48 protein-coding genes and 1 riboswitch (1 of these 49 running past the window's edge) are annotated in these 57671 nt (G+C 43.1%); of the genes, 22 read left to right on the top strand and 26 right to left on the bottom strand.

Translation table 11 applies throughout. The features are described from left to right. Together ACKI5J_RS18725 and ACKI5J_RS18720 are read right to left on the bottom strand one after the other, a co-directional pair. On the bottom strand, positions 1-54 hold the start of the coding sequence (locus ACKI5J_RS18725; RefSeq protein ID WP_407431270.1) for a D-glycero-alpha-D-manno-heptose-1,7-bisphosphate 7-phosphatase. The gene continues 495 nt to the left of window position 1, outside the view; 54 of the gene's 549 nt are visible here — the first part of the coding sequence; its start codon is at positions 52-54; its stop codon lies beyond the left edge, outside the window. Positions 55-59: 5 nt separating this feature from the next. Further along, positions 60-1016 (bottom strand): glycosyltransferase family 4 protein, encoded by a 957-nt coding sequence (locus ACKI5J_RS18720; RefSeq protein ID WP_407431268.1) that lies wholly within the window; start codon positions 1014-1016, stop codon positions 60-62. Between the two features lie 144 nt (positions 1017-1160). Here ACKI5J_RS18720 and ACKI5J_RS18715 point away from each other — a divergent pair, with 144 nt between their 5' ends. Both ACKI5J_RS18715 and ACKI5J_RS18710 read left to right on the top strand, forming a co-directional pair. Continuing rightward, complete coding sequence (locus ACKI5J_RS18715; protein ID WP_407431266.1) at positions 1161-2717, top strand: FAD-dependent oxidoreductase; 1557 nt, start codon at positions 1161-1163, stop codon at positions 2715-2717. A gap of 4 nt (positions 2718-2721) precedes the next feature. Further along, positions 2722-2967 (top strand): hypothetical protein, encoded by a 246-nt coding sequence (locus ACKI5J_RS18710; RefSeq protein WP_407431264.1) that lies wholly within the window; start codon positions 2722-2724, stop codon positions 2965-2967. On the opposite strand, the gene ACKI5J_RS18705 is transcribed toward ACKI5J_RS18710, so the two are convergent. Then, positions 2964-3665, bottom strand: coding sequence for a hypothetical protein (locus ACKI5J_RS18705; RefSeq protein ID WP_407431262.1), 702 nt, complete (start codon positions 3663-3665; stop codon positions 2964-2966). The two genes, ACKI5J_RS18710 and ACKI5J_RS18705, sit on opposite strands and share 4 nt — an antisense overlap. A gap of 131 nt (positions 3666-3796) precedes the next feature. Here ACKI5J_RS18705 and ACKI5J_RS18700 point away from each other — a divergent pair, with 131 nt between their 5' ends. Together ACKI5J_RS18700 and ACKI5J_RS18695 are read left to right on the top strand one after the other, a co-directional pair. Further along, entirely contained in the window at positions 3797-6442 is a 2646-nt protein-coding gene (locus tag ACKI5J_RS18700) for an outer membrane beta-barrel family protein (RefSeq protein WP_407431260.1), read from the top strand. 17 nt (positions 6443-6459) lie between these two features. Next, a complete protein-coding gene (locus ACKI5J_RS18695; protein WP_407431258.1) occupies positions 6460-7215 on the top strand; it encodes a GLPGLI family protein in 756 nt (251 codons plus the stop codon). Between the two features lie 43 nt (positions 7216-7258). Here ACKI5J_RS18695 and ACKI5J_RS18690 read toward each other — a convergent pair whose 3' ends face one another. Further along, entirely contained in the window at positions 7259-7810 is a 552-nt protein-coding gene (locus ACKI5J_RS18690) for a ferritin-like domain-containing protein (RefSeq protein WP_407431256.1), read from the bottom strand. 235 nt (positions 7811-8045) lie between these two features. On the opposite strand from ACKI5J_RS18690, the gene ACKI5J_RS18685 reads away from it, so the two are divergent. Further along, entirely contained in the window at positions 8046-8765 is a 720-nt protein-coding gene (locus ACKI5J_RS18685) for a CDP-alcohol phosphatidyltransferase (RefSeq protein ID WP_407431254.1), read from the top strand. Between the two features lie 17 nt (positions 8766-8782). Next, positions 8783-9217, top strand: a complete 435-nt coding sequence (locus tag ACKI5J_RS18680) for a GtrA family protein (RefSeq protein WP_407431252.1) — start codon at positions 8783-8785, stop codon at positions 9215-9217. Here ACKI5J_RS18680 and ACKI5J_RS18675 read toward each other — a convergent pair. The 9 genes from ACKI5J_RS18675 to ACKI5J_RS18635 all read right to left on the bottom strand — a co-directional run bounded on the left by ACKI5J_RS18675 (position 9180) and on the right by ACKI5J_RS18635 (position 16901). Further along, positions 9180-9743, bottom strand: coding sequence for an NUDIX hydrolase (locus tag ACKI5J_RS18675; protein ID WP_407431250.1), 564 nt, complete (start codon positions 9741-9743; stop codon positions 9180-9182). The two genes, ACKI5J_RS18680 and ACKI5J_RS18675, sit on opposite strands and share 38 nt — an antisense overlap. Before the next feature lie 19 nt (positions 9744-9762). Beyond that, positions 9763-10890, bottom strand: a complete 1128-nt coding sequence (gene thiH / locus ACKI5J_RS18670) for a 2-iminoacetate synthase ThiH (protein WP_407431249.1) — start codon at positions 10888-10890, stop codon at positions 9763-9765. A 3-nt stretch (positions 10891-10893) separates the two neighbouring features. Next, entirely contained in the window at positions 10894-11664 is a 771-nt protein-coding gene (locus ACKI5J_RS18665) for a thiazole synthase (RefSeq protein ID WP_407431247.1), read from the bottom strand. Then, complete coding sequence (gene thiE, locus ACKI5J_RS18660) at positions 11630-12280, bottom strand: thiamine phosphate synthase (protein WP_407431245.1); 651 nt, start codon at positions 12278-12280, stop codon at positions 11630-11632. The genes ACKI5J_RS18665 and thiE overlap by 35 nt, the downstream gene beginning before the upstream one ends. After that, the gene (locus tag ACKI5J_RS18655) at positions 12273-13022 is read right to left on the bottom strand and encodes a hydroxymethylpyrimidine/phosphomethylpyrimidine kinase (protein WP_407431243.1); all 750 of its coding nucleotides are present in this window, start codon (positions 13020-13022) and stop codon (positions 12273-12275) included. Before ACKI5J_RS18655 ends, thiE begins: the two co-directional genes overlap by 8 nt. Then, positions 13001-13597 (bottom strand): thiamine phosphate synthase, encoded by a 597-nt coding sequence (locus ACKI5J_RS18650; RefSeq protein WP_407431241.1) that lies wholly within the window; start codon positions 13595-13597, stop codon positions 13001-13003. Before ACKI5J_RS18650 ends, ACKI5J_RS18655 begins: the two co-directional genes overlap by 22 nt. Then, positions 13597-15408 carry a phosphomethylpyrimidine synthase ThiC gene (thiC, locus tag ACKI5J_RS18645; RefSeq protein WP_407431239.1) on the bottom strand — a complete coding sequence of 604 codons (1812 nt, stop codon included), beginning with the start codon at positions 15406-15408 and terminating at the stop codon, positions 13597-13599. The genes ACKI5J_RS18650 and thiC overlap by 1 nt, the downstream gene beginning before the upstream one ends. Before the next feature lie 4 nt (positions 15409-15412). Beyond that, a complete protein-coding gene (thiS, locus tag ACKI5J_RS18640) occupies positions 15413-15616 on the bottom strand; it encodes a sulfur carrier protein ThiS (protein WP_407431237.1) in 204 nt (67 codons plus the stop codon). Positions 15617-15676: 60 nt separating this feature from the next. Continuing rightward, positions 15677-15766, bottom strand: a riboswitch (TPP riboswitch). A gap of 37 nt (positions 15767-15803) precedes the next feature. Continuing rightward, on the bottom strand, positions 15804-16901 hold the full coding sequence (locus tag ACKI5J_RS18635; RefSeq protein WP_407431235.1) for a mannose-1-phosphate guanylyltransferase: 1098 nt from the start codon (positions 16899-16901) through the stop codon (positions 15804-15806). A 531-nt stretch (positions 16902-17432) separates the two neighbouring features. Between ACKI5J_RS18635 and ACKI5J_RS18630 the strand changes: the two genes are divergently transcribed. The 4 genes from ACKI5J_RS18630 to ACKI5J_RS18615 all read left to right on the top strand — a co-directional run bounded on the left by ACKI5J_RS18630 (position 17433) and on the right by ACKI5J_RS18615 (position 22425). Further along, positions 17433-18830, top strand: coding sequence for an undecaprenyl-phosphate glucose phosphotransferase (locus ACKI5J_RS18630; protein ID WP_407431233.1), 1398 nt, complete (start codon positions 17433-17435; stop codon positions 18828-18830). Positions 18831-18986: 156 nt separating this feature from the next. Further along, positions 18987-19703: a hypothetical protein gene (locus tag ACKI5J_RS18625; protein WP_407431231.1), complete on the top strand. Its 717-nt coding sequence runs from the start codon at positions 18987-18989 to the stop codon at positions 19701-19703. A 13-nt stretch (positions 19704-19716) separates the two neighbouring features. Then, a complete protein-coding gene (locus ACKI5J_RS18620; RefSeq protein ID WP_407431229.1) occupies positions 19717-21327 on the top strand; it encodes a hypothetical protein in 1611 nt (536 codons plus the stop codon). Between the two features lie 225 nt (positions 21328-21552). After that, a complete protein-coding gene (locus ACKI5J_RS18615) occupies positions 21553-22425 on the top strand; it encodes a FimB/Mfa2 family fimbrial subunit (RefSeq protein WP_407431227.1) in 873 nt (290 codons plus the stop codon). 46 nt (positions 22426-22471) lie between these two features. On the opposite strand, the gene recA is transcribed toward ACKI5J_RS18615, so the two are convergent. The 3 genes from recA to ACKI5J_RS18600 form a co-directional block, all read right to left on the bottom strand. Then, positions 22472-23473, bottom strand: a complete 1002-nt coding sequence (recA, locus tag ACKI5J_RS18610) for a recombinase RecA (RefSeq protein WP_407431225.1) — start codon at positions 23471-23473, stop codon at positions 22472-22474. A gap of 141 nt (positions 23474-23614) precedes the next feature. Continuing rightward, entirely contained in the window at positions 23615-24271 is a 657-nt protein-coding gene (gene nth / locus ACKI5J_RS18605) for an endonuclease III (RefSeq protein ID WP_407431223.1), read from the bottom strand. Positions 24272-24563: 292 nt separating this feature from the next. Continuing rightward, the gene (locus ACKI5J_RS18600; RefSeq protein WP_407431222.1) at positions 24564-25151 is read right to left on the bottom strand and encodes an RNA polymerase sigma factor; all 588 of its coding nucleotides are present in this window, start codon (positions 25149-25151) and stop codon (positions 24564-24566) included. Between the two features lie 324 nt (positions 25152-25475). Between ACKI5J_RS18600 and uvrA the strand changes: the two genes are divergently transcribed. From uvrA to ACKI5J_RS18585, 3 genes are all read left to right on the top strand, one after another. Then, positions 25476-28277: an excinuclease ABC subunit UvrA gene (gene uvrA, locus ACKI5J_RS18595; RefSeq protein ID WP_407431220.1), complete on the top strand. Its 2802-nt coding sequence runs from the start codon at positions 25476-25478 to the stop codon at positions 28275-28277. 138 nt (positions 28278-28415) lie between these two features. After that, a complete protein-coding gene (locus ACKI5J_RS18590) occupies positions 28416-29585 on the top strand; it encodes a trans-sulfuration enzyme family protein (RefSeq protein WP_407431218.1) in 1170 nt (389 codons plus the stop codon). 87 nt (positions 29586-29672) lie between these two features. Then, positions 29673-30098 carry an OsmC family protein gene (locus tag ACKI5J_RS18585; protein WP_407431216.1) on the top strand — a complete coding sequence of 142 codons (426 nt, stop codon included), beginning with the start codon at positions 29673-29675 and terminating at the stop codon, positions 30096-30098. Here ACKI5J_RS18585 and ACKI5J_RS18580 read toward each other — a convergent pair. The 6 genes from ACKI5J_RS18580 to ACKI5J_RS18555 are packed head-to-tail and all read right to left on the bottom strand — an operon-like array spanning position 30091 to position 34696. Then, a complete protein-coding gene (locus ACKI5J_RS18580) occupies positions 30091-31125 on the bottom strand; it encodes a DUF2157 domain-containing protein (protein ID WP_407431214.1) in 1035 nt (344 codons plus the stop codon). The genes ACKI5J_RS18585 and ACKI5J_RS18580 overlap by 8 nt on opposite strands. A gap of 15 nt (positions 31126-31140) precedes the next feature. After that, a complete protein-coding gene (locus ACKI5J_RS18575) occupies positions 31141-32076 on the bottom strand; it encodes a bifunctional riboflavin kinase/FAD synthetase (RefSeq protein WP_407431212.1) in 936 nt (311 codons plus the stop codon). Next, entirely contained in the window at positions 32063-32788 is a 726-nt protein-coding gene (truB, locus tag ACKI5J_RS18570) for a tRNA pseudouridine(55) synthase TruB (RefSeq protein WP_407431210.1), read from the bottom strand. Before truB ends, ACKI5J_RS18575 begins: the two co-directional genes overlap by 14 nt. Beyond that, positions 32788-33582: an undecaprenyl-diphosphate phosphatase gene (locus tag ACKI5J_RS18565; protein WP_407431208.1), complete on the bottom strand. Its 795-nt coding sequence runs from the start codon at positions 33580-33582 to the stop codon at positions 32788-32790. Before ACKI5J_RS18565 ends, truB begins: the two co-directional genes overlap by 1 nt. A gap of 5 nt (positions 33583-33587) precedes the next feature. Then, positions 33588-33818, bottom strand: a complete 231-nt coding sequence (locus ACKI5J_RS18560; protein ID WP_407431206.1) for a DUF3098 domain-containing protein — start codon at positions 33816-33818, stop codon at positions 33588-33590. Continuing rightward, positions 33818-34696, bottom strand: coding sequence for a cell division protein FtsX (locus ACKI5J_RS18555; protein ID WP_407431204.1), 879 nt, complete (start codon positions 34694-34696; stop codon positions 33818-33820). Before ACKI5J_RS18555 ends, ACKI5J_RS18560 begins: the two co-directional genes overlap by 1 nt. A gap of 111 nt (positions 34697-34807) precedes the next feature. On the opposite strand from ACKI5J_RS18555, the gene leuS reads away from it, so the two are divergent. Together leuS and ACKI5J_RS18545 are read left to right on the top strand one after the other, a co-directional pair. Then, entirely contained in the window at positions 34808-37603 is a 2796-nt protein-coding gene (gene leuS, locus ACKI5J_RS18550; protein ID WP_407431202.1) for a leucine--tRNA ligase, read from the top strand. Between the two features lie 319 nt (positions 37604-37922). After that, positions 37923-38765, top strand: a complete 843-nt coding sequence (locus ACKI5J_RS18545; protein ID WP_407431200.1) for a hypothetical protein — start codon at positions 37923-37925, stop codon at positions 38763-38765. Here the strand turns inward: ACKI5J_RS18545 and moeB are convergent. Genes moeB through ACKI5J_RS18525 form a run of 4 tightly spaced genes read right to left on the bottom strand, consistent with a single transcriptional unit; the run spans position 38722 to position 41978 of the window. Next, complete coding sequence (moeB, locus tag ACKI5J_RS18540; protein ID WP_407431198.1) at positions 38722-39864, bottom strand: molybdopterin-synthase adenylyltransferase MoeB; 1143 nt, start codon at positions 39862-39864, stop codon at positions 38722-38724. The genes ACKI5J_RS18545 and moeB overlap by 44 nt on opposite strands. Positions 39865-39884: 20 nt before the next feature. Continuing rightward, positions 39885-40166 (bottom strand): MoaD/ThiS family protein, encoded by a 282-nt coding sequence (locus ACKI5J_RS18535; RefSeq protein ID WP_407431196.1) that lies wholly within the window; start codon positions 40164-40166, stop codon positions 39885-39887. Between the two features lie 14 nt (positions 40167-40180). Then, a complete protein-coding gene (locus tag ACKI5J_RS18530; protein WP_407431194.1) occupies positions 40181-40606 on the bottom strand; it encodes a M67 family metallopeptidase in 426 nt (141 codons plus the stop codon). Further along, entirely contained in the window at positions 40596-41978 is a 1383-nt protein-coding gene (locus tag ACKI5J_RS18525; protein ID WP_407431192.1) for an NAD-dependent epimerase/dehydratase family protein, read from the bottom strand. The genes ACKI5J_RS18530 and ACKI5J_RS18525 overlap by 11 nt, the downstream gene beginning before the upstream one ends. A 235-nt stretch (positions 41979-42213) precedes the next feature. Between ACKI5J_RS18525 and ACKI5J_RS18520 the strand changes: the two genes are divergently transcribed. The 7 genes from ACKI5J_RS18520 to ACKI5J_RS18490 all read left to right on the top strand — a co-directional run. Continuing rightward, positions 42214-43524, top strand: a complete 1311-nt coding sequence (locus ACKI5J_RS18520) for a hemolysin family protein (RefSeq protein WP_407431190.1) — start codon at positions 42214-42216, stop codon at positions 43522-43524. Positions 43525-43533: 9 nt separating this feature from the next. After that, a complete protein-coding gene (locus ACKI5J_RS18515; protein WP_407431188.1) occupies positions 43534-44517 on the top strand; it encodes an aldo/keto reductase in 984 nt (327 codons plus the stop codon). Between the two features lie 160 nt (positions 44518-44677). Beyond that, positions 44678-49114: a two-component regulator propeller domain-containing protein gene (locus tag ACKI5J_RS18510; protein WP_407431186.1), complete on the top strand. Its 4437-nt coding sequence runs from the start codon at positions 44678-44680 to the stop codon at positions 49112-49114. Positions 49115-49217: 103 nt separating this feature from the next. Next, positions 49218-50669, top strand: a complete 1452-nt coding sequence (locus ACKI5J_RS18505) for a glycoside hydrolase family 28 protein (protein ID WP_407431184.1) — start codon at positions 49218-49220, stop codon at positions 50667-50669. A gap of 364 nt (positions 50670-51033) precedes the next feature. Then, positions 51034-53229, top strand: coding sequence for a fasciclin domain-containing protein (locus ACKI5J_RS18500; protein ID WP_407431182.1), 2196 nt, complete (start codon positions 51034-51036; stop codon positions 53227-53229). A 24-nt stretch (positions 53230-53253) separates the two neighbouring features. Further along, on the top strand, positions 53254-56508 hold the full coding sequence (locus tag ACKI5J_RS18495; RefSeq protein ID WP_407431180.1) for a SusC/RagA family TonB-linked outer membrane protein: 3255 nt from the start codon (positions 53254-53256) through the stop codon (positions 56506-56508). Positions 56509-56523: 15 nt separating this feature from the next. Next, the coding region (locus tag ACKI5J_RS18490; protein ID WP_407431178.1) for a RagB/SusD family nutrient uptake outer membrane protein at positions 56524-57671 on the top strand (1148 nt) is incomplete at its 3' end.

Raw genomic sequence — 57671 nt, 5'->3', positions numbered from 1 at the left:
CACGTCTACAATCAGAGTGCCGTCTTTATCCATAAATACAGCCTTACTACGCATGTCGGTTACGCTATTTTGGTTTGTATAACATCCCGTATTGTTTGCTCCCAATCGTGTGTAAACCTTTCGATATTATAGCGGTTCAGTGCCGTTTTTCTACCTTCAATACCCAGCCGTGCAGCGTATTCTTTATTTTGAAGGAGCTGCTGCATCTTTTTGACCAGTGTGTCAATATCAGTGTGGATAAAGCCGTTAATGTCATTAGTTATTACGGTGGGAAGTTCTGTAGTGGCCATTCCGACTATTGGGAGACCCAGCATCATGGCTTCGCAAACCGCCAGACCGTGGCTGGTATAGCGAATTGGATTGAAGAAGAAGCGGTACCTGCTGATAAACTCTGGTAATTGGGGGTGAAGTACTTCGCCCAGCCCCAGTTCCCCTGTGTTCATTCCGATCAGATCAAGGGGGACATGCTTGCGGACTTCAAGGAAAATGTCGAGTCCAAGGAGACGGCCGCGGCTCGGCAAATTGTTAATAACAACGATTCCTTTATTAATTTCTCCTGTATACGGAATGTCGGGGACGGTTACACCATGTTCGATCACCCGGGTTCTGGTATTGTTATTATCCCACATCAGGCGATTGAAGTGAGTAACATGCACGAGCAGGACTTCCGGATCATCGACGACATGCCTGGTATCAGTAGGATGCTGACGGGGCGGATCGTGTTCAATATATATCCTGGGAAGCGCCCGCTGCTCAGCTGTCAGGATCTCGTACTGATCTTCAAGATAGTTTTTATTGGTTTGAAAGATGATACAGTCGAAATCCAGTTTCGCGATATCGTCGACATGTACTTCATGGACATTGTCTCCGAACGGGAATGTTTCGCCCCTCCCGTAATATCCTTCGGTTTTCTCTTCCCTGACAGGAATAAAAATGTCGTAGTTTCCCTGAGAAAGGTAAAAAAGGTAGCTACCGTGGATGTGCCAGGTAAAGATCTTAGGTCTTTTGCTGTTCATTAGGTGGTTCATAGGTAGATTACAGACAAACGAACCTGCGGCTTTGTTTAGAACGAACGGCAATTTGCGGAGTGATAATGCGTAAGATGCAAATGTTGAAAAACTTATTGTGGCTTGTGTGTTTATAGAAAACAACCTATTGATATGATGACATCAGACAAGACACCAGAAAATTTCACCTTACGAGATGCGAAAACCAAGAGCTTATGGCAGGAAAATGTTCTGAGCGCAGCGACTGCAAGTTCAGAAGACAGGGCTGCCTCTGAAATCTTTGACGTTGTTGTTGTAGGTGCAGGTATCACCGGATTGACGACTGCCCTGCTGCTGCAGGAAGCTGGTTTGCGTTGCGTTATTACGGAGTCAAAGACGCCAGGCTTCGGTACAACAGGGGGCACGACCTCGCACATAAACACGATGTTGGATACTTCCTATGATATTATTGAAAGGGACTTTGGTTTGGACAATGCCAGGCTTGTCGCGGCAGCAACCATGGAATCTATAGCCTTAATCTATAACAATGTTAAGAAGTATAATATAGACTGCGACTTCAGTTTTAGAGATGGTTATCTTTTTGCGGAGGATCAATCGGAAGCGCAAAGTTTAAACGAAATTCTTGCAGCGTCTAAGCGTGCGGGTGTGGATGTGGCAGAAGCGGATCATTTGCCGATACCGCTGGATTATCAGTCGGTCATCGTTTTTAAAAACCAGGCTCAGATAGATCCGATAAAATATATTAATGGCCTACTTCATGCTTTCGTTGCCGGGGGAGGTTTCTTAATTGAGAATAACAAGGTTGAGGAGACGAAGCTTGAGAATGAGGTTCATGCTCTCCGATGCGAACGATTGAACTTACGTGCCCGAAAAATAGTGTATGCTACCCATATCCCTCCCGGAATAAATATCCTGCATCTGAGGTGCGCTCCATACAGAAGTTATGTGCTGGCTGCTCAACTAGAAGAAGGTTATCCTAACGAGCTGGTTTACGATATGAAAGATCCCTATCATTATTTCAGATCTCACGAGATGGGCGGAAAGAAGTATCTTATCCTGGGAGGCGAAGATCATAAAACTGGGCATGGGGAGCCAGAGGAATCATTTGCAGCTCTGGAACAATATCTGAAGGAACACTTCCGGGTTAGATCTGTAAATTATCGATGGTCTGCCCAATATTATGAATCTGCTGATGGTCTGCCCTATATAGGGGAGTTGCCTTCTGCTGATAGAGGTATTTATACGGCGACAGGGTTTAGCGGTAATGGGATAACATGGGGAAGCTTTTCAGGATTGTTGTTGAAAGATATTTTGCTGGAAAAGGATAGCCCGTTCAGCAATCTGTTTGCTCCTGCACGGCTAAAGCCGGTGGCCGGTTTCAAAGAATTTGTGCGGGAGAATGCCGATGTTGCGTATCGCTACATAGCAGACCGCGTCAAGATTTCGAAGCTGGACTCTGTGAGTTCGCTGGCTGCCGATTCCGGAACGGTTGTCAAGTATGAGGATAGGAAGGTTGCGGTTTACAAGGACGGGAAAGGCATGATACATGCTTTAGATCCGGTTTGTACGCATGCCGGTTGTATTGTAAAGTGGAATGGCCCGGAGAAAAGCTGGGATTGCCCTTGTCACGGTGGGCGCTTCGATATAGACGGCAAGGTGCTAACCGGTCCTCCACGGAAAGACTTGCAAAAGCTTGATATTAAAGCATAAAGATATGATTTCGCACTTTGACGAGCCGTTTGAGGTCCAGATCATCCAAAATGGTGAGGAACACCGCTACCTCATCAGTCCTGTATATCATAAAAAACATACAGAAGCTTCGTTCACTGTCTCGCTGGACGGGAAGGATCTGGGTAAGCTTAAACGGCATACCATCAAGCGATGGATTTGGGAAGAGGGTAAGGCTGAGCAGCCTTTAGCCGATGAAATCGGGCTTAAAATCGATGATCATTTTAATTAACTCTTTTTTATAAGTCCTTCAACCAAGCTTTTCCACTGTAGCTTGGACACCCCCAGCATCGCGCCTGCTGCGACGATCATATTTCTTATTCTACCCCATACGCTATCTGTATGTGTATTGGGCATTTCGTTGCGGCCGTGCACTTCAGCCTGTATGGTGGATTTATTTCTCTTGACAACAAAGGTTGAGCTTGTTTCAGGTTCAAAGAAATGGGCGACTGCTTCTTTGTTGTTCAGGGGATTATCTGCAGGATGTACCTTAATGGACAGGTATTCTTCATTTGAAAAACCGCTTTGGTCGTCTACCTGTTCGATCATTACCCATTCAAAACCGTCGCCCTCATCTGTCTTCGGAGCCGGTAAATCTATTCTGATGTGGTCACCTCGGATGGGTTTCCTGTTTACAGGGTTCCCATCAGCATCCGTTAACTTAAAAACCGCGGATGCTTTCCCACAGACTTTATCCCACTCAGATATGTTGAGAAGGCGGGCCTTCACGATGAGGAAATGTTCGATAGCCTCTTTCTCAGATCGGTGTTTTATTGATGAGACGGTATCCGTTTTTATACCCTCTCGTTGTGCGGGAATATTTTCATTTTCAGGTTCCATAAGCCATTCGGTAATAAGCAATAAGTTAAGTGAATGATTAACAATTTTTAACAATAATGGTGCTGAATCACCAACATTTATTTCTATCATTGTTAACCTTATTAACCTTTATGAAATTAACCTTCCTTATCTTTTTTTGCTCGTTTTTTGTTTTACCACTTTTTAGCCAACAACGATATACACTGAAAGGTTCAGTCATAGACACTGCCTCTAACATAAAAATGGTTAACGTTTCAGTAAGCGTAATGAGTGCTAAAGACTCCATTCTCACAGATTTCGGACGAACAAACACCATTGGTGAATTCGAACTGAGCAAGCTCAGAGCCGGGAAAAATATATTGTTGTTGACGTATCCTGGATACGCCGACTACGTGGAATATATTCAGATCGATTCTTTGCAAAAAGTGAAGGACGTAGGCCCATTGAAAATGATCCTGAAGGCAAATCTGCTAGCAGAGGTGCTCGTGAAGGCAAAAGCTGTCGCTGTAAAAGTAAAGGGCGACACTACCGAGTTTAACGCCGGGAGCTTCGAAATTCAACCCAATTCCAGGGTAGAAGATCTGTTAAAGCAGTTTCCTGGGATTCAGGTCGATAAAGATGGAAAGATTACTGCACAAGGCGAGACCGTTAGAAAAGTACTCGTTGACGGGGAGGAGTTTTTTGGAGATGATCCTACTCTAGTGACAAAAAATATCCGTGCGGATATGGTGGATAAGGTGCAATTATATGACAAGAAGAGCGACCAGGCTACTTTTACGGGCATAGATGATGGAGAGAAAACAAAAACCCTCAATATCAAACTTAAGGAAGATAAGAAAAGTGGCTATTTCGGAAAGCTGGAGGCCGGTGTCGGTACTGATGACTTTTATCGCGGTCAGGCAATGATCAACGTGTTTAAGGGAAAGAAGAAGTTTGCGGCCTACGGTCTGGGTGGGAATGACGGGACTGTTAGTCTTGGCTGGGAAGATGCCAGTAAGTATGGAAGTGGCGTACAGGTGAGCGATGGAGGTGGTGTTTATATATCGGGTGAGAGGTCTGACTATAACGGGCAAGGGATACCTATCTCGAGGAATGGGGGACTGCATTATGACACAAAGTGGAATGACGACAAGCAGTCGATTAATACTAATTATAAGATCTCTCATTTAGAAGTTGACGGCAACTCGAGCACGATTACCCAGAATAACCTTCCAACGGGGATCATCAACAGTAACGCCGCCAGGGACTACAACAATATCACCTTCCGGCAGAAAATCGATGCTACCTATGAGGTTAAGCTCGATTCGTCTACAACCTTGAAATTTATTGTGGAAGGGGGGAAGTCTGACGTGGAGAATCGGGAGGCTAATCTTACGGAAAGCTATCGGGGGAGTGGCACGCTGCTAAACACCGGGACACGCAGGAATACCAATGATGGGGAGGAACAGCAATTTTCAGCCAGCGCGCTTTATACAAAAAAGTTTAAGAAGACAGGGCGCACTATCTCATTTCTAGCCAGCCAGGATTTGCGACAGAATAAGACCTCGGGATACCTTAATTCTGTGAATGAGTTTTTTGATCAGAACGAAAACCGTGAGAGTGTACAGAACATTGATCAGTTGAAATTGAATGATAGTGAGAACTCGTTTTTCCGAACGAATCTGACATATACAGAGCCGCTGAGTTCTGCATTATCTTTGGTTGTTAATTACGGTTTCAATTTAAGATCTAGTGCAGCTGACAGGAGGTCGTATAATATGTCAGGTGATGGACAATACAATCTTCTGGATACGCTTTTTAGCAACAACTTTGAGGTTGACGAAACGAACCATCAGGGAGGAGCGGTCTTTAATTATAAGAAGGATAAGGCAATCTTTAATTTCGGGTCAAAGGTCAGTACAGTGGATTTTAGACAGAAGGACCTTTATGATGGCACGACTTACTCTCGCAACTTTATCAACTGGAACCCACAGGCGACGTACCAATACCGTTTTTCTCAGCAAAGGTCTTTGCGAGTTAATTATACTGGAAACACGTCTCAACCGTCCATCAGCCAAATTCAGCCGATACGGGTAAATGATGATCCATTGAATGTAGTAGTGGGAAATCCGGATCTAAAGCCATCGTACAGAAATAGGTTTGAAGTATACTTCAATTCATACAAGATCATGAGTGAACAGTATATCTATCTTTACAGTTCCTATAATTTTACCTCGAACCAAATAGTCCAGAATACGCTTACCGACTCGTCGGGACGTAACGTATACCAGTCGGTGAATTTGACTAATAAACAACCTTCCAGCCTTGACCTCAGCGCTTATTATAGCCAGAAACTCATCGGAAATGTTAATGTAGGGATTGAATTAGGGATGAATGGGAATACGTACTATAATTATGTGAATACAGTGTTAAATAAGACGAAATCATATAATTACCATGCTGGATTGCGAATCTCCCAGTACAAACAAAAGAAATATGAGTTCTCGTTTTCGTTCAGACCTGGATATAGTACGAATGAGTCCTCGCTTCAACAAGATATAGACAACAACGGATTCGTGTTCAATTCGTATGCTGATTTCGCAGTGTATCTTCCCGGAAAGTTCCAGATAAGCTCAAACTCACGTTATGAGTTCAGGGAAAAGACACAATCTTTTAATGATGACTTTGAGCGCATGATTATAGATGCGAGGATTGAGAAGAAGTTCTTTAAATCCGAAGCGTTCCGCCTTGCTATACGTGGGAATGATTTATTAAACCAAAATAAAGGGATCAATAGGAGCGCAAACAATAATATGGTGATAGAAAACAGGTTTAATACCATCAGACGTAATTATATGGTATCAGCTATCTGGGATTTTAACAAAATGGGTGGAGGTATAAAGAAATGATTAAACGGTATGTTTTTATGTTAATAGCATCGATTGTGAGCACCTTGCCCGGTATGGCACAGCATGCGAGATTTGTTAGTGAGGGAGTTGTCGAGTTCGAAAAAAAAATAAACATGTATGCCAAGGTTAAAAAAAGTATCGATAAGGAAAATGAGGCCTACATGTCTAAGTATTACGATCAATTTGTGAAAAGCCAGCCTCAGTTTCTGACAGTTAAGAGCAATCTTATTTTTGCGGCTGACCGAAGCTTGTATACACCCATCCCCATTACTGTTACAGCGCAAAACAGTATGTATGGGGATCCCAATAATAACCAACCTAATGTAGTTTTTACTGATTTCGCAACCCGATCATCTGTTCTTCAAAAAAAGGTATTTGAAGAAACGTATCTGATTAAGGATAGTATAAGACCTATCACCTGGAAATTGACAGGTGAAACCCGGGAAATTGCTGGCTATCAGTGTCGGAGAGCCAACGGTCTAATGCTTGATTCAATTTATGTGGTAGCGTTTTATACGGATGAAATTACGGTTTCGGGAGGGCCAGAATCATTTGGTGGCTTGCCTGGTATGATATTGGGAGTGGCTCTTCCTTATGAGAACGTAACCTGGTTTGCAACTCAGGTTTCTGATAAGATGGTGGATAAGAATTTGATTAAAGCACCAGCAAAAGGAAAACAGATGAATAATAAAGATCTGATGATCAGACTAAATGATCTAGTTAAGCGCTGGGGGGACAGTGCGAAGAGGATATTGAATGACTATATCATATAACAAACAGGATATTAAGTCCTGCCTGTTATATGTAGGTTTGATATTATTCTTCAGCTGCCTGTTCGTTGACGAATCCCTCGGCAACCTCTGTAAGAGCAACGTCTGTAGCTTTTTCGTTTTCAAGAATTTCTGAAAGCAAGTTCACCACATCGGTATGTCCCATGTTTTCTGCAAACGTTCTTAATGAGCCATAAGTAGCAATTTCGTAGTGCTCAACTTTTTGAGCTGCGAGGATCAAACCGGCATCTCTCACCATTGTGCCTTCCTCAGTGTCTTCTATCATGCTGGTAGCTTCTTCGAGAAGACCTTCCATTGCATCACACTTTTTAGCAGATGCTTTTTCTTCAAGTAAACTGAATACTTCTTCCACTTTCGCAATGTGCTCTTCAGTTTCAGCAGTATGTTTTTCAAATGCTGCTGCTAGTTCAGGGCTGGTTGACGCTTTCTGTAATTTCGGAAGAGCTTTTGCAAGATGCTTCTCTGCCCAGTAAATATCCTTCAGTCCATCGACAAAGAATTTATGAAATTCAGAGTCTTTCATTTTTCCTGTTACGCCGGTTGGTTTTTTCTTCGTTGATTTTGAGGTAGTCGCCATGATTTATGTTTTTTTTGTTAGGTTATTAAATGTTCATAAGTAACCGTCCCTTGTTGAAATTGTTTATGAAATTTTTATTTGCTCTAAAGAAATCCTTGGCTGAACAGCTTATTAGTTTGGAAGCTACCGGCGCTTGGCTCCGTTTGAGGTGCTTCTGTTAATCAGTTGCTCTATGGCTTGAGATTGAACCTATTATTGTTACTTTTGCACACCTTTTATTATATAAGGTTACATTATGAATAAAGAAGAACTATCCATGGCGACGTTGGAAAAGCAAATTGAGGATAGAAAAAGAACTTTTAAGGACAGGAAGAGAACTAATATCTTAAAAAGTACAGAGCAGAAGGCTATCAGCTGGCTTGTTTCCAGAATGCCCCAGTTTATAACTCCCGATATTTTAACAGGTGTTGGCCTGGTGGGAAGCTTGCTTGTACTCACAGGTTTTTTGATGGCAACCTACGTTGATGTGGCGTATCTGCTTGTTGGAATAGGGGGGCTATTCATTAATTGGTTTGGAGATTCACTGGATGGCCGGATTGCGTATTATCGTAATATTCCGAGGAAGTGGTACGGTTTTTCACTGGATATCATTATGGACTGGATAAGCACTATTCTTATGGGATTTGGCTTTTTGGTCTACATTAAGAATGAGTTTGAGATTGTCGCTTTTCTCTTTGTTGCTTTTTATGGCTGGGCAATGATTATTTCTCAGGTACGCTATAAGATTACCGATAAATACACAATTGACTCAGGGATATTTGGTCCTACTGAAGTTCGGTTCATCATTTGTGCGGTATTAATTTCAGAAGTCCTTTTCGTCGGATCAATGAAGTGGTTTGGGGTTGTGATGTGTGCGGCTCTTTTTATAATTAATTTGATTGATACCCGTGCTTTATTGCAGTTAGGTGATAAGCGTGACCTGGCAGAGAAGGCTGCTCTGCTGAATTCAAAATGATTAGAAAGAACAGCTTGATGACTTTTTTTAAAGCGCAGTTCTCGGCGTTCACCGGAGGCATAGTCGATATTTTGATTATGATCTTCTTTACTGAAGTTATCGGGGTTCACTATACGCTATCCATTGCACTGGGTGGAATTATAGGTGCTTTAGTGAACTTTTCCATTAATCGAAAGTGGACGTTCAGGGTGAAAAATCAGGAAAACAGCTCCATTGATACTCAGCTTTTTCGCTTTTGTATCGTGGTGCTCGGGAGCATTATGCTTAAGTCAGTAGGGACATTCGGATTAACAGAATCGTTGAAAATGGACTATCGCTTGAGCAGAATACTAACGGATGTTGCTGTTTCGCTGGGGTTCAACTATACATTGCAGAAGAATTGGGTGTTTGTTACAGCTCGATCTTCTGAGCTATCTATACGAAGATCTCCGGATGATCGAGATAAGCTTTAAAGATAAGGGCTACAGTATCGGAAGTTCTTATAGAACCATCTTTTATGAGTTCGATAGTTTCTGACGGCGAAAGTTCCATCAGTTCGATTTGCTCTGTTGTATCAAGACGTTGGACGGAATTGAATTCTGCATCTTTCACCAGAAAGCCATAGGTGATTTGATTTGTCTTTGTTGGGTTGTTGGCTATCTTCCCTAAAGGAATTAATCTGTCTAAAGTAATTTTGATTCCGGTTTCTTCTTCGAGTTCTGCAACTGCTGAGGCCTCTATACTCTTTCCTTTCTGTTGCATTCCGCCGGGAAGCTCGAGAAAGATGTCCTGCAGGCCATGTTTATATTGCTTAACCAGTATGAAGTTTCCATCCGATGTGAGCGGTAACACCATAGCCACATTGCCGATTGGGGAAAAGAAGTAATCATCGATAATTGTACCATTGGGCATTTTTACTTTATGTTGCAATATCGGGAACCATCTGCTCGGCGACACATCTTTCTCTTCAAGCACCTGCCATGACATGTTTGTGTTCATGTGTTAAATGTAGAAAAAACTAACTATAACTTTTATCCCAATCTTTCCATACGGGTTCGTATCCCCGTTGTCTGATAACCTGAGCTATCTCGTCTGCGCTGCGTTCGTCAGAAATTTCAAATTGTTCAAGAGAATCGGTAGCGGAAGAGTAGCCACCCGGATTAGTTTTTGAGCCCGCACTGAGGCTGGTGATTCCGAGGCTTATAACGTTATCGCGAAAAGCTGGTTCTTCACGCGTTGAAATAGAAATCTCCAGGTTTTCATTAAATAGTCTCCAGGCGCAGATGAGTTGGACTAGCTCCTTGTCGCTCATATAGTTGAGTGAATTTATTGCTTTTGGTTGATCATTTTCGAGCGTTTGAATGGGTCTTAATCTTGGAAATGATACAGAGTACTTGGTTTTCCAATAGGTTTTTTCGAGATACTGGAGATGCAGAGCTGTGAAGAAACAGTCTGTTCGCCAATCTTCCAGACCGATGAGCGTTCCCAGACCTATTTTATGTATTTCAGCTCTTCCGAGCCTGTCAGGTGTATCAAGGCGGTAGTCGAAGTTTGACTTCTTCCCCTTCGGATGATGCACTTTATAGCGTTCCCGATGGTATGTTTCCTGATAAACTAAGACGGTGTTAAGTCCCTCTTGAATGAGATCGGCATAGTCGGTTTCGTCAAGAGGTTGCACTTCCATGGAAATACTGGAAAAAAAAGGTTTTAGTAGTTGTAGCGTACTTCTAAGGTAGGGAACACCTACTGTTAGGTTGGCTTCTCCTGTTACAAGAAGAATGTGATCATATCCCATGCTTTTAATTATACTGGCTTCACGAAGTATCTCAGCGGGGCTCAGGGTCTTGCGTTTAATCTTATTGTCCAGGCTGAAAGCGCAATAGGTGCAGATATTTTGACACTCGTTGCTCAAATACAGCGGGATATACATTTGAATGGTTTTGCCGAACCGTTTTTGCGTCTGTAGCTGGCTTTTCCTAGCCATGCGTTCGAGAAAAGGTAACGCTGCAGGAGAAATAAGCGTTTTGAAATCGTCGAGACTTAGCTTGTCTTTCGTGAGCACCCGCTCTACATCAGAAGCTGTTTTACCGAGAATGCTCGCTTTTTCCCGATCCCACTGGTAGTGTCTGAATATTTCTTTGAACATAGTCTAAGTGTTTAGGAATGATGTTAGGGGACTGCTTGCTTCAGCAACGTGTCTGGTACCAGCAAGTTTGGATTCGAATGCAAACCTGCCCGCCTCGGTTGCGAGTTTAAATGCAAGAGCCATCTTCTGAGGATCGTCGGAGACGGCGATAGCTGTGTTGACCAAGACTGCATCTGCGCCAATCTCCATTGCTTTAGCAGCGTCAGATGGAGCACCCAGGCCTGCGTCGATAACTACTGGCACATTGCTCTGTTCAATGATTATCTCTAAAAAATCGATCGTTCGAAGGCCCTTATTGGTTCCGATGGGTGCTCCGAGCGGCATCACGGCAGATGTGCCGGCACTCTCCAGTTGCTTACAAAGGACGGGATCGGCATGTACATAGGGGAGGATGATGAAGCCAAGTTTTGCCAGTTCTTCAGTTGCTTTCAGCGTTTCAATAGCATCAGGCATGAGATACCTGGGATCAGGATGAATCTCTAGTTTTAACCAATTGGTTTCGAGTGCTTCACGGGCTAACTGGGCTGCGAATATCGCTTCCTTAGCATTTCGGGCACCGGATGTATTTGGTAGGAGTTGCACATCTGGAAATTGCAGATGCCTGATAAGGGAGTCGGTATCTGTATGGAAGTCAATTCGCTTTAAGGCAACTGTGACCATGTTGGTGGATGATGCCAAAACGGCTTCACTCATAAGATAGGGGCTGCCAAACTTCCCGGTACCAAGAAAAAGTCGGGATTTAAACTCCTGACCTGCTATAATTAGGTTTTTCATCTTTTTGAACTAAGATTTTTTGAATAATATCGGACTGATGAGATTGGGTTAGGGCTGCTGAAATGGCGACGCCGTATATGCCTGCGTTTAGGATCGCATCAATATCATCTAATTGAATTCCCCCTATTGCGTAAACAGGGATTGTACTCTCTTCTTTACTGATTTGACTCAAAATCGTCTGATAACCGGCTAAGCCAAGAATGGGACTTAGATTTTGTTTGGTTTCTGTGTATCTAAATGGACCTAATCCGATGTAGTTGCAATTTTCAGCTACTCGTTGTTTGATATGTTGGATAGTGTTGGCCGTCCCGCCAATCACCTTGTCGCTTCCCAGGAAAGCTCGGGCCAAGGAAATATCCGCATCTTGAAGTCCGAGATGTACACCGTCGGCATTGACATGCTTTGCTATGTCGATTGAGTCGTTGATGATGAGAGTCGAGCTATATTGTTCTGTAAGGTTTCTGACTTGTTCAGCCAGTGTCAAAACCTCCTCGTGAGGCTTGTTCTTAAATCTAAGCTGTATCCAGATACACCCGTTGTCCAGAACCTTTTTGATGTTGACGAGCTGCTCTTCTGCGCTAAGGCCTTGGGATATGTATTGAAGTTTGCTATACATGATGATATGTTAAGAGATTTGAATTACTTGCCAATGCCTTCTCGATATAACGTTTTGCGTTTGTGCAGGCGCTCTCAAGGCTCCCCCCCTTTGCCAGAAACGCTGCAATGGAGGAAGACAGAATGCACCCTGATCCGTGTTTGGAAGAAAGTAATTTGGCAACAGGAGGTAAGCTGATTTTTCGCGAATGAATAAAAAGGTGATCAGTACCGACATCTGTTGGAGCATGTCCCCCTTTCAAGAGTACCGTTGTATGATCAGCGAGCGCATACGCTGCGTTTACCGGATCGCTTATTTTTGACAGACCGATTGCCTCCTGCAGGTTAGGCGTGATCAAAGTGATCTTTTTTAGCAGTTTAGGGAGGTCGACGGCATCACTATGGTTGTTAAAGTGGAAGCCCGCCGATGCTGACAGTACAGGATCCCAGACGATGTTTGGAATGCCTCTCGCTGTTAGTAAATGAAGAATCCGGTAGAGAATCTGGGTGCTCTGAACAAGACCTATTTTGACAGCGGCAATTTTATATTGTTCCAGCAGAGGTTCAATCTGACAAATGATCTCATTTTCGGCTATCCATTTTACGCTATAGAACCGATTCTCTGTTTGACAGGTGATAGCGGTGGTTACGCCAAAGCCCAGACATTTATGCTGTTCGATTGTCTTGATATCGGCCAGCAGGCCTGCGCCTCCACATGGGTCTAAGCCGGCAATGCTTAGTACTATGGGTCTTGCGTATTCCATATTTTTCTTATTTGTAGAAAGCTTGTTAACGGCGCATCAGACTGCCAGATAGCTCCCAATATTCCTATTCCGTCGAAACGGCCTTTTAGGTGGTATATATTTGATGCTTTTATGCCGCCGATGGCGATAGCCTTGGTGCATTTTTCAAACGCTGGTATATAACTTTTAACCTTTGACAAATAGCCCGGTTTGGAGATGCTGTCGAACACGGGCCCTATGAATGAGTACATGAAAGTATTGTTGAGATGCTCAAAATCTTCGACGCTATGTACGGATGTGGAAAGTATAAAACCTTCGTTTTTCAGTACCTTCGTGATATCATTCTTTTGACCATAGCGTACCCTTTCACTGAAGTGTAATCGCTTAATTCCATAATTACCGGCAAGGTGGTGATCTTGATGAAGGCTGATTTGCATGTGGTACCTGCTGTCGATTGCCTCTATCAGTTTTATCACGTTCCGTGCGCTATCTTGCGGTTTTCGAATATGAAAGACGTCTAGCCCCTCATCAAAGAACTGATTGATGAGGGTGGCTTCTTCAACTAATGGAGTAGGGTTGGATATCAAGATCAGCATCAGGAATAAATTGAGCTTCCTTTCATTCTAAACTCTTCTGATTTCTCAAACATGCCGTTTGCAGCCGATTCCCTGATTTCGTGTGTGATTTTCATAGAACAAAATTTTGGTCCGCACATAGAACAAAAGTGTGCAATCTTTGCCCCCTCGGCGGGTAGCGTTTCGTCATGAAATTCGCGGGCAGTATCTGGGTCGAGAGATAAATTGAACTGGTCTTCCCAACGAAATTCGAATCTGGCCTTGCTTAATGCATTGTCGCGATACTGGGCTCCGGGGTGACCTTTGGCGAGGTCTGCGGCATGAGCTGCAAGTTTGTAGGTAATCACACCGTCTTTCACATCTTTTTTGTTAGGTAATCCAAGGTGCTCCTTTGGAGTTACGTAACAAAGCATTGCTGTGCCAAACCATCCGATCATTGCTGCGCCAATGGCAGACGTTATGTGATCGTAACCGGGGGCGATATCTGTTGTAAGAGGTCCGAGAGTATAAAATGGAGCCTCATTGCATTCTCGTAGCTGCTTATCCATGTTTTCTTTAATAAGGTGCATGGGGACATGTCCGGGCCCCTCGATCATCGTTTGCACATCATGCTTCCATGCGATCTTTGTGAGTTCTCCGAGTGTCTCGAGTTCAGCGAATTGTGCTTCGTCATTGGCGTCAGCAATTGATCCGGGTCGTAGTCCGTCCCCTAAAGAAAAAGCGACATCGTATCGTTTCATTATTTCGCAAATTTCTTCGAAATGAGTGTACAGGAAATTTTCTTTATGATGGGCGAGACACCATTTGGCCATTATACTACCGCCTCGAGATACAATACCTGTCAGCCGTTTTGCCGTTAGAGGGATGTATCGAAGCAATACTCCGGCATGTATAGTGAAATACGAAACGCCTTGCTCTGCTTGTTCTACCAGTGTATCTCTGAATAGCTCCCAGGTAAGATCTTCGGCTTTTCCGTTGACTTTTTCCAGGGCCTGGTAAATTGGGACTGTGCCTATAGGAACCGGCGAATTACGGATAATCCATTCGCGTGTCTCGTGTATATTTTTACCGGTTGAAAGATCCATTATGGTATCTGCCCCCCATCTGCATGCCCATACAGCTTTTTCAACTTCTTCGTCTATAGTGGAAGTGACTGCACTGTTGCCAATATTTGCGTTAATTTTGACAAGGAAGTTACGCCCAATGATCATTGGCTCACTTTCCGGGTGATTAATATTATTGGGTATGATGGCACGTCCTGCAGCAATCTCCTCCCTGACAAATTCAGGAGTGATTTCGCCCTTAGGTGTATTAGCACCAAAGCTTGCTCCAGGGTGTTGGTGATTCAAAGAGTTATTTGTTTGAGATGCATTAGTGCTAACATCTTGAAAGCGTTGGTTCTCCCGGATGGCAACATATTCCATTTCAGCAGTGATAATGCCCTTCTTTGCGTAGTGTAGCTGGGATACGTTCGCTCCGTGTTTAGCGCACAGGGGCGGTTTAATGTGTTCAAAACGTAACGCGTCAAGGGTAGTATCGGAATGTCTTAATCTTCCGTAAGAAGAACTGACTCCTGGCAGTTGTCTGACGTCGTTTCGTTCCAGAATCCATGCTTCTCTTAACCTTGGAAGTCCTTTTCGAATGTCTAAGTCGATGTTTTCATCCGTAAATGGGCCGCTCGAGTCATAAACGGTCACAGGTGGGTTTTGTTCTTTGCCGCCGTCGGTAAGTTGGGTTGGGGAAAGGATAATTTCTCTCATAGCGACCTGAATATTATGGAGGGAGCCGGACACGTAGACCTTACGTGATCCCGGTAGTGGTTCTGTAATCATATTCCTATCCTCCTTGAGTTGCTTGAATGATGATAATCGAGTCGTTAGGCTGCAGTAGATAGCTTGGGTGTGCTTCTTTTGCTATTACATTGTCATTGACAGCAATAGCCATGCCTTTGGTATTTCCGCCCAGTTTTTCGGAAATAATACTTTGGAGGCTGCTCCGCTCGGAAACCTCGAAAACTTGTTGATTGATAGTGATTTTCATTCCTAATAGATTAAACTTTAGGAATGACTATAGGAACATATACAAGTGAATCTTGTATATGTATGTCATTAAACTTTTCCCTTCGGCAGTATTAGCTGCATCAGGTTCAAAGGGTTTTATCTCAGCCTACAGGCACCCCTAAAGTTTTATAAAAGTATATTATTAAATTCGAAGATCCAAATCAAGGTTAAATATAGTTCTCTCCAAACTTTGCTTTAACATCAGCAACGATCTGCTTTACTTCTTGTTCGCTTTCTCTTGGAATGATCATTATGGTGTTATTCGACTCGGCAATGATATAATCTTGTAAGCCTTTAACAATCAGTTTTTTTCCGTCAGGGATGTTAATCATGCAGCCGTTAGTTTCTGTCAAAATGGTTCCTCCAGAAGGGATGACTACATTCTGCTCCTGATCTTTTTCCGCAAGCGAATACAGGGACGCCCATGTACCCAGGTCAGACCATCCGAACTCAACAGGCAACACATAGACGTTTCGTGCCTTCTCCATTATCCCGTAGTCGATTGAGATGTTTTCACAATTCGGATAATTATCTTTAAGAAACGCAGCTTCGCCATCTGTGTTATAAACGTTCCTTCCCTGTAGGAACAACTCGTTCATTTCGGGGAGCTGTGATTCGAATGCTTTAAGCACTTCCGCTGCACTCCAAATAAAAATGCCTGCATTCCAAAGATAATTCCCACTATCTATAAAGCTTTGAGCTCTTTCTCTGTCTGGTTTTTCTGTAAACTGTAGAACCTTTCTAAACCCTTGTCCAAGCTCCTCTTCACTAAACCGGATGTATCCGTATCCTGTGTCAGGTCTGGAGGGTTGGATCCCAAGCGTGATAAGGCATGGATTTGTCTCGGCGGTTTGGAGCGCGTTAGTCACATCTATGCCAAACTGAATAGGGTTAAGTATTAGGTGGTCGGAAGGAGCTACAACTATCGAAGCGTTGGGGTTTAATTCACTGATTTTGTGACAGGCATAAGCAATGCATGGTGCCGTGTTACGCATCACCGGCTCACACAATATCTGGTGTTCTTGAATTCCTTTTAGCTGTTCTGCAACAAGATCTTTGTATTTATCGTTGGTAAGAATGTAAATGTTTTGCGGTGGAACGATAGCCTTGAAACGGTCATATGTTGCCTGAATCAGGCTCATGCCTGTACCGGCAATATCGATAAATTGCTTTGGCATCGCAGTGCGGCTAACTGGCCAAAATCTGCTTCCGATTCCTCCGGCCATAATAACGGCATAGTAATTGGAATTTAATTCTTGATTCATTCGTGTATGGGTATTAAGTTGAGTTCCATTTTCCGTAAAAGTATAATTTTCTAATCGACTATCAGCTATATGAAGCGTTTCGTGAAAATTGAGGAATTTACGTGATCTGAGAGCTTCGCTCGAATAGTATTCGATAACTAGCTAGGATTGATTATATTGTGATCAATGGAAGTATTTTACACACTTAATACTTTAGATAACAGTTTTTATCTTGTAGAACTCCGTTAAAGACCTTTTTCTACAGACGTCTAAAGTTTTGCATCTTGGACTTTTTTCCTGAACGGAAATATGCAGTCATTGATGCGATGTTGAGATACATGTTCTTTCGAGCAAGTATTAAACCAGTTTTTCCTAGTTGCAATTTTTGGTTTAATCGGTACTGTTAGCATTGCGGCTTTATATCTCTTTCGAGATAAGTGAATATTGTTGATTATTTTGTAAAAAAAATCGAATAAAGATTGGTTATTTTCAATGTAGTTCTTATTTGATTGTAATTTGTAAAAAACCTTTATCTTTGAAGCACATTAATTTATGAATATGCAAACACGATACTTATACTTACTGCGTTTCGTGCTTCTGGTTACAGATATCATTCTAATAAATGTTTCCTTCTTTTTTTCGTTCTATGCGATTTTTGGTGTCAGTGCTTCGCCGTTAGAAGGTTCTTATAAGAATTACTTGCTGGTTTGTAACCTAATCTGGTTTTTTACATCCAATTTATGCGGGTTATATCGCAACGAATCGTTAAGTCAGATTGTAAGTATTTACCGGGCAACCTGGCGGGCTGTAGCCTTACACGCGGTAATTTTCGTTTTTTATTTAACTTTCTCGGATAACTATACAATTTCAAAGCCTTTCATAATTTCCTTATACGTCGCTATGAGCGTAGGCTTTTTATTTAGTCGCTTTGCAGGTACTTTTTTTGAGTTTGTTTTATATAGACATTTCAAAGTTAGTAGACCCGTTGCGGTTTTAGGTAAAAACCATACGGGACTTCGCTTGGCAGGATACCTTGAAAAAAGTCAGAACTTCAAGTTTGAGGGATTTCTACATAATGAGGAAGATACCTTGTTTGTGCAGGAAGACGGTTCTTTAATGCCTTCTACATGCGAGCACATTGCTGACGCTGCAAGACGCGGTATCAAAGATGTCTATGTCTCCTTAACGCCCGACAGAATGGTTGATGCGAAATATCTTCTTGAGGAAGCGGAGAAGCAATGTGTAAGACTGAAATTTGTGCCTGACTTGAGTGGATCTCTTGCCGCTCCGTTTACTGTGAGCTATTTAGGTGAATTTCCCGTAATAAGTATGCGGCATGAACCTCTTGAAAACATGCAGAACAGGTTTAAAAAGCGTGTTTTTGATGTGGTTGTCAGTTCATTGGTGATCGTGTTTATTATGAGCTGGTTAGTTCCTATTATAGGTATTATCATTAAAGCCCAAAGTCGTGGGCCTATTTTCTTCAAGCAGCTGCGAAGTGGTCGTAATAACGAACCTTTTTGGTGTTATAAGTTCAGGAGCATGAGAATGAACAATGATAGCGATAACAAGCAGGCCAGCAGAGGAGACAGCAGGATAACACCTATTGGCCGATTTTTGAGAAAAAGTAGTCTTGATGAATTTCCACAGTTCTTTAACGTCCTGAAAGGTAATATGAGCATTATTGGCCCGCGCCCCCATATGTTAAAGCATACGGAGCAGTACAGTGCTATTATAGACCGCTATATGGTAAGGCAATTTCTTAAACCCGGAATAAGCGGTTGGGCACAGGTAAATGGATACAGAGGCGAAACGGAGGATCCTAAGCTAATGGAAAAACGCGTTGAACACGACATTTGGTACATGGAAAATTGGAGTTCTATGCTCGATGTGAAGATCATTTTCATGACTGTAATCAACATTTTCAAAGGCGAAGAAAACGCATTCTAATTACGACTTTCATATAATATCTTCGTTTTTTTGTAACGTATTGAAAAACAATTTATTGTTTTTGTTATTAATATAAATATCTTTGCACCAAAGTTAAAATAATCGCTTATAGACAACAATCTATATCTACATCGCTCAAACTGTAAACAAATAAATATGAAATCATCGCTCTTAATGCTTATGACAGGATGCTGCATGCTGGTCAGCACTCTTACGTTCGCTCAACAAGAATGGCTACCGGATGGTACCGTTGGACAGCCAGCCTTTAAAAATTCAGTAGGGATTACTGTCGGAACTCAAGGAATCGGCGCTGAAGTCGGCATTCCTCTTTCAACAAGGTTTAATCTACGCCTTGGTACTAGTTTACTTCCTTATGAAGGAGACGTGGTTAAAAAATTCAACAGTGCTTATGATTATAACACTGATTTCAAGGTAGAATTCATGAACCTTAGTGCATTTCTGGATTGGCAGCCTTTTCCCACTGCAGGATCATTCTTCCGTAAGTTCGCTCTTACTGCAGGAGGTGCATACTTCTACAAAGCAGGTGGAACTGCGAAAGTTATGCTAAAAGATGACTATTACTTTGGTGACATTCCGTTTTCTCCGGAAGAAGTGGGAGAAATTAACACAGTAGTTGATTGGAAAGGATGGGCTCCTTATGCTGGTCTTGGATGGCACAACATCACTATTACTGATAACTTCAACCTCGGCCTTAATCTGGGTGCATACTATTTAGGCTCACCGGATATCAACATGACCGCTACAAACTGGTTGTCATCAAATCCCGAAGTTAACGAGCCGATCCTTAGAAGAAACCTAAAGGATTACAAATGGCTACCAAAGTTTGAAATTAAGTTTGCTTACAACTACTAACACCTGAATGGTCATGAAAAAGATATTTTACCTCTCACTTATAACTTTTATAAGCGTCTTTGCTGCTTGTAAAAACCCTACGGACGATATTACTATTATTATCGAGCCTAATGTATTTAATTATTCTACTGCCATTAAGGTGGAAGACGTTGCCGGAAATGCATTACCAACCGGATTGAAAGTTGAGATTTCAGGTCCCGACGCCGATGCTATCTATACTATGTCCGGTACAAAAGACTTTAAAGTTCAGGACGGATACATCTATACAAATGTAGATCCCCACAGAGATCCAACAGCTAACAATCCGATCGAATTTAGTGTGAAGGTTAGTGGTGATGCTATTTTGGACGTGAACATCCCTTTCGAAGTGAATTCTGGACAAAGTTTCCAAATGAAGCCTATTAAGATTTTGAACCTTAACAATCCGCCAGTCGGAGCAGCGGTTTCAAAACCGGTAGTTACATTAGCTACTTTAGCTGCGGAGGATCAGAGTATATCGACGAATACAAGTGCTTCTTTAATCACAAGATTAGAATTAGAAGCAGGAACACAGTTTTTAAACGCAGCCGGACAAGTCCTGACTGGCGACAATTTATCTACAGTACTTGTTAATCTCGATCCAAGAACATCGGCTGGTATTGCTTTGTTCCCAGGCGGGTCATTGTCGAGCTCTTCGATTGTGAATGCTGCTGGTCAAACAATCGAAGGAGCGTTTAATCCAGCTGCTGTCACGAGTATTGAGTTTTTCATAAACGAGCAAGGCGTGAAATCATTCAATAAGCCGGTTACCGTTTATCAGAATATCGATCCGACTTACGTCAATCCTAATACGAATGCATTAGTTAAAGCTGGAGATTTCCTTGAAATCTATAGCTACGAAGTAGAGACAGGGACATTTAAGTACGAGAGATCAGCTGAAGTTATATTGCAGGCAGGTAAACTTTCAGTATCTTATCCTATCGAGCACTTAACGATTTATATTGCTGGATATCTGGAAGGCGCTTGCCCTCAAGCTAATCTGAATCTAGTTGCAGATTGGATGACAGAAGGCGTATCATATCCGCTGAATATCAAGTTTGTCAACGGTGCAGAGCAGATAATTTCGGAACAAGTTATTTCGATATCTACGAATAATGCGCCGATCGCTGTGCCTGCGATTCCATCAGGATCAAGATTGATCATCACACATCCTGCTACAGGACAGGTGTATTTCGATGGTGCCATTGATATCACATGCGGAAGCGTGGTTAACGTGGCTTTGGCTAACATTCCTCAGCAGCCGGTTGTAACGATGCAATTGTTCGTAAGATGTCCAGGCAAGACGGCGAATGTTGAAGCTTTACCAACATTCCAGTTATATTACAGATTGGCTGGCTCAAACGGATCTTTCCTTCCGTTAGGAGAGGTTGTGAATGGTTTTATCTCGACAACAAGTCTTGATGTAACTAAGCGATATGACTTTAGAGGTGTTTGGAACGACAAAATTAAAACGGTCGGTAACAAAGCAATCGAAGCCAACAACACTGGCACGGTGGGTAATGGTCCCGGTTTAATTATTGGCGAAGTAGCCCCTGCGAATAATTTACAAATGCTTACTGAAGCTTGTGCAGAAATTGGACAATAGGCTTCCAGTAAATATTCACTAATGTTTAAATAGAAAAGCCGCCTCAGCTAACGAGGCGGCTTTTCTATTTATTTAATATCGTTCAATCACCTATTGAAGGATTCCCGCCTATCGGGCTCCTTGTCTTAGTCATATTTATGCTCGAGATAAGTGATTCTCATCACATTTTCGTTTTTCCACTTTTTTTTCCCAATTAGTTACAAAATTTGGTAAAAATTAACCGAAATGAAAAGGAACCTTTTTTACTTATTTCTAGTTCTGTTTTTAGGGTCTTGCAAGGACTCTTCTGAGGATGTGATAGAACGAACCTCTCCATTAATATTAACAATCAACAACATTCGTAGCGATCTGCCAGTAATGAAAGGTGCTACCACTTTTAATTCTCCCGACTTGCTATTGAATAACTTAGGTGAACTTTATTACTTTGTTTTTGACGCAACAGGTAGATTTGTGCATCAAAAAAAGCAATTAAAAGGGGATCCCTCCTTTGGTCAGATATCTGACGAGCTTAAAGTTGGACAGTACACGATTGTATTGTTGAGTTGTACGGGGAGTATCACGGTTGGCACAACGATCACGACCTTGGCGGCTACCAAGATAATGTCTACACCGGCTTCGGGTGATATCTTTTATAAAAAGTTAGCAGTGACTGTCACTGCTCAAGGAATTTCAGAATCGGTTCTACTAGATAGGGTAGTAGGTTGCGTTCAGATCAGAGTTATGGATCGTATTTCCGATAATATCGCAAAAGTGGAGTTTCAGATAGAAAATGAGACGCCTTATTTCGGTATTAACACAGGGGAGGTTGAAGTCGGCAATCTTGAGTCGAGGTCGGTAAGTGCGGATTTAAACGATTCGAATCGCGGGTCACTTACTTTGGGGCTGCTAATTATGAATAATCAGGCTCCGATAACAGCAAACCTAAAGTTTTTTGACGCTTCAAATAACATGATAACCGCAAAGAGAATACCAGGTATTGTAAACATAAGAGGGACGAAGGTATCCGTAGAAGGAAGGCTTTCAGAATTTATGTCTGCCGGTTTTACGGTAAGCTATAATGACACATGGCCATCGGATTCTACTATTGTCTACTTTTGAACGAAAACATGAGGGAGATCACCGAGATGTCCCTCATGTTCTTTCTTTAAATTTCTTCTGTTCCCGCAACTGCTGCACGGATTTTCAATTCAAGTTCGTCAGCAAGCTCTACATTGTCCATTAAAAGCTGCTTAACCGCATCACGACCTTGGCCCAATTTGGTGTCATTATAGCTGAACCAGGATCCGGATTTTTTAACAACCTCATATTCAACTCCAAGATCAATTATTTCTCCCACTTTAGATATGCCTTGTCCAAACATAATATCGAACTCCGCAATTCGGAACGGTGGAGCCACCTTATTTTTAACGATTTTTACCTTGGTACGATTGCCGGAAACTTCGTCTGAATCCTTAATTTGAGAAGTACGGCGTACGTCTAGTCTTATGGAAGAATAAAATTTCAATGCATTACCTCCGGTTGTCGTTTCGGGGTTGCCGAACATAACACCTATCTTTTCGCGGAGTTGGTTTATAAAGATGCAACAGCATCCTGTCTTAGAAATAGTTCCTGTTAACTTCCTTAATGCCTGGGACATTAGTCTGGCTTGTAATCCCATTTTAGATTCACCCATCTCGCCCTCTATTTCCCCCTTAGGCACTAAAGCTGCTACTGAGTCAATTACAATTATATCAATAGCGCCTGATCGGATAAGATTGTCAGCAATTTCAAGCGCTTGCTCTCCATTGTCTGGCTGTGAAATCAACAGATTTTCAACATCTACTCCCAGTTTCTGAGCGTAAAATTTGTCAAAAGCGTGCTCTGCATCAATAAACGCAGCAATTCCCCCTTTTTTTTGACTTTCGGCAATTGCGTGAATAGCGAGCGTTGTTTTACCTGAGGATTCAGGACCATAGATCTCAATTATACGCCCTTTAGGTAGTCCTCCGATGCCCAAAGCGATGTCTAGACCAATGGATCCTGTAGATATTGCTTCGACCGCCTCTACGGCTTTATCTCCTAGCTTCATTATAGTCCCCTTTCCGTAAGACTTTTCTAATTTATCTAAGGTTAATTGCAATGCTTTCAGTTTGTCTGAATTGCTCATATATTTAGTATTATAAGTGTCAAATATAATTATTATTTCTTAATGCTAAATAAATTAACATTATTTATTCTTTTGAGAAGGACATGCTCTGCTAATACAAGTATCTGTAAAGGAAAAGAAAAAACAAATAGCTAGAGAACATTAATAAGTTGCAGCTTTGGACGTACTTGTTTCGAAATATTTGCAGAAGGAGGTGAGTGGGCATACGTTGCACTTAGGGCTTCTTGCAACACATATGTACCTTCCGTGTAGAATAAGCCAATGATGAGCAATTCCCAAAGTGTTTTTTGGCAAATATTTGACAAGCTGTTGTTCAACAGCAAAAGGAGTCGTAGCCTTGGTTGTAAGTCCTAGTCTGTTAGCCACCCTGAATACATGAGTGTCAACAGCGATAGCCGGGGCAGCATATATCACTGATGCAATCACATTAGCAGTCTTTCTACCTACGCCTGGCATTTTCTGCAATTCCTCAATACTGGAGGGGATGACACCGTTAAAATCAGAAATCAGCATCTTTGCCATTCCGACAAGATGCTTCGCTTTGTTGTTCGGATAACTAACAGTTTTTATGTACATAAAAACTTCTTCCGATGTCGAGGCCGCAAGTGAATAGGCGTCTGGAAACCTATCAAATAATGCAGGCGTTATCTGATTAATCCGCTTATCAGTACACTGCGCAGAAAGGATAACAGCTACAAGCAATTCATAAGAATTGGAATAATTAAGTTCTGTCTGGGCATCTGGCTGATGCGTAGAAAAATACTCCACAAAAGCTTTTACCCGATCTTTTTTTTGCATAAGCAAAGTAACGAATACGGGCTAAAATTTTTTCGTAAGAGAATACGCTTTTATGAAATTTATTGATTCGACCGAAGGTTCTTTCAGTTCGTTATCCAAATTTTCTTTGAGCAGCATATAGAACGATAGGTCGTTGCTGCTTAAGGTTTCAAGTGTTTCACTTTGAAAATCGTCGGCTGGATATAGGCCGGAGGAGAGCGTAGAAAATTGTATCATAAGCGATGCCGTTATTATATCTAACTAACGGCATTGCTATGGGAATTATTTTAAAAAAACTAAAATATTGTTACTATTAAATTAATTTGATACTCAGTTCCTTAGCATCAAACATCTTGCGAAGGTTGTTTAATGCATACCTCATTCGGCCAAGAGCGGTATTAATGCTGACGTTAGTAATGTCGGCGATTTCCTTAAAGCTCATGTCGCCATAATGTCTCATTATTAGAACCTCCTTCTGTTCATCAGGCAATAATTGAATCATTTTTCTTAAATCCTGATGAGTTTGATTCCTAACCATTTGTTCTTCAATGCTTTCATCACAGAAGCCTAAAACATCGAATATATCAAAGCCATCGCCGTTGGTGATGACAGGAGTACGCTTTTCTTTCCTGAAATAATCGATCACAAGGTTGTGTGCAATTCGCAATACCCACGGAAGAAATTTACCCTCCTCGTTGTATTTTCCAGTCTTCAATGTATTAATGACCTTGATAAAGGTGTCCTGAAAAATATCCTCCGCCAGATACTGATCTTTAACCAGCATGTAAATAGATGTATATATTTTGGATTTGTGTCTGCTAACCAACTCTTCCAAACCCGTCTCCTGACCAGCTATATAAATATGTATAAGCTCCTGGTCGCTTTTCCCTTGAAGTTTCATAGGACTCCTCTCTTAATTTTGCTTGAAATAATTACTAAAAAGTATAGAGTAGAGTTTTATCCAAATTGTCGTTTTAAGCTATAAGTTGTGTGTGTGGAGAATATATCTCAAATATAATAAAAATATAACCTACGTCGGTACAATATTTTTGTTACACCTTGGTTTATATTACATTAAGTAAAATTTCCTCATATTCATCCAAGGGTTTTATAAACTTACGAAAAAAGATAGCATATGGTTCGCCGAAAAGTGTTAAGATATGTTAAAGTCCTGACCGAGGGTTGAAAGATTAACCCTTACCTTTGCATTAAACGATGTCATTGCATGAATATTGAATCAGAACAAGATCCAAAAAATACCATATTAATAAAAGGGGCTCGCGTCCACAATTTAAAGAACATAGATGTTAATATCCCCAAAAATAAGCTTGTAGTTATCACTGGCTTGTCGGGATCCGGCAAGTCATCTCTGGCGTTTGACACGTTGTACGCCGAAGGGCAACGCCGTTACGTTGAAAGTCTTTCATCGTATGCCAGACAGTTCATGGGCAGAATGAATAAGCCTGACGTTGATTACATTAAAGGAATTGCTCCTGCGATTGCAATCGAACAAAAAGTTATCACCAGCAATCCGCGATCGACAGTAGGAACCTCTACGGAGATTTATGATTATCTTAAACTCTTGTTCTCTCGTGTTGGAAGGACTATTTCGCCTATCTCCGGACAAGAAGTAAAGCGTGATTCTGTAACAACCGTCGCTAATTATCTCACATCATTGCCAGAAGGCGATTCCGTGACGATCCTATGCCCTTTACATCCCCACAACAATCGCAGTTTGAAAGAAGAACTGGCTGTATTACTTCAGAAAGGGTTCGTGCGGGTTTACCATGCAGGTAAGATGATCAGGATTGAGGAACTATTGGAAGATGGAAAATTAAAGAATGAGAAACTTGCAACAAGCGACCAGATCAAGATCGTAATAGACCGTATAACAATAAGTACAGACGATGATACTGTAAGTCGCATGGGTGATTCCATCCAAACTGCGTTCTTCGAAGGGAAAGGGGATTGTTTTGTAGAGTACAATGGCGAAATGAATTTTTTCTGCGATCGTTTCGAGCTGGACGGAATGCGTTTCGAAGAACCCACTCCAAATTTCTTCAGCTTTAACAATCCTTATGGAGCATGTAAGCGGTGTGAAGGCTTTGGAAGAGTGATCGGCATTGACGAAGACCTCGTGGTGCCTGATAAGAGTAAGTCCGTTTACGATGGAGCAATAGCGCCCTGGAGAGGCGAGAAGATGGGCGCATGGTTACAGGATTTTCTAAAAAATGCTCTTAAATTTAACTTTCCGGTTCACCGGTCCTTCAATCAGCTGACTGACGATCAGCGTCAGCTTCTATGGGACGGTAACAAATACTTTCGTGGCCTGAATGAGTTCTTTTCAGAACTTGAGGCGCAAACATATAAAATTCAGTACCGCGTAATGTTATCACGATACCGCGGTAAGACGAATTGTCCGGAATGCAAGGGCAGCCGCCTTAGGAAGGACGCCTCTTATGTGAAAATAGCTGGCAAATCCATTACAGACCTTGTGCTTATGCCCTTGGATTCTTCTGTCGACTTTTTTAATTCATTAGAGTTAACAGCCAACGAAGCGAAGATAGCAAAGCGCTTACTTGCAGAGATAACCAGCCGCATTAGTTTTCTCAATGAAGTAGGTCTGGGATACTTAACACTTAATCGTCTTTCTAATACGCTATCAGGTGGTGAGTCCCAGCGCATTAACCTGGCAACATCCCTCGGCAGTTCTCTGGTTGGATCGGTCTATGTACTGGACGAGCCGAGCATTGGTCTTCATCCCCGCGATACACATAGGCTGATAGGTGTACTTAAATCACTGCGAGATGTCGGCAATACGGTATTGGTTGTCGAACACGAAGAGGAAATGATGAAAGCGGCCGACCACCTGATAGATATCGGACCTGAAGCCGGTACGAATGGCGGAAACCTGGTCTTTTCTGGTAACTACCAGCAGATTCTAAGTAGTAGAGAGAGCCTGACCGGAGATTATCTGAGTGGAAGAGAAAAGATTGAAGTCCCTGCTAAGCGACGAACCTGGTCGGATTTTATCGAAATAAAAGGTGCCCGGGAAAATAACCTGAAAAGTATTGACGTAAAGTTCCCGCTGCATGTTTTTACATGTGTAACGGGGGTTTCTGGTTCTGGTAAGACATCTCTCGTGAAAAGGATATTGCAGCCAGCTCTGCAAAAGGTCATCGGCAACTATTCAGGTGAGCAGACCGGTTCGTATGATAGCCTGGAAGGTAGTTTCGGCGAGATTGATCACGTTGAGCTTGTGGACCAGAATCCAATTGGCCGTTCCTCCCGGTCAAATCCGGTTACTTATGTAAAAGCCTATGATGATATCAGAAATCTTTTCGCATCTCAGCCATCTGCAAAGGCAGCCGGATTAAAACCTGCCGCTTTCTCTTTCAATGTAGAGGGAGGGCGTTGTGATGTCTGCCAGGGCGAAGGCGAAGTGAAAATAGAGATGCAATTTATGGCTGATCTTTTCTTGCCTTGTGAAGCCTGCCAAGGGCAGCGCTTCAAACAGCACGTTCTCGACGTCGAGTATAAAGAGAAGAATATATCTGCTATTCTCGATATGACAATTGAAGAGGCGCTGGATTTTTTCAAAGATGAACCCAAGATTATCAGTAAAATCCAACCGCTACTTGATGTAGGCCTGGGATATGTACATCTCGGGCAATCTTCAAACACTCTTTCGGGCGGAGAAGCTCAAAGAATTAAGCTGGCATCTTTTCTGATTAAAGGAAATAACCGCAGCAAGACGCTTTTCATCTTTGATGAGCCTACAACAGGCTTGCATTTTCATGATATCAAGAAATTGTTGAAGTCGCTTAACGCACTTTTGGATCAGGGAAATACTATTTTAGTCATTGAACACAATGTTGACGTTATCAAATGTGCAGACTGGGTAATCGATATCGGTCCGGAGGGAGGCGATCGGGGAGGAAACCTGGTGTTTGAAGGCGTACCCGAAGATCTTGCAAAAGTCAACGAGTCCTATACCGGCGCATTCCTTAAGGGCGTCTTAAAATAACGCATTACCATAGGATAGGCCATTTATGAAAATCTGCGATACTCCAGCAGGAATTTTAGTATATTGGCTATCCTCAAATGATTCAGGGACTCGCGGTGATATCTATGACCATGTCCTTTTTTAGATTCAAAAATTCAAATGAACGAACAATCCAAACTAATTCGTATTCAGGCAGAACGGAGCCCAAATCGCGAACACTCTGTTCCTCTATACCTCACATCGAGCTTTGTTTTCGATGATGCAGAACAAGGCAGAGCTGTATTTGCTGATGAAGAAGCTGGCATTATATACTCCCGATACTCTAATCCAAATACTACTGAACTGATCGACAAGGTATGTATGCTGGAAGGTGCAGAAGCCGGCCTGGCATTTTCATCAGGCATGGCGGCTGTTTTCGCTTCACTGGCCGGGCTCTTGAAGAGTGGTGACCACGTTCTAGCATGCCGGTCTATTTTCGGATCTACTCATCAGCTTTTAACACAACTTTTACCCAGATGGGGAATCACCAGTTCATACGTAGATGCACTCGCACCGGAAACATGGGAGGCTGCCATACGTCCTGAAACAAAAATGATCTTTTTGGAAACGCCTTCAAACCCCGGACTGGAGCTTGTCGATTTAGAATGGTTAGGAAGCCTTAAAAAGAAGTATCCGAATATTATTTTGAATGTCGACAATTGCTTTGCAACTCCATATCTTCAGAAGCCGCTTCAATACGGCATTGATCTGGTATCTCACTCTGCTACCAAATATATGGATGGGCAGGGAAGAGTACTTGGAGGTCTGGTAGCAGGAAGAGCAGACTTAATCAAAGAGCTTATGTTCTTTATAAGGCATACCGGTCCCGCCATGTCTGCATTTAATGCCTGGATATTCTCAAAAAGTCTGGAAACTTTGCCTGTTCGCATGGATAGACACTGCAGCTCTGCACTTAAATTAGCGCAGATTTTAGATGAGCATCCCGAAATCGAAGTCGTCAGATACCCTCATCTGCCCTCCCACCCTCAGTATGAGCTTGCGAGAAAGCAAATGAAACAGGGGGGGGGTATAGTAACTTTCGTCGTAAAAGGAGGATTTGATCGTGCAAAGAAATTCCTTGATGCTCTGGAAATGGTCTTAATTACCTCAAACCTTGGAGATTCCCGTACTATCGGGACACATCCTGCGTCTACAACCCACTCAAAGCTGTCCGAGCAGGAACGAGAAGCTATTGGTATTTACCCCGGTTCTATACGCGTTTCCGTAGGTTTAGAAGATCCCGACGACATCATTCATGATATTAAACAAGCGATAGAGCGATCCAAATAGCAGATATGACCTCATGAGCATACCTCTTTATAAAACGACATAATATTCAGCCAACCTCCTTGCTATTTAAAAAATAAATTAAATCTGATGAAAATTGAGTTAAACCGGTTAAATGACGCTGTACATTTTGAAGCAGCAGCTCCATCTTCCACTGTGAAAGTTCATATTGACGGCTCACCGGAGATTGGTGGTGAAGGTTTGGGAGTAAGACCAATGGAGTTGGTCTTGATGGCTCTCGGGTCATGCAGTGCTTTTGATCTTATATCTATCTTAAAAAAGCAGCGCCAGGAAATACAAGACTTTTCTGTATCCGTAGAGGCTGATAGGGCAGATGCAATTCCTGCTGTGTTTACAAATATCAGAATGAACTTTAAACTAAAAGGAAACATCGATCAGGCTAAAGCAGAAAAAGCTGCAGAACTTGCCGTAAAGAAGTATTGCTCTGTGCATGATATGTTGGCAGCCGGAGGTGTAAAGATCGATTACGCCATAGACATAGAACCGGCTACTTAAGATTCCAAATCTTTTCAGCCTTACGGCCAATCAGCCAGAAAGATACAGCCAATATGCCAAAAAATATTGCTTTGTCGGTTCTGTCCCACATATACTCGAAATAACGTGTATAGATATTTATAAGCAGAAAGGTGATCCCAAACTCACGGGCAATCTCATCTTTCTGCTTCAATCCATACAGCATCACTGCCAGCGAGGCCACAGAAGACACAATTCCCCAGGATACCAGTTCTACCTGATCAGTCTTCAGCCAATCCTCAATAGTTGCAAGATTTCCAAAAATAGAAAGGATCCACAGCGAAATGAAGAAATAGAATAAGCCTACAATGTAGGTGAGCGTATTGAAACCGGGTAGCTTCCTGTAATGTTCAAGAGTCAACCCCGCAGCAGTAAGCAAAGCTCCGAAAACTACAAATCGCAGAGGATAGTTTAGTCCAAAAAAATAATTGCCCCAGTTCGTTTGATAACCTGTCTCCGTGCCGAACCAGCTTCCCAAAGAAATAAGCGCAAACGCCCATATCAGCTTAGACTGGAATTTCAATGCCAGTCCACCGTAAACAAAAACAGAAAGCAGGAAAAGTATAGAATAGTGCCCCGATCCCTTGTCCAAAGCCTTTCCCAAGAAGGCAATGCTGATTGCTGTAAACAATACTCCCGAGAAAAGCGTCGCTTCGTTGCTAAACAACCGTTCAGGAAACTTACGTTTTTGCCGCTGACCGTAATAATACATCCAGGCGGCAATCCCCGCAGCCACAGCGCTGATCAGAATATCAGGAGTATTATACAGGTTCTGTAATAAGTTGATAATAGCGTCATTGATCACCAGTGAAGCCACAGCGATCAGGCCGCATGCGAGGGCGATCCAAAATGAATATTGAGCAAGCCTGCGCCAATCAAACTGCTTTACTGCGTAGGAAGAACGCAACTGCGATGCTTTCGAATTATCGATCAGCCCTTCCTCCTCCCAATATTTGATCGTAGCGTCTAGAAATTCTGCTTCTGGTTTATCGATGTTTAGGTTTTTCATAGGAGATAATCAAAATTAGCCTAGCAAATCTATTACTGCTAATTTATCCTGACTGATCTGATCTGTTAATTTTTGCAGCGAATGAAATTTCATGTCGCCCCGTAAAAAATACAAAAAATGCACTCGTATGTTTTGGCCGTAAATGTCTTTATCAAAGTCAAATATATTGATTTCGATATTCCGGCTCATTCCATTCAGTGTTGGTCTGGTGCCTATATAGCCCATCCCCTTAAGTAATCCTTTGCTTTCCGGATATTCCTCTACCATAACGGCGTAGATCCCATCGGCAGGAATCAGCTTATACGTTTCCTCCAAAAATAGATTTGCCGTAGGAAAGCCTATGGTTCGTCCTATCTGATCACCCCTGATCACAAGACCTGTCAGATGAAACGGATACCCGAGAAAATCCTGTGCAGTGGTTACGTCGCCCCTCGTCAGTGCTTGTCGGACCTTTGTTGAGCTGATAGCTACATCATGAATGTCTTCTTCCGTTATTTCTTCAACGCTAAACCCGAAAACCGCAGCACATTCCTGGAGCTTGGCGAAATTACCCGTCCTATCCTTGCCGAAATGATGATCGTAGCCGATAATTATCTTCTTCGTTCCAATTTTATCAACCAAAATCTGCTTGATGTAATTGTCAGGAGATAAATTAGAAAAGTCCCTTGTAAAGGGGGTGACGATAAGATGGTCTACGCCTAACTGTTCAATCAACTCACGCTTTTCCTGTATGGTAGAAATCAGCTTCAGGCTTTGGTCTTCAGGATGAAGGATCATTCTCGGGTGAGGGAAGAATGTCAGGATCACACTCTCGCCGTTTACGCGTTTAGCTTCTTCTACAAGCCGGCTGATGATTTTGCGATGTCCGAGATGCACTCCATCAAACGTACCTATCGTTACGACTGCAGTTTCAAGCTTTTGAAACTCATCAATATGCTTATAGACTTTCATTTTCCTTCAGACTTTTAATATGTCCGGAAAGCTCCATAACTTCAAACGCCTTTTCTATCCGAAAATCCCCGCTTCTTGTTCTTCTCAATTTCGAAAGGTAAGCACCATTTCCGAGGATTCTACCGAAATCATACACCAGCGACCTGATGTAGGTACCTTTGCTGCATACGACGCGAAAATCTACTTCCGGAAGCTGAATGCGCGTAATCTCAAAGGTTGATATGGTAACCTGTCTCGACTTCATTTCTACTGTTTCGCCTCTTCTTGCTTTTTCATAGACCCTTTCGCCATTTATCTTAAGAGCAGAAAAGGCAGGGGGGAACTGTGTTATTTCGCCTACAAAAGCGTCGCAGGCAGAACGAATGGAAGGTTCAGTCAGGGCGTCTATCGGATAAGTTTCATCCACTTCAGTTTCCATATCATAAGAAGGTGTAGTAGCTCCAAGTATCATGGTGCCTGTATACTCCTTCTCCTGTGCCTGATACTCATCGATTTTTTTAGTCAGCTTACCTGTGCATATGATCAGCAAGCCTGTAGCTAAAGGATCCAGTGTGCCTGCGTGGCCTACCTTCAGCTTCAACGGTTTAAAAGCATTTCTGATTTTGCTTACAACATCAAAACTTGTCCAGCGGTAAGGCTTATTTACTAACAGGAGCTCGCCATCAACAAAGTTGAACGCTGGAAACTCAGTCTTCTTTTCTTCTATATCCATCACATAACCTGCAGGTCAATGCCTGCCAGGAGCAAAATTACAATAATCCCTCCAACAACAATTCGATACCAGCCAAATGCCCTGAATCCATACTTGGTCACGAATCCAATAAAGCTCTTAATAGCGATAATAGCAACAATGAACCCAATGACGTTTCCTATGAGCAATAAGTTGATCTGCTCGCCACTTAGTTCATAGCCACTCTTATAGAAGTCATATAACTTTTTGCTAGTAGCTCCAAACATAGTTGGTACAGCCAAAAAGAACGAGAATTCAGCAGCTGCCTTGCGCGACAGTTTCTGAGACATGCCTCCCACAATGGTAGCTCCTGAACGAGAGACGCCGGGAATCATGGCCAGGCACTGCATTAAGCCTATTTTGAAGGCAGTAGGATAACTGATGTCATCCGTAGAGTCGATAGTTGGCTTATCAAACCATTTATCAGCGAATAGAAGAATTATACCACCCACAACCAGGGAAATGGCAACAGCTAACGGGCTCTCCAATAATTGGTCGATCATGTCGCTCAGCAATAATCCGAAAACTGCAGCTGGAATAAATGCCACGAGTAGCTTAAAGTAAAAGTCAAAGCTTTGAAAGAAACGCTTAAAGTATAATACGACAACAGAAAGTATGGTTCCCAGCTGTATTACAATAGTGAACAGCTTAACAAACTCATCATTTTCGATACCCATCAAAGAGGAGCCAATGATCATATGACCAGTGGAGGACACGGGCAAAAATTCAGTCAGGCCTTCTATGATGGCCAAAATAATAGCTTCGATAAAGTTCATTTTCCCTACTTACGCTTTTTCAAAATGGCGAAAAAGCCAATAGTGAAGCCAATAACTACTACAATAGGAGCTAGTACAATTTTACGGAATTCGTAAATGTCGGTCGTGCCGCTCATGAGAAAAAAACCAATCATGACCACTGCTATGCTAAGCAGTAAAAGACGGTAATTGCTTTTGTCGAAAACAAACTGAGCTTGCTTTTGCTCAGTGGTCTCCGGAAGGGGTTTCTTTGCCATTATTTATAGAGATCGTAAATTTTTAGACGTAAATATTTGCTGACTGCAAACCAAGTGCTCATTGTGGAAATCAAGATGCCGGTTCCAAGAACAATGAGGAACACTACACCGAATTCAAACCAGTTTCTCAGGATCACAAGTTCTGGAATCTGCTGCTGCGCCAGATAAAGCGTCAGCAACAAAAGTATGATAGCTATTAATCCGCCAAGGAAACCATGAAGTATCCCATAACCGATGAAAGGTGCGCGGATAAAACCTTTAGTAGCTCCTACGAGCTGCATGCTTTTGATCAGGAATCGTTGCGAATAAATAGCCAGGCGTATGGTGTTGTTGATCAGCGCAACGGCGATGATCATCAGAATGCCTGCGAATGTCAGTATGACCAAACCTATCACTTTAAGGTTCTGGTTTACCATATCGATCAGTGACTTCTGATAAATGACCTCTTTTACTAAGGGGTTTTTGGTAAGCTGGCCACTCAATTTTTCAATGCTTGCGTTATTTGCATAGTCCGCCTTCATGTAAACATCGATAGATGATAAAAGAGGGTTGTAACCAAGAAACTCAACGAACTCTTCGCCAAGGTCTTTCTGTAAATTTCTCGCAGCCAGTTCCTTACTTACATATTGTGTCTTAAGAATATAAGGGTTAGTATCCAGCTGTTTCTGAAGAGCAAGTACATCAACCTCTTTCGCGCCATCACTAACTATGATATTAAGAACAATGTTTTCCTTCACATAGTTAGACAAGTTGCGGGCATGAACAAGTATAAGTCCCAAAAGGCCTATCATCAACAAAACCAGCGCGATACTGATCACTGTTGAAATGTAAACCGGCTTGGTCTTTTTTGAGTAAGCGCTCCTCTCGAATTCTTCCATAGTGCTTTTTTAAGATATGCGAAAATAGGAAATAGTTTGGAAGTATGGAAGTTGGCTCCCGCCACTCTAAATCAATTTTACTATTTTCGCAATCCAAAGAATTTGAATCACATGGATTACCAGTTTAGAGACATTGAAAACAAGTGGCAGCAGTTCTGGGCCGAAAATCAAACGTACAAAGTAAACAACGCATCAGAAAAGCCGAAGTATTACGTATTGGATATGTTTCCCTATCCATCAGGAGCAGGACTCCACGTGGGACACCCGCTCGGTTACATCGCATCTGATATTTTTGCCAGATTCAAAAGACTGCGCGGTTTCAATGTGCTTCATCCCATGGGATATGACTCATTTGGTCTGCCTGCAGAGCAGTATGCTATCCAGACTGGCCAGCATCCGGCTATAACCACTGTTGACAATATTGCTACTTACCGCCGGCAGCTCGATCAATTGGGTTTTTCCTTCGACTGGAGCCGTGAAGTACGCACGAGCGATCCTGAATATTACAAGTGGACACAGTGGATCTTCATGCAGCTCTTCAACTCCTGGTATGATATGGAAGCTGATAAAGCTCAGCCTATCGACCTGCTTGTCTCTCATTTTCAGACCAACGGCAGCACCGGTATCAGCGCTGTCTCTGACGAAGATACTAAGACCTTCACCGCCGAAGAGTGGAGTGCGATGTCTGAGAAAGAGCAGCAGGAAGAACTGTTGAGATACCGTCTTACCTTCCTGAAAGAAAGTACCGTGAACTGGTGCCCAGCCTTAGGAACGGTACTGGCAAACGACGAAGTCAAAGAAGGTTTCTCTGAGCGTGGCGGGCACCCGGTTGAACAAAAGAAAATGTGGCAGTGGAGTATGCGCATAACCGCCTATGCAGATCGTTTGCTGAAAGGTCTAGATAGCATAGATTGGCCTGAACCTCTGAAAGAAATGCAGCGAAACTGGATTGGAAAGAGTATCGGGGCCTCTGTTAAGTTCCAGGTGGAGAACAGCGACAAGATAATCGAAGTTTTTACTACTCGCGTGGATACCATCTACGGTGTCAGCTTCCTCGTTATCGCTCCCGAACATGAATTCGTTGCCTCCCTCACCACGTCTGAGCAGAAGAACGAGATCGAGGACTATATAAACAAGACAAAAAAGAAGTCAGAACTCGACCGTATGGCCGATACCAAATCTGTATCTGGTGCATTTACAGGCACTTACGCCTTGAATCCACTAAACGGTGAAAAGATCCCGGTTTGGATAGCCGACTACGTACTGGCGGGATACGGAACCGGAGCAGTCATGGCAGTGCCTTCAGGCGATCAGCGTGACTGGCTCTTTGCAAAACGGTTCAACCTTCCTGTTATCCAAATCCTGGATACGCAGAAAGGTATAGAAGAAACTGCCGATGCAACAAAAGACGGAAAGTATGTCAACTCAGGAATCATCAACGGTCTAACCTACGATGAGGCGCTTCCTGTTCTGATTCAAAAACTCGAAGAGCTTGGTGCAGGCAAGGCGAAAGTTCAGTACCGTATGCGTGATGCCATCTTCGGTCGCCAAAGATATTGGGGCGAGCCCGTGCCTGTTTATTTTAGAGACGGCTTGCCTTATCTTATTGATGAAGCTGAACTTCCGCTTGTATTGCCTGAAGTTGACAAATATCTGCCGACAGAAGCCGGAGATCCGCCGCTTGGTCGTGCTCTTAACTGGAAATATAAAGGTGAATATGCTTACGAATTGAGCACAATGCCCGGATGGGCAGGTTCAAGCTGGTATTGGTATCGCTATATGGCTTCACCGGACGAACGCAAAGAAGACGCATTCGCTCCGAAAAAAGCCATCGAATACTGGAAAGATGTGGATCTGTATATCGGGGGCTCTGAGCATGCGACCGGACATTTGCTTTACAGCCGCTTTTGGAATAAGTTCCTTAAAGACCTCGGCTATGTCATCGAAGAAGAGCCTTTCAAAAAGCTTATCAACCAGGGGATGATCCAGGGAAGATCGAATTTCGTGTACCGTATCTCTGATGAAGAGGGGAGGGGAACAAACACGTTTGTGTCTCATGGGCTAAAAGATCAGTATAAAACGATTGCATTACACGTAGATGTAAACATCGTCGAAAACGAAGTCCTCGACCTGGAGAAGTTCAAAACTTTCAGACCTGAATTTGCAAACGCGGAGTTTATTCTCGAAAGCGGAAAATACCTTTGCGGCGTAGAAGTCGAAAAGATGTCCAAGTCCAAGTTCAACGTCGTCAATCCTGATGATATTATAGAGCGCTATGGAGCAGACACGCTACGTTTGTACGAAATGTTCCTGGGGCCATTGGAGCAAAGTAAACCGTGGAATACCAACGGGATTGAAGGGGTATTTAAATTCCTGAGAAAGTTCTGGAAACTCTTCCACGATGATCAGTTCAATTTCCGGGTTACAGATACTGAGCCAACTAAAGCCGAGTTGAAATCGTTACATAAAATTATTCGAAAAGTGGAAGAAGATATTGAGCGATTCTCATTTAATACTTCGGTTTCCAGCTTTATGATCTGTGTGAACGAGCTAACCGACCTTAAATGTAATAAGCGTGTTATCCTGGAAGAACTTGTTGTCGTTCTGGCTCCTTATGCACCTCACATTACAGAAGAGTTATGGCAACTACTTGGACATGCAGAGGGGTCATTGAGCTATGCTCAGTTCCCCAAGTTCGTTCCCGAATATCTGGTCGAAGACGAATTCGCATATCCCATATCCATAAACGGAAAAATGAGAATGAACCTCACTGTTTCATTGGCACTTGAGCCTGCCGATGTGGAAAAGCTAGTTCTTGAAAATGCCGACGTTCAGAAATACCTGGATGGCAAGACACCTAAAAAGGTAATTGTTGTAAAAGGACGTATCGTCAACATCGTCGTGTAAAATACGACAGAAGAATTGATGCAAGAGGAGGTTGTTTCGTGGTAGATGCAACCTCCTCTCGTTTGGAACAAACTTGACTAAGAAAGGCGTATAGAAATCGCCTGTAGCCACACCTCCCGGCCTGCCAGAACCGTGTTAATGCAGGCAATCAACACGCTGATAGATCCTAACAATCCAGGCACAGCTCGTGATCAGCTACTATAAGGCTGATAGTCAAGTAATTTGCAAATAAAGATCGGTCGATATGTTTCTTATATTAGTTGTCTGGCCATTAATGTCAACAAAGCAGGCATTTGGATGTTAACAAATAAAGATCGTCATGAACCGGATTAAATCGCTTGCCATAGCAAATAGTATATGCTTTCTGATCGCCTTTGCCGTCTCCATGCTAAGCCAGGTAAACGTATTCACTAACAAGGATATAGGAGACATCTCTGATAAATACGATACTCTATTTACTCCTGCAGGCGTCACATTTTCCATCTGGGGGGTGATTTACATTGCCCTTTTTGCATTTTCTATCTACCACTTATACAAAGCATTCAGGGAAGATTCCCTCTCAGAAGCGAATAAAGATACAAGCAGGATGGGTGCACTTTTTATCGTAAACAACATAGCAACAGCTGCATGGGTATTCGCCTGGGTAAATGAACAGTTCGTTCTTTCGGTACTCCTTATGCTAACCCAGCTCCTCACACTGATTATTATCAATGTCAGGCTCAAGATCTTTAATCCTCATCGTTCTGTCTATTCCAAGATCTTTACTCATTTCCCACTAGGGATTTACTTCGCCTGGATCTGTATCGCTACCATTGCTAATATAAGCTCTGCTCTGGTAGGTCTTGGATGGGAGGGAGGCGGAGTTTCCGCCAACTACTGGACCATCATTCTGATAGCCGGCGCAACCCTCATTTCAACGGCAATTATTATCCTGAAGAAAAATGTGTTTTTTGGTTTCGTAGTGATATGGGCCTTCTACGGCATCATCCTCAAGCACAATAGCGGCGACCCGATACTACATAAAGATATCATCAGCGCAGCCTGGGGAGGAATCGCTTGGGTAGGTTTGGCAGAATGTATTCAGCTATATATCAATTATACTCAGGCACGCAAAAGACTTAATAGGTCGGCAAATCCAGATCAGCCTCCAGTATTAGATTGATCAAGCCCCCTTTCAAATTGTATAAGTTGTCTAAGCCACGGCTTTCCTCTAGTATCTCGATCGCTCTGACGCTACGTACGCCCGACTTGCAAATAAACACAACCTTTTTCTGACGGTCTATTTTATCACTATTTTCAAGAATTTCAGATAGGGGAATCAGGGTTCCGCCAATATTCACCAGTTCAAATTCAGATGGCTCCCTGACGTCGATGATCTGCATTTCTGTCCCGTTCTCCTGCCAATCCTGAAACTCTTCTGCTGTGACTTCCTTCGTCCCCTCTGCTGCCTTTTTTATCCCGCAGAACTGATCGTAATCGATGAGCTCGCTGAGAGAGGGATTGTCACCGTTAAGTGGATTGGCAGGATCTCGCTTCAGCTTAAACGTCCGCGACTCAAAGCTGAGAGCATCAAACGTATAAAACCTGCCGCTGAGCGGCTCTCCGACGTGAGTAAGTACCTTAATAACTTCGAGTGCCTGCAAACTTCCGATTATTCCCGGCAGAACACCAAGCACGCCTGCTTCCGCACAATTAGGAACAGTGCCTGCTTCTGGGGGATTCGGATAGAGGTCCCGGTAATTCGGCCCCCGTTCACCCCGTTCGTTCACATAATTAAAAACAGATACATGTCCTTCAAACTGATAAATAGAGGCATATACATTTGGTTTGTCAAGCAAGACGCATACGTCATTTACAAGGTACCTTGTCGGAAAGTTATCGGTGCCATCAGCGATTACATCATAATCACTGGCAATGTCCATCGCGTTAGCCGATGTGAACTGTGTCTCGTGAACGACGACTTCGATGTAAGGATTCAGGGATAGCAACCGCTTTTTGGCAGCTTCAACCTTAGCCATACCCAACTCGTCCACCCCAAACAACACCTGCCTATGTAAATTACTGTCTTCCACGACATCACCATCTACTATACCAATATGTCCTACTCCTGCAGCAGCCAGATAAAGTAGTAACGGACTACCAAGTCCGCCTGCTCCGATTACCAACACGCGCGCTTTCTTCAGTTTCTCCTGGGCAGCAATGCCGAAGTCTGGCATGATGATGTGGCGGTTGTAGCGTAAAAGTTCTTCTTTTGAAAACATATATAATCGTGTTTTTCTTCCTATAAAGCGTTTCCACCGGCAATCGCAGGAATGATGCTGATATGGGAGTTGTCGTTCACTACGGTATGATGACTGTCCAGCGTTCGTATGTCATCTTCACCAACAAAAATATTAATAAATGGACGAATAGTACCACTATTGTCCTGAATATGCTTTCTCAAATCCGGGTAGGCCGCATTCAGATTTTGTATGACTTCCTCAACAGTGTTACCGGAGATAGTAATCTTGGAGGCGTTCGACGTGAATTTTCTCAGAGGAGTAGGTATTATTACAGTTGCCATATTGTATTTTGTTATTAGGTCATATTGTTATGCATATAAAGCTCTGTGAAGTTTCTGTAGTCGTTAAGGATCCATAATCGTTCTTCGGTAACAACATGGTCGACAATCGCTACAATGAGATATAAGAAATTAGGTATTGCCGATTCCTGGTCTCTATCTGAGGGTTCTGCAACAGTGTCCGGATGCGAATGAAATACCCCCATTAAATCCAGCCCACTTGCGTCCGCAAACTTTTCAGCTGCCATAAAAGCACTCGTGCCAATCTCAAAAGACCGGAGCTTATCATCCTTAGATACGTTATCTTCCTCCGCAGCGATGGTAATTATTCCGTTATGGCCCCACATGAACCCGCAACATTCAGCGGGATAGACCCTCTCTGCACTTGAAATGATCGTATTTCTGGCTACCTGATGAATGCTCACCTCGTATTTAGAAAACATATAATATATTTTTGATTTGCTCCAACCAGGGAGGGTCGGTCAGTGTTTCCATCATTAAAGATGTAATACCCTTAAAGTCACTAATGCATAAGCCCTGAGCGGCAAGATGCTTCGGCTCCAAACCCCACTTGAGAATCTCAACCGTATCTTTTTTGTCTACCTTGGTGAGTGCACTCCTGGTGATATTGCGCAGGCCGTCAAACAGCCGGTCGCGTAATTTCGAATCGTCTAAGCAGATTTCCATATCCTGCAGTGCAGCCAGGAGCACTTCCGGGTCGGCCGGAGAAATCTGTGAAATAACAATATCTCCGGCAGGACTAACCAGGCGGTGCTTATATTCGTATACATTAATCAACAGGTTCAGGTCGTCCGGGTCAGACCAATTCATTTGTCCCCTGAAAAACTTTTCGCAGTACCCCTTAGGATTGCCCTGAAAGATAACCGGAATTTGAGATCCTCTCTCTTTGATGTAGAATAGGGCTACTTCAAGGCTTTCAACAGGCCATTCCAGATGCCTTACCAACGAAAAGGTACACTGCCCTTCCCGGGAGCTAAGAAGAGAATTCAGCAACAGATCTGCTGCCTCAGAGACGTTTTGCGCGGTTACATACTTCCCCGGACTGTGGATGGCGAGAAAGGGAGCGTCAACGGCATCCCTGAATCCAATATTCATCAGACTGTTTTCCAGAATATGTGTGAATCGCACCATCGAATAGCATACTTTGCTTTGTTTGGCATAGGTATCAAAGATGAACTCACAGATCTTCTTAGTTGCGGCATAAACCTCTTCAGTGTAATAGCGGCTCGCTTTTCCTGTGGAAGAGAACGTGCACTTTTTGACGAAAGGATATCGTTCACATGTTTTTACAATGTTCCATGTCCCCATGATGTTTGAAATAACGGTCTCCCGGATATGCGTTTCCGCAAGTCCCGGATCTCGCTGCGCCGCTGTATGAAAAATGAATTCCGGTCTATACTTTTCGAAAATAGCATGCAGATCGCGGCCTTCAGAAATATTGCCCTGAACATAGATGACGTTAGCCGGCAGCTTTACATCTTCTGCAAGTGGCTTCATATCCATCACAACTATCTGTCTGATTCCCGGAAAAGACAACTTCCTTACCAGGCATTGACCCACACAGCCAAAACCCGTAACCAAACATACACTATCTTTCAGCATCATCTCCAGCTCGGCATGCTGAACTGACAGTGTCCGCTTGGTGGTTGGGGTAAATGGGTTTTCATCCAGTCTGCCATCCTGATCATATATAGCGATCAGCTGTCGGGTCAGGCCTGTTAGTTCCTCATAAATTTCCGGATTACGAACATCCGGCGACAATTCCCAGATCTTTGCATGTATAGATTCTACCATAGGTTGTCGTCTAATTATCTACTGGTAAATTTAATTATCTCAATCTCAGTTACATTGAACAATAATTGCACGGAATTTTTCGTATCCGTATTACCGGCTTGTGCTGGCTGGGTAAAAATGGGTAGACAGTGTAACTATTCTGTGCAGTAGAAGCTTTCTGCTTATATGGATGAAAAAAAAAAGATGAACACTTAGTTTATGTAGCTTTGCAGTACTTAAATTTCGAAAACGAATAATGGAAATATTGATAATTGGTATTCTGATTTTGCTGAACGGGGTATTCTCAATGAGCGAGATAGCACTGATATCATCGAGTAAATTCAAGCTGGCCAGGACAGCAAAAAAGGGACATAGCGGAGCCAGAAAAGCTCTTGCATTAGCCGAAAGCCCTAATACATTCTTGTCTACCGTTCAAATCGGGATCACGCTTATCGGAATCCTGACCGGTATCTATAGTGGGGATAAGATAACTGACGACCTCGACCGGTTTGTGAGTCAGGTTGGTTTTCTGGCACCCTATTCCAACACGATTTCCGTTGGCCTGGTGGTCGTTATACTGACTTACTTCTCGATTGTATTTGGTGAGCTCCTGCCCAAAAGGATTGGCCTCGCCTTTCCTGAACAAGTAGCTTCCCTCGTTGCCACACCCATGCAGTTGGTTTCACAGATAACGAAGCCCTTTATTTGGTTGCTGGCAAAGTCGAATGATGCCTGCCTTAAAATTCTGGGTATCACTGAAAAAAGAGAAGGACCTGCTTCTGAGGAAGAGATTGCGTCGATCATACACGAAAGTACCTTGTATGGTGAGATAGAGCAGATAGAACAGGACATAGTAAAAAGAGTTTTTGCTCTCGGGAACCGTAAGGTTTCTGAGCTGATGACCCACAAAAGCGACCTTGTATGGTTAGATGTGAATGAAGATCTCGAAACCATACGCAGTAAAATGCAGCTAGAAGTACACTCTGCTTACCCAGTGGCAAATAAAGATCTCGACAAGATCGTGGGTGTGCTATATGTCAAGGAGCTTTTTCCAAGAGACCTTGACGGCAAACATTTTAACTTGAAAAGTTACCTGCGAAAACCTCTGTTTGTACACGAAAAACTTCCTGCTTATCAGATACTCGAGCAGTTTAAGAGCTCAAGGGTACATCATGCCATCGTAGTGGACGAATACGGATCAGTAGAAGGAATGGTGACTATGGATGATATCGTTGATGAACTTGTAGGAGATGAGGCAGAACCTCACGATGACGAGTTAAAGATCATCGCAAGGGATGAAAATTCCTGGTTGGTCGATGGTCAGTATCCCTATTATGAGCTCCTTGAATTTTTGAACATCGAGGACGATACTGAAGTAAACTTTACAACAGTTGGTGGGTTAATCTTACATCAACTCCGCTCCATACCTGTTGAGGGAGAAAAAACGGAGTGGCTTGATTTTGAACTGGAGGTTATGGATATGGACGGCCAGCGTATCGACAAGGTCATGGTGACCCGTAAATTTTCATCTCAATCATCTTCTCAGATAAATCCTGGTAAAAACTAGACAACAGCAATGAAATACAGAAAATTTAAAAACGAGCAGATATCTGAAATAGGTCTGGGGACCTGGCAGTTGGGGGGCTCAGACTGGGGCCCGGTGAACGAGGATCATGCACTTGACGTACTGGCGGCATTTGCAGAAGCTGGCGGTAACTTCATAGACACAGCTGATGTTTATGGCATGGGAGTCAGCGAAAAAGTGATTGGCAAGTTCCTTAAATCTTCTGATAAAAAATTTCTGGTAGCTTCAAAACTCGGTAGGCGACATGACGGTGATAATGCCTGGCCGCAAAACTTTACTTATGAAAAGATGCGTAGCCACGTGGAAAGCTCCCTGGAGCACTTGCAGCTCGATTCGCTCTTTCTTGAACAGTTGCATTGTATCCCTACCAATGAGCTACAGGCGGGGAAGGTGTTTGATCATCTTCGCAGAATTCAGCAAGATGGTTTAATCCGCTATTGGGGTGTAAGTGTCGAAACTGCCGAAGAGGCCAGGATCTGCCTTCAGCAAAATGGAATCGTGTCATTGCAAGTGATCTTCAACATCTTCAGACAACACTACTCGGAGGAATTTTTTGCAGAAGCGCGGGAAAAGGAAGTAGCAATCATTGCGCGTGTTCCTCTGGCTAGCGGACTCCTGAGTGGAAAATACAAAAAAGACACTCACTTCCTTCCCGGCGATCATCGGAATTATAATGCAAACGGTGAGTCGTTCAACGCAGGAGAGACATTTTCGGGTATTGAGTTCAATAAGGGAGTAGATCTGGCATCAAAAATTGCAGGTATGCTTCCCGATGAGCGTACGGCTCAGTGGGCCATACGCTGGATTCTTGACCATCCCGAAATAACAACTGTCATCCCCGGAGCCTCCTCGCCCGAGCAGGTTCAGGCCAATATAATGGCATCGGACATGGAGAGCCTGCCCGAGGCTGTTCATCAACAACTAAAACAAGTGTACGAATCCGACATTCGTCCAATCATACGCGGGCATTTTTAATCTATCACCCAGTCGCTGCATACATGACAGTACATGATGCGGCGACGCATTTCTTTATTATTTTTACCTGATGTAACCCATCGGATAATTGCTTTTTGCAACCTGTCCGGTGTATAGACCGTTTAAAGTCCTGTTCCGCATGGTAATATCAATCCCCTGCATGATTATTTGTTCAATGATCTCGGGGTATTTCATTTCATCAGTCAGTAAGTACGCACTTTGTTTGTCAACACTGGCCGTGTCTTTGTGCTTCAGTCTCCCGGCAGTCGGTCAGCTGAAAGAAATTTTGAAGCATTATTCCACCGAAGACGGCTTGTCTCATGATGGTATTCTCTGCATGACCCGGGATAGGGAAGGTTTCATGTGGTTTGGCACCTGGGATGGCCTGAATAAGTTCGATGGTTCTACGTTTAGCGTTTATAAGAGTCATTCAGGGGATAGTTCAAGTCTGAGTAATAACAAAATTCGAAATATAGTAGAAGATAGAGACGGTTATCTCTGGATCAAAACCTATGACCACAGCCTGTATCGGTTTAATAAAAGAACTGAACGGTTTTATGCAATAGGCCAGAAAGGCGATCTGAAAAACATCGTTGTTGATAGAATTTATCCTCTTGAAAAAGGACATGTATGGTTAACGTCTAAAAGTCAAGGTCTTTTACATGTTGTCAATACCTCTCCTTTAGCTGATCCGCAGATCTATCGTTATTCAAAGTCCGGAACAGGAAAATTCAAGCTTCCTTCAGACTCTGTAAATTTTCTTTTTGAAGATCATCAGAAATCCATCTGGATAGGTACTGCAGCGGGTCTGATACGCATGAAACAAGGTTTAGCTAACTCATCCCCCACTGTTTACCATCCCGAATTGTCCTTTACCTGCGCCAGCAGAAACGGTAACTTGGTTTATTTCGGTACCAGGGAAGGACAGTTACTGATTTTTAATTTACTTTCCGGGCAGCTCACTGCGAAAGAACTTCATAAGGGAACAAACATAAATGCCATTCATATTTCATCTGGCCGTATACTTTATGCAGTTACTTCCGGGCACGGGTTGATTCGGGTAGATTTAACCACTAACGAAGTTACTTTCACCCAATCTTCAAAATTCAATTCCTTTTTTTCCATACATGAGGATCGAAGTGGCCGGCTCTGGCTGGAACCCCAGTCTACCGGCATTGTCAAATATGATCCTGTGAAGAATACGTTCAAGCTGTTTACTCAGAAGAAGGATTCTCATGCAATAAGTCCGAATAATAATTATATCGTATTTGAGGACGTGAACGGCACTCTTTGGACGCGGTTAAAAGGTGGCGGCTTTGGATTTTATAATCCTCTGGAAGATAAAATTGAGTACTTCTACAATGAGCCGGGTGGAGAACATCATCGGTTTTCCAATATCGTAACCGCCCTATATCCGGATAGTACAGGTATTCTTTGGATGGCAACAATAGATGGAGGTATCAATACGGTCACCTTTCCCCGAAATAACTTTAATCATAAGCTGCTGGTTAAAAAGCCAAATAACAGGTCGCAGAATGAAGTAAGGGTCTTATTTGAAGATAGCAAAGAACGTCTATGGGTGGGAACGAAATCAGGCGAGCTATCGGTTTTTGAGCAGGGCAGAAAAAAGGAGCAGATATTTGATCATATTCCGGGAAAGAGAATAGGAAACGTTTATTCCATTATGGAAGATAGCGGGGGCGTGATTTGGTTAGGTACCAAGGGCGAGGGCCTACTAATGGCTGTCCCTACGGATGCTTCCGGCAACAAGTACCAACTGACGCGATTCTTGTCCGATGCCAGAAACCCGTACAGCCTGAGTAACAATACGGTGTATTCGATCATTCAGGATAAGCGGGGCAGGATATGGGCCGGAACATTCGGCGGGGGACTTAACGAGGTCGTTAGAAATAAGTCGCGAACATTTTTCATCAACCAAAGAACATCATTTAAACATTATCCTGCTGCATCAAAATACATCAGACATCTCTGTGAAGACTCCTTCGGCGATATCTGGATAGCAACAACTAATGGCCTGGTGATACTCAATCCGCATAAGGGCTCCCGCGATGACTTTTCCTTTGTCCGGCATACCAAGATTCCGGGAGATAAGCAAAGCCTCGGAAATAACGATGTTCAGTTTATCTACCGCGATCAAGCCAGCGGTATGTGGGTTGGAACCTTTGGAGGGGGCCTGAATAAGCGTGTGTCGCCTGGCCGTTCGCCAATGGTAAGATTCAGGGTGTATACCTTGCAGGACGGACTTTCAAGCGACATCATCCTGAGCATGGCAGAGGACAGGTCCGGGCATCTCTGGCTTGCAACCGAAAGTGGTTTGTCTCGCCTCGACAAGGGAGGAAAACAGTTCAAAAATTACGATACTTACGATGGTCTTCCCGATACAAAATTCTCAGAATCCGCGGCGTTCAGGTCGCAATCCGGACATATGTTTTTTGGATGTACCGAAGGGTATATCTCGTTTGACCCCACCAAAATAGCGAATAGAAAAGTTAGCGCGAACATGGCCCTGACCAACCTTCAGCTTTTTAATAACGATATCGTCCCGGGAGTTTCCGGATCGCCCTTATCTCAGTCCCTGAACAGTACGGCACGTATCAAGCTGGCCTACGATCAAAACGTTGTCAATATCGATTATGCTGTTCTGGATTATAGGGCAAGTCATAAGATCCAATATGCTTACATTCTGAAAGGATATGATAAGGATTGGCATCATGTCAAAAATCAAAAGAAAGCCACCTATACCAATCTGCCTCCGGGAGATTATGAGTTTATTGTGAAAAGCGTAAATAAGGACCTCTTTCACAACGTTCCTCAAAAAAGTATTAAAATATCGATTCTTCCACCGCCGTGGCTCACGATATGGGCTTACATCGCTTATATACTAATCGCTCTCGGTGTTCTGGAGATGGCAAGGAGAATCATTATTTCCATGATCAGGCTCCGCAATAAGGTAACCATTGAACATAAGCTTACAGAATTAAAGCTTCAGTTCTTTACGAATATATCGCATGAACTGCGAACTCCACTGACTCTTATTGTAGGCCCCCTTGAAGAACTGAGCCGAACCGAGTCAGTGTCTGAACAGGGTAAGCGATACATCAGTACCATCAGCAGGAATGCAAACCGCATGATTCGGTTTATCAATCAATTACTAGATTTCAGAAAGGTCCAGAGCGGTAAAATGCGCCTTGCCGTCTCCGAAGTTGATGTGGTCCGTCTGATCGCCGAGATAACAGATTATTTTGATGGTCTTGCCAGAGAAAAGAGAATTAACCTTCAGCTCGAGTCTGATGTTGAGGAGCTTTATGCCTGGGTAGACGCAGAAAAAATGGATATCATAATCTATAACCTGCTGTCAAATGCGTTTAAATTCAGTCCTTCAGATACGGCCATCCTGGTCAGGATCATTGGGGCCGGCGAAGAAGGCTATTTCACTGTTACAGTTAGCGACCAGGGGTCGGGTGTACCTCCTGATAAGTTAAAAGATATCTTCGACCTATATTATGAGGGAGAACATCTGAATCCCAGTTTGAAAGGTACAGGTATAGGCCTTGCTCTCTCGGCGGAACTTGTTCATGCCCATAAGGGAGAGATCACTGCGGAGAATAATCCTGATGGTGGTATGACTTTCAGCCTTCGGTTTAGGTCAGGGAATCAGCACTTTCAAAAAGATCAGATTAATCGTATATCGTCAGAGCCCATTCCGGCCTTGACAGATATCTTTCACGAGGAAGAAGATGCGAGCCTGGTGATCGCTGATTCAATGGCGCCGACAGAACTGGAGATGCCGGTCGTATTACTGGTAGAGGACAATGTGGAACTTAGAAAATTTATGGCCGGACAGCTATCTACCTTTTATAAAGTTATGGAAGCCGCTGACGGAGCAGAAGGCCTGGTGGCTGCCGAAAAATCTTTGCCTGACCTGATCATTAGTGATGTAATGATGCCTGGCGTAGACGGGATTCAGATGCTTGATCATCTGAAGCATAATACGCTCACTAGCCATATCCCTGTAATTTTGCTTACAGCTAAGTCTTCTGTAGAGAGTCAGGTTGAAGGTCTTCGATACGGTGCAGACTTTTATATCACCAAGCCGTTTAATATGAGGTACCTTATCGCACTCGTAGCTAACTTCATGAAACGGCGGAATCAACAACTGCAATCTCTGACATCGGATGATAAAAAGGTTGTGAGCCTCAAGCCGGATGAAATTCTGATTACCTCAAAAGATGAAGAGTTTATCAAACAGGTAATTAAAATCATCGAAGAGTCGATGGAAGATAGCGAGTTCAACATCGACAGTGTTGCAGAATCCGTTGGATTTGGAAGAACTACCTTCTATAAAAAGCTGAAAAGCCTCACTGGTCTTGCTCCTGTTGAATTTGTACGTGAGATGAGGTTGAAAAGAAGCAAGCAGCTCCTTGATTCTGGCGAGTATACCATATCGGAGATCGCTTACACGACCGGGTTCAAAAGCCTGGGCTACTTCAGTACATGCTTTAAAGAAAAATATAAACTGTCACCTTCTGCGTATCTCAAAACCTTGAGAGAGCCGAATAACAGTAGTTCTGTATGATGGAAAATGAGCCATCTGACGAAAACTTAAAGTCTTCTGCCAATTTTTGAATATTCGGAGAGGTGATATCAGATACTTTTGACTAAAGACTAATCACTCAAAAATGAACCGGTATCCAAAAATGCTGCAAACGCTGCCTTATCGTTTTTTGTTCCTGTCCTTATTTATACTGTTCGCAAAAGTCTCGTCTGCGAAAGTTGAGCCGCCTGAATGGGTAGCCAAAGTGGGCTCAGCAAAACTGAGTTTTGAGAATAACCTCTTTAAGGTTAATGACTACGGCGCACTTGCCGATGGTAAGACTCTTAACACCCGGGCAATTCAGAAAGCAATCGATCTGTGTGCATCCGGGGGAGGGGGCACGGTAAAATTTGCGCCTGGGAAATACCTTACGGGTTCGCTTTTTGTTCGGGAGGGCGTAAACCTGCAAATTGACAAAGGTGTGGAGATCCTCGGTAGTCAGAATATCATGGATTACCCGGAAATCGACACTCGCGTTGCAGGGATTGAGATGAAATGGCCAGCTGCTCTTATTAATGTGATAAAGCAAAAGAAGGCTGCGGTTACCGGAGAGGGGATTGTGAACGCTCAGGGTAAGCCCTTCTGGGATTATTATTGGAACCTTCGTAAAGAATACGATTCTAAAGGTTTGCGCTGGATAGTTGACTATGACGCTAAGCGTCCGCGCACCTTACTGGTAGCTGAGTCTTCCGACATTATCATAAAAGGTCCCGAATTCCAGCAGGCAGGTTTTTGGACCGTTCAACTCCTGTATTCTACGCGTGTAACAGTAGATGGTATAACCATTCGCAATAATATCGGAGGCCATGGACCAAGTACAGATGGAATAGATGTTGACTCTTCCTCCTGGATTCTTATCCAAAACAGCGATATTGATTGCAACGATGACAACTTTTGCCTCAAGGCAGGCCGTGACTGGGACGGGCTTCGTGTAAACCGACCTACGGAGTATGTGGTCATCCGTGATTGCATTGCCGGCGCTGGTGCTGGTCTGGTTACCCTGGGTAGCGAAACAGCCGGTGGCATTCGGCACGTGTGGGCATCTAATCTGAAGGGTAATGGCACCGGAAACGGCCTAAACATAAAATCGGCAACAACTCGTGGCGGTACCGTAGAAGATATATGGTTTACAGATATTGAGCTGACGAATGTAGCCAACATGTTAAAGGTAAGCATGAACTGGAATCCGTCATACAGCTATTCGGCTCTTCCGGCAGGTTATGCAATTAATAACATACCACCACATTGGAAAGCTATGCTGACCAAAGTGGAGCCTGTAGCTAAAGGGATTCCAACTTTCAAAAACGTTCATATCGCTAACGTTAAAGTGAATGGTATCCGCAACAAAGCTATCTGGGCAGAGGGATTGGCGGAGTCAATGATTTCGGGGTTCCATCTCGAAAATATAATTATAAGTGACGCGAAAAACGCTGGCACGATCTCCTTTGCCAGGAACTGGACTTTCAAACAGGTGAAGATCGAATCAAAAGATCGAAGTGAGGTGAAAGTTAGTGAATCAAGTAATATTTCGTTATAAACACCAGATCCGGCAATTTATGTGTAAATAACAAAAATTGGAAATCTTGTGTCAGTTTTTGAAAACATCCTGCAACGATTTGAAATAGATTTGCATTAACAAAACCAACTATAATAAACAAATCAGCAGGAAGTGAAATTCGATCCCGAGCCTTGGCTACATGATCGCTATTAGACCTAAGTCGTTTTAACCAATTGATTTCAAACAACTAATTAAAAGAGTATGAAAGAACTTTTACATCCCCCCGTTTCTTAGCGCACTGTTAGTACCACCCGATAAAATCAATTTTTCGATAAGGAAATGTATAATCAATAGTTCGAATACTATAATGATTGGTTGCCTTATACCTAACCATCACTTAAATATGAAGAAATTATTATTGCAAAGCTTGCTGGGTTTTTTCGCAGTAATCATGCTGTTTTCAAATTGCCGGAAAAGCGAATTTGATGAATTTTACGGAAGGCCTGACTGGTTGGCCGAACCGATTTATCAGCAACTAAGCGCTAAAAGGAATTTTACTAATTTTTTGGTCTGTATTGACAAAGCCGGCTATAAGGACATTCTCGGCAAGGCCGGCTACTGGACCATATTCGCCCCTAATGATGAAGCCTTTAATAAGTACTTTCAGCTCAGGGGCATAAGCAGTGTAAACGATATAACTGACGAAGAAGCTGTGCGTATTGTTAAATACTCTCTGGTTTACAATTCATTTAAAACTGACCATCTGGCCGATCTGCAGTCTCCGCTAGGATGGACCCCGGCTTCGGCTTTCAAAAGAAGAACCACGTTTTATAACGGTGTTTCAAAGCTTAACGTAAACGGGCAGGAGCGACTTGTCATTTCTTCTAACCGAAATAACCAGGCCACAGCTACTTCTTATTATGTTAAGGAAGATAATAACAACAAGTACATCCCATACTTTATGTCGAGCTTCATGACCGCGAGAGGCTTGACAGAGTATGACTACAAATACTTCTATCCTTCCAGCTCTTATACTGGATTTAATGTGGCCGATGCAGAAGTCGTAAACAAGGATATCGTTGCGGAGAACGGAATCATTCATGAAATTAACTCAGTCATCCTGCCTTTGCCAAGTATTGATGAGTATTTGTCCCTGAATCAGGAGTATTCCAGGTTCAAGGATATTTTCGATACTTATATGGTTTCTTATCCTTTGAGCGCGGATGCTACAGCCAAAAATGCCGAAATCACCGGTTCAACTGAAAGTGTTTATGTAAAGGTATTTGATGCCGGACTATCTTTTTCCCCCAATAATGAAAACTTCATGAAGCTATCTGATAACGATGCGCAAGGTGATGGGTTTTCTATGTTTGCCCCTACGAATGCCGCGTTAGACAAGTACCTGAATGAGGTATTGCTGGAACATTATAAATCACTTGATAAGCTTCCGGCTGAAGTACTCTACGACTTTCTAAATGCGCATATGTGGACGTCAACCGTGTGGCCGAGTAAATTTAATTCCACCCTCAATAATCATGGTCAGGGTGCCTTATTTGACCCAGGCAAAGATATTGTCGATAAAAAAGTCTTAAGTAACGGTATGTTCTATGGAGCGAGTAAGGTTCAGGAAGCGAATGTGTTCAGTTCTGTATTCGGTAAGGCATACCTCGACCCCGCTTATTCACTCATGACAAGGGCATTATCTGTATCCCTGAAGCCGTCCATTATCAATGATAACCTGAAATATACCTTGTTTCTTGTATCTGACGAAGTTATTACGGCGGAGGGCTTCACGTATAATATAGATGCGAACCGATGGGAATACACGCCTCCTTCCGGAGGGGCTACGATTACCGGTACAAATGCATGGGCAAAGCTTAGCCGCATTCTCGATCTCCATGTCTTAAACGATGACGTGAATAGTCTAGCGGGTTCAGGCATACTGGAATCAAATGGCGGGGAATATATCAAATTTGAAAATCAAAAGGTTTATGCGACAGGAAACCAGGAAGTAGAGGTTAAGGTGAATGTTGTTTCTGAAAAGACCGCCTCCAATGGGACGGTCTACTATCTTGATAAACTGTTGCTTGACCCTTCCAAGGCAGTCGGCCTACACTTGAAAGAACTAGCTGATCAGCCAGGATCAACCTACACCAAGTTCTTTGATTACCTGAAAAACTCTGTAGGTTACAATCAAACGACCGGAGAAATATTAGGGGTTGGCACTGGGTCGTTACACACGCTTTTTGTTCCTACGAATGAAGCGATAGATCAGGCTGTAATTCAGGGCTATCTCCCTTCATCAAATAACCCGTCTTCTCAGGCCGACAAAGAAAAAGTGACCAACTTTATCAGGTATCATTTCATCCAGAAAGCAACCATTGTTCCCGATGGTAAAAAGGAGGGTGGATTTATTACCCTGCTTCAGAATTCCAGGGGAGATAATACCATTGTGACCATAACTAATCAATCTAATTACTTGCAAATCAAGGATATGACGGGGCAATCCGTAAACGTGATCCTCTCAAAGAGTAATAATCTGTCAAATCGGTCTGTCATTCATCAGATCGATGGATTTCTAAAATTTCAATTGAACTAATAGCCTAAATCTTAATAAATAGTTATGAAGAGAATATTGACAGGTTTCTTTCCCTGCTGGCTTGCACTACTCCTGATTTTGTCAGGTACTGAAACCATAATGTCTCAGACCAGGGCTGTCGCTGTAGCTGTAATAAGAGGAAAGATTACTGATAAGAAGGATGGGCAGCCAGTTATAGGTGCCTCCGTGGTTGAACTCGATAAAGAGAAACGTACCGTTGGAGGCGTCTCCACCGATTTGGACGGTAACTTTGTTCTGAGAGTTTCCGATTTAAATAATAAAATTTCCGTTTCTGTTATTGGCTACAAGACCGTTGTTCAGGATATTAGGGGGAGGACTTCTATTAACTTCCAGCTTGAACAGAGTACCAGCGAACTGACAGAGGTAGCTATAACGGCGAAACGGCAGTCAAGCAATGGTATGTTACAGATTGATGCGCGCAATTCCACCGTCGCTGTCGCACGGGTAAACGCAAAGGATCTTGAAGAAATGTCGGCGGCTTCTATTGATCAGGCCTTACAGGGGCGTTTGCCGGGTGTTGATATTGCCGCAATGTCCGGTGATCCGGGAGCGGGCATGCAGATCAGGATCAGAGGCACTTCCTCTATAAACGGAGCCACTGACCCATTGATCGTGGTGGACGGGATGATCTACGATACTGAAGTGCCGGAAGACTTCAATTTCGGTACAGCTGATGAGCAGGGTTACGCAACATTACTGAACATTTCTCCGGCGGATATACAGGATATCAGCGTGTTGAAGGATGCGGCGGCTACTGCTGTATGGGGATCCAGAGCGGCAAACGGGGTGTTGATCATCAATACGAAACGCGGAAGACTTGGAAAACCGCAAATTACCTATTCAGCCAGAGGAACAATGCAGCACCAGCCGGACCCTATTCCTATGCTGAGTGGAGACCAGTTCTCTATGCTGATACCTGAGTCCTTCATGAACCGAAATGGTATCCCCCTGAATACTCAAACAGTCAAAGAGTTCCAGTACGATCCCAGTGATCCCTACTATTACTATAATTACAGCAATAATACGGACTGGATATCACAGATCACACGTACCGGTTACAAGCAGGATCATAACGTATCTATCAACGGAGGAGGTGAAAAAGCGAGGTATTACGCATCCGTCGGCTATCTCGGAGAAACCGGAACTACTATTGGGACTGCCCTCGGTCGTATTTCGACCAAGATCAATCTGGATTATACGGTCTCTGACAGGATCAGGTTTAGAACGGATTTGTCTTATACGCATACTTCCACTGATAAGAACTATAAAAGTTCAAGGGGGGTCGCCTATGAGAAGATGCCTAATATGGGTATATACGAGTATGACGCCCTGGGAAACAATACAGGAAACTACCTTTCTCCCATTCAGAATATCCAGGGTTCCTATGACGGAACGTTTAATCCTGTAGCTATGCTTCGTGCGGCTACCAACAATGTCATCGAAGAAAGAATCATTCCTGTATTTTCTGTCCAGTACGATGTTAAACCGGAAATCTTTAAGGCGATGTTCGACGTGCAATTTGATATCAAAAGCACCAAAAATAAGTCATTTTTACCTCAGATAGCAACGGGAAGGCCTATTAGTGAAGAAGTAGTTAATAGTGCGTATGACGGAGATGCGGATAAGTTTGGAATCCAAACCAAGACCAGCTTTGTATTTACCCCGAAGCTAAACGAAAAGCACAGCTTTACCGGGTTGATGATGTTTCAAACCAATGACAGTAAAAGTGACTCCCATCAGGAGCAAACCTCAAATTCTGCCTCCGTAGATCTGCAGGATCCCTCCGCTGCCTCAAGGGTCCGCAGCCTGAGTTCAAGCTTTGGCCAGACCAGGAGTGTCGCAGCCTTACTAAATGCGCAATACGGCTTGCTGGATAAGTATATCGTGAATCTCTCTCTGAGAGCTGATGGTAACTCCAGGTTTGGTCCTGATAACCGCTTCGGTTTGTTCCCTGCGATATCCACCCGTTGGAGAATTTCAGGAGAGAACTTCATGCAGCAGTTTAAATTCATAAACGACCTGAGTTTAAGAGCTGGTTATGGTCAGAGTGGAAATGCGCCGAAAGATAACTATGCTTTTTACAGCAGGTACCAGAGCTTTAACTATGATTATATGGGAAGCCCGGCCGTTTATTCCGGTAGCATTGAATTGCGCAATCTCAAGTGGGAAACCGTTACTGGTCAAAATGTGGGCTTGACCATGAGTCTTTTTAACAACCGCTTTGATCTCGACCTCGATGTGTATCGTAACCGCACAACGAATCTGTACTTTCCCGATTTAAGCATCCCTTCAATTTCCGGCTACTCCCGCATCAATATGAACGTGGGTACAATGGACAACCAGGGATGGGAAGTCAACATGAGTACGACCGCATACAAAAGTAAAAATTGGACGGTAGGGATGAATTTTAACTTCGCCCGAAACGTTAACGTAATAAGAGAGATATCCGAATTTTACCCCACTGAAGAGGGGCGGACGGACGCTAACGGAGAGTATAAGCGCTTTTTAAAGGTGAATAATCCCTTTGGATCGTTTTACGGATATACATATGATGGCGTCTACCCTGATAAAGCCTCCACGATAGCGCAGGATAAAAACGGCAATCCCATTGTAGGAGCAGACGGACTTCCTGTATATATGAGGTTCAACTACCCCGCTACAGATTACGTTTTTCAACCAGGCGATGCAATGTATAAAGATATCAATCATGATGGCAACATCGACTACATGGATATCCAGTACCTGGGTAATGGTAACCCGAAATTCATAGGAGGTTTTGGGCCGGATGTCAATTATAAAGGAATATGGAAGCTCACCACCTTTTTCAGTTTCAGATATAAATACGACGTGGTAAACAGAACGATGATGAACACCACGAATATGTACGGTTTTAATAACCAGAGTTCTGCGGTATTACGCAGATGGCGAAATGAAGGTGATTTTACTGACATGCCACGAGCTCTTTATGAAAGTGGATTCAATTGGCTCGGTTCAGACAGGTATGTGGAAGACGCGTCGTTTATACGGTTGAGAGCGGTGACACTGAGGTACAACTTCCAAAAGAACATCCTGGAGAAACTAAAAATGAAAACACTTGGCTTCTATGTTACCGGTGAGAATCTGGTGACCTTTACCAAGTACAGAGGTCAGGATCCGGAAGTCTCTCCAAAACTGAATAGCCCGTTCAGCATTATCCAAGACAATTCCATGACTCCTCCTTCCAGGAATTTCATATTCGGATTAACTGCAGGCTTTTAATTAATAAATACGATCATGAATTTTAAAAGTAAATTGATCTTGGCGCTGACAGCGGTAGTATTTATGCTGTCTGCATGTGATAAATATCTGGATTTAAGACCAGAAGACGGCGTTGTCAGGCAGGAATTTTGGAAAACTAAAGAACAGGTTGATGCGGCCGTTAACGGCTGTTATGCCGCCATGCTAAACCCGAAAGTTACAGAAAATCTGTTTCTATGGGGTGAATTGAGAGGGGATATGGTAGTGCTGGGTAATAAAACAAGCGCTGACGATATTCAGGTTATCAATGTCAATACCAATGCCAACAACAAAATTACTGACTGGTCTTCCATTTACCAGGTGATTAATTATTGTAATGATGTAATTGACTCTGCTCCATTGGCGCTCGAAAGTGACAAGACATTCACCCGGGAGGCTCTTAACGAATATCTGGGCCAGGCACTGGCGATACGAAGCCTGATGTACTTTTATCTGGCGAGAAGTTTTGGGGATGTTCCTTTAAAGCTAAAAGCTACTCATAGCGACGCGGATAACTTGCAGATCCCAAAGAGCTCACAACAGGAGGTTCTGACTCAGATTGTTAATGATCTTAAAACGGCAGAACAATATGTGGTAAGCAGCTATGCGAACAAGGACCTGAATAAAGGTAAAATCACAAAATATGCGGTACAGGCCATGTTGGCAGACGTGTATCTATGGATGGATAATTATCAGGATTGTATCACCTATTGTGACAAGGTTATTACCTCTGGTCAATACACACTGGTTCCGGGAGATGATACCTGGTTCAATACCTTATATTATCAGGGAGGTTCTGTCGAAAGTATATTCGAGCTTTATTTTAATGCTAACCGAACTAATTCTTTCTACGAGATGTTCTCGTCGTCAAATAACCGGATAAGATCTTCTCCTAAACTATACGAAGTTTTCTTTTTAGCAGATCCTTTGGAATTTCTAAACCGGGATATCCGCGGCAGCGGAGGATCCTTCCAGATCAGCCTGAACTCGATATGGAAATATCATGGCGTAAATGCTTCGAGTTCCAGAGGATCTTCCAACTCGACTTCATATGCGCATTGGTTCTTTTACCGGTATGCTGATATCTTGCTGATGAAGGCAGAAGCGCTTAATCAATCCGGAAAGGGAGCTGAAGCACTCGATCT

This window comes from Arcticibacter sp. (assembly GCF_045629565.1).
Taxonomy (GTDB): Bacteria; Bacteroidota; Bacteroidia; order Sphingobacteriales; family Sphingobacteriaceae; genus Arcticibacter.
Note: the sequence above shows the minus strand (reverse complement) of the source record. Positions and strands in the feature narration are given on the sequence as shown.

Coding starts and splice junctions, on each gene's coding strand:
- ACKI5J_RS18720 (WP_407431268.1), bottom strand. CDS start 1,016: ATGAACAGCAAAAGACCTAAGATCTTTACCTGGCACATCCACGGTAGC.
- ACKI5J_RS18715 (WP_407431266.1), top strand. CDS start 1,161: ATGATGACATCAGACAAGACACCAGAAAATTTCACCTTACGAGATGCG.
- ACKI5J_RS18710 (WP_407431264.1), top strand. CDS start 2,722: ATGATTTCGCACTTTGACGAGCCGTTTGAGGTCCAGATCATCCAAAAT.
- ACKI5J_RS18705 (WP_407431262.1), bottom strand. CDS start 3,665: ATGATAGAAATAAATGTTGGTGATTCAGCACCATTATTGTTAAAAATT.
- ACKI5J_RS18700 (WP_407431260.1), top strand. CDS start 3,797: ATGGTTAACGTTTCAGTAAGCGTAATGAGTGCTAAAGACTCCATTCTC.
- ACKI5J_RS18695 (WP_407431258.1), top strand. CDS start 6,460: ATGTTAATAGCATCGATTGTGAGCACCTTGCCCGGTATGGCACAGCAT.
- ACKI5J_RS18690 (WP_407431256.1), bottom strand. CDS start 7,810: ATGGCGACTACCTCAAAATCAACGAAGAAAAAACCAACCGGCGTAACA.
- ACKI5J_RS18685 (WP_407431254.1), top strand. CDS start 8,046: ATGAATAAAGAAGAACTATCCATGGCGACGTTGGAAAAGCAAATTGAG.
- ACKI5J_RS18680 (WP_407431252.1), top strand. CDS start 8,783: ATGACTTTTTTTAAAGCGCAGTTCTCGGCGTTCACCGGAGGCATAGTC.
- ACKI5J_RS18675 (WP_407431250.1), bottom strand. CDS start 9,743: ATGAACACAAACATGTCATGGCAGGTGCTTGAAGAGAAAGATGTGTCG.
- thiH (WP_407431249.1), bottom strand. CDS start 10,890: ATGTTCAAAGAAATATTCAGACACTACCAGTGGGATCGGGAAAAAGCG.
- ACKI5J_RS18665 (WP_407431247.1), bottom strand. CDS start 11,664: ATGAAAAACCTAATTATAGCAGGTCAGGAGTTTAAATCCCGACTTTTT.
- thiE (WP_407431245.1), bottom strand. CDS start 12,280: ATGTATAGCAAACTTCAATACATATCCCAAGGCCTTAGCGCAGAAGAG.
- ACKI5J_RS18655 (WP_407431243.1), bottom strand. CDS start 13,022: ATGGAATACGCAAGACCCATAGTACTAAGCATTGCCGGCTTAGACCCA.
- ACKI5J_RS18650 (WP_407431241.1), bottom strand. CDS start 13,597: ATGCTGATCTTGATATCCAACCCTACTCCATTAGTTGAAGAAGCCACC.
- thiC (WP_407431239.1), bottom strand. CDS start 15,408: ATGATTACAGAACCACTACCGGGATCACGTAAGGTCTACGTGTCCGGC.
- thiS (WP_407431237.1), bottom strand. CDS start 15,616: ATGAAAATCACTATCAATCAACAAGTTTTCGAGGTTTCCGAGCGGAGC.
- ACKI5J_RS18635 (WP_407431235.1), bottom strand. CDS start 16,901: ATGAATCAAGAATTAAATTCCAATTACTATGCCGTTATTATGGCCGGA.
- ACKI5J_RS18630 (WP_407431233.1), top strand. CDS start 17,433: ATGAATATGCAAACACGATACTTATACTTACTGCGTTTCGTGCTTCTG.
- ACKI5J_RS18625 (WP_407431231.1), top strand. CDS start 18,987: ATGAAATCATCGCTCTTAATGCTTATGACAGGATGCTGCATGCTGGTC.
- ACKI5J_RS18620 (WP_407431229.1), top strand. CDS start 19,717: ATGAAAAAGATATTTTACCTCTCACTTATAACTTTTATAAGCGTCTTT.
- ACKI5J_RS18615 (WP_407431227.1), top strand. CDS start 21,553: ATGAAAAGGAACCTTTTTTACTTATTTCTAGTTCTGTTTTTAGGGTCT.
- recA (WP_407431225.1), bottom strand. CDS start 23,473: ATGAGCAATTCAGACAAACTGAAAGCATTGCAATTAACCTTAGATAAA.
- nth (WP_407431223.1), bottom strand. CDS start 24,271: ATGCAAAAAAAAGATCGGGTAAAAGCTTTTGTGGAGTATTTTTCTACG.
- ACKI5J_RS18600 (WP_407431222.1), bottom strand. CDS start 25,151: ATGAAACTTCAAGGGAAAAGCGACCAGGAGCTTATACATATTTATATA.
- uvrA (WP_407431220.1), top strand. CDS start 25,476: ATGAATATTGAATCAGAACAAGATCCAAAAAATACCATATTAATAAAA.
- ACKI5J_RS18590 (WP_407431218.1), top strand. CDS start 28,416: ATGAACGAACAATCCAAACTAATTCGTATTCAGGCAGAACGGAGCCCA.
- ACKI5J_RS18585 (WP_407431216.1), top strand. CDS start 29,673: ATGAAAATTGAGTTAAACCGGTTAAATGACGCTGTACATTTTGAAGCA.
- ACKI5J_RS18580 (WP_407431214.1), bottom strand. CDS start 31,125: ATGAAAAACCTAAACATCGATAAACCAGAAGCAGAATTTCTAGACGCT.
- ACKI5J_RS18575 (WP_407431212.1), bottom strand. CDS start 32,076: ATGAAAGTCTATAAGCATATTGATGAGTTTCAAAAGCTTGAAACTGCA.
- truB (WP_407431210.1), bottom strand. CDS start 32,788: ATGGATATAGAAGAAAAGAAGACTGAGTTTCCAGCGTTCAACTTTGTT.
- ACKI5J_RS18565 (WP_407431208.1), bottom strand. CDS start 33,582: ATGAACTTTATCGAAGCTATTATTTTGGCCATCATAGAAGGCCTGACT.
- ACKI5J_RS18560 (WP_407431206.1), bottom strand. CDS start 33,818: ATGGCAAAGAAACCCCTTCCGGAGACCACTGAGCAAAAGCAAGCTCAG.
- ACKI5J_RS18555 (WP_407431204.1), bottom strand. CDS start 34,696: ATGGAAGAATTCGAGAGGAGCGCTTACTCAAAAAAGACCAAGCCGGTT.
- leuS (WP_407431202.1), top strand. CDS start 34,808: ATGGATTACCAGTTTAGAGACATTGAAAACAAGTGGCAGCAGTTCTGG.
- ACKI5J_RS18545 (WP_407431200.1), top strand. CDS start 37,923: ATGAACCGGATTAAATCGCTTGCCATAGCAAATAGTATATGCTTTCTG.
- moeB (WP_407431198.1), bottom strand. CDS start 39,864: ATGTTTTCAAAAGAAGAACTTTTACGCTACAACCGCCACATCATCATG.
- ACKI5J_RS18535 (WP_407431196.1), bottom strand. CDS start 40,166: ATGGCAACTGTAATAATACCTACTCCTCTGAGAAAATTCACGTCGAAC.
- ACKI5J_RS18530 (WP_407431194.1), bottom strand. CDS start 40,606: ATGTTTTCTAAATACGAGGTGAGCATTCATCAGGTAGCCAGAAATACG.
- ACKI5J_RS18525 (WP_407431192.1), bottom strand. CDS start 41,978: ATGGTAGAATCTATACATGCAAAGATCTGGGAATTGTCGCCGGATGTT.
- ACKI5J_RS18520 (WP_407431190.1), top strand. CDS start 42,214: ATGGAAATATTGATAATTGGTATTCTGATTTTGCTGAACGGGGTATTC.
- ACKI5J_RS18515 (WP_407431188.1), top strand. CDS start 43,534: ATGAAATACAGAAAATTTAAAAACGAGCAGATATCTGAAATAGGTCTG.
- ACKI5J_RS18510 (WP_407431186.1), top strand. CDS start 44,678: ATGATTATTTGTTCAATGATCTCGGGGTATTTCATTTCATCAGTCAGT.
- ACKI5J_RS18505 (WP_407431184.1), top strand. CDS start 49,218: ATGAACCGGTATCCAAAAATGCTGCAAACGCTGCCTTATCGTTTTTTG.
- ACKI5J_RS18500 (WP_407431182.1), top strand. CDS start 51,034: ATGAAGAAATTATTATTGCAAAGCTTGCTGGGTTTTTTCGCAGTAATC.
- ACKI5J_RS18495 (WP_407431180.1), top strand. CDS start 53,254: ATGAAGAGAATATTGACAGGTTTCTTTCCCTGCTGGCTTGCACTACTC.